Genomic DNA, 57671 nt, shown 5'->3' with positions numbered 1-57671 from the left:
GGCGCTGATCCTGTCGGCGGCGGTGATTCTCGGGCTGATCGCGGGCACCGGCTTCGTGTTCCTGCGCCGCAATATGTTCAAGGGTATCGACGACCCCGATCACATCGAGCGCGCGTTCCATCTGCCGGTGTTCGGCCTCGTGCCGCTCTCCGCCGAACAGGGCGTGCTCGAAGCCAGCTTCCTGCGCGGCGGCGAGCGTCTGCGCTCGGTGCTGGCGAATGCGCGGCCCAAGGACGTCACGGTCGAAAGCCTGCGCAGCCTGCGCACCTCCATGCAGTTCACGCTGCTGGACGCGAAGAACCGCATCGTCATGCTGACCGGCCCGATGGCGGGCGTCGGCAAGAGCTTCCTGACGGTCAATCTGGCGGTGCTGCTCGCGAACTCGGGCAAGCGTGTGCTGATGATCGACGGCGACATGCGCCGCGGTGTGCTCGAACGCTATCTGGGCGGTGCGCCGGATAACGGCCTGTCCGAATTGCTGAGCGGCCAGATCTCGCTGGAAGAAGCGATCCGCAGCTCGCAGGTCGACGGCCTGAGCTTCATTTCGTGCGGCCGCCGTCCGCCGAATCCGTCGGAACTGCTGATGTCGCCGCGTCTGCCGCAGTACCTCGAAGGCCTCGCCAAGCGCTACGACGTGATCATGATCGACACGCCGCCGGTGCTGGCCGTGACCGATGCGTCGATCATCGGCGCGTATGCCGGATCGACCTTCTTCGTGATGCGCTCGGGCGTGCACAGCGAAGGCGAAATCAACGATGCGTTGAAGCGTCTGCGCGCGGCCGGCGTGCACGTGCAGGGCGGCATTTTCAACGGCATGCCGGCCCGCTCGCGCGGCGGCTACGACCGTGGCTACGCGGCGGTTCAGGAATACCTGAGCACCTGAGCCCGCAGGTTTGCGGATGCATTCCGAACCTCGCGCAACGACGACTAAAAAGGACATCACGATGAAAGTGACGGTACTGGTTCCGACATACCGCCGCCCGGCCGATCTGGCGCGCTGCCTCGCGGCGCTGCAACGGCAGTCGCGGCTGCCTGACGAAGTGGTGGTGGTGGCCCGCGCCGACGACGAAGCGACCCACGCGTGCCTGCGCGATCCGGCCGTGCCGGGCGCGCTGCCGCTCTCGGTGGCGCTGGTCGAAGCGCCCGGCCAGGTCGCGGCTCTGAATCGCGGTCTGGACGCCGCGCGCGGCGACGTGATCGCGATCACCGACGACGACGCCGCGCCGCACGCCGACTGGGTCGAACGCATTGCGGCCGCGTTCGCCGGCGACGCGCGCCTCGGCGCGCTCGGCGGACGCGACTGGGTGCACGAGAAAGGCCGCGTGCTGGACGGCGAGCGGCCGCTGGTGGGCAAGGTCACGGCGCACGGCAAGATCATCGGCAATCATCATCTGGGCGTTGGCGGCGCGCGCGAAGTCGACATTCTGAAGGGCGCGAATATGAGCTACCGCCGCGAGGCGGTGCGCACCATCCGCTTCGACGCGCGCCTGCGCGGCGCCGGCGCGCAGGTCCACAACGACATGGCGTTCAGCCTCGCCGTGAGAAACGCCGGCTGGAAGCTGATGTACGACCCGCGCGTGGCGGTCGATCACTTTCCCGCCGAGCGTTTCGACGACGACCGGCGCGACGCGCAAACCATGGCGGCCTTGCGTAACGCCGCCTTCAACTTCCATCTGATCCTGCGCGACCAGTTGCCGCCGCTGCACCGCGAAACCGCCTGGTGGTGGTGGACGCTGGTCGGCACGCGCGTTTATCCGGGGCTCACGCACGCGGCGCTCGCGCTGCTCTCGAAGCAGGCCGGCCTGAAGCTGACGCGCTGGCGCGCCGTGCGCAGCGGTGCGCACGAGGCGCGTCGCGCGCTGTCACGCGCCGCGTGATCGCTCTGGCTCGCACCACGTCCCGCACGTTCGCGCATCGGCGCACGGCCCGCGTCAGGGCCGCCGATGCCCCTTTCCACCGGCAGAGCGGAGTGTCTGCATGAGTACGAAAGTTCACGTTCATCTGTTTTACGGCGCCGACCCGCGCTTTTATCGACAGGGCGACGACATTGGCTGTCTGTATGGCTATCACCACGCGGAATCCGACGCGTTCAAGCTCACCTATTCGCAGGATGCCCGCGAAGGCAAGCCGGTGCGCCTGCTGCGCCGCGCGCTGAAGGCGGCGCTCGGATTCGACTTCATCCATACGTGGCGCAACCGCGCCGAGATGCTGCGCTCGGACGTGATCTGGACGCACACGGAACAGGAATGGCTCTCCGCGGCCCTCATGCTGCTGCTGAGCGGCCGCAAGGCGGGCGCCGACGCCTCGCCCTTGCTGCTCGCGCAAAGCGTGTGGCTGCTCGATAAATGGCCTTCCTACGGCATTCTGCGCAGCTGGTTGTATCGCAAGCTGATGACGCGCGCGGATCAGCTCACCACCCTCGCCAGCGAAAACGCCGAACTGTGCCGGCGCTATTTCGATCGCGACGCCAAACCGCTGCTCTATGGCCTGAACACGCGCGACTTTCCGGTCAAAACACCGGCCGAATGGGCGCCGCACACGCCGATCCGCATTGCAGCGATCGGCAACGACCGCGACCGCGATTGGGAGACGCTCATCAAGGCGTTCGGCAACGACGCCCGCTACACGGTAAAGCTCGCGACACGTCGCCGGATTCCCGCGTCGCTGCGCGCGCCGAATGTCGAGATCGCACTGTTCTCCGGCATCAAGAAGCAACACGAACTGTACGACTGGGCCGACGTGATCGTCGTGCCCTTGCGGCCGAATTCGCACGCCTCGGGCATCACCGTGATGCTCGAAGCAGCGGCGGTCGGCAAGCCGATGGTGGTCACGAATGTGGGCGCGTTGCAGGATTATTTTCCGGCGGCCGAGGCGTCCTATATCCCGCCGTTCAATCCGCAGGCATTGCGTGAAGCGGTCGACCAGCTCGCCGCCGCGCCGCTGGACGCGCTGCGCCAGGCGCAAGCGGCCGCCGCCGGCCTGCTGTCGCGCGACCTGACCACGCAGCACTACGCGATGCAGCACGTGCGGATCACGCAGGAGATGCTGCGCGCGCGCGCCTCGTCACGCGTGCGCTCGGCGGCCGGCATGACGACGGCGGCGGGCGTGTCCGACGCTGAGCGGCCGGCGCGGCAGTCGCGCGGAGGTCTCTGAACGATGTCGACGATTGCGCGAAGCGCCGATAGCGTGAACGGCACCGGACGGGCGCCGTCCCGCGGCCGCAAGGAATGGCTGCCGGAGGCTTTGCTGTGGTTCGTCACGACGCTGCTGATCGGCGCGCATCAGGGCACGGTGCTCACGCTCGCGTTTCCGATGCTCGCGATCCTCACGGGCCTGTGGCTCTATTTCAAGAGCCCGGCGCGCTATATCGGCTTCATGTGGTGGCTGTGGTTCCTGAGCCCGGAAGTGCGGCGTCTGGCCGACTGGTCCAAGGGTTCGTTCACGCCGACCAGCCTGATCCAGGTCGCGCCGCTCGCGGTCACGATGATCAGCGCGCTGTCGCTCCTGCGCTACTACAAACTGCTGGCGCAACGGCGCGGCCTGCCGGTGCTGCTGATCCTGCTCGGGCTCATCTATGCGTTCCTCGTGGGCGTGATGTCGAGCGGGCCGCTCGCGGCCACTTACGACCTGGCGAACTGGCTGTATCCGATCCTGATCGGCTTTCACATCATGGCGAACACGCGCCAGTATCCGCAGTACCGCGACACCATCGTCAACACGTTCATCTGGGGCATGCTGGTGATGGGCGGCTACGGTCTGGTGCAGTTCTTCATCATGCCGCAGTGGGACGCGCTGTGGATGCTCGGCTCGCAGATGAACTCGCAAGGCGACCCGGTGCCGATGGGCGTGCGCGTGTTCAGCACGATGAACTCGTCGGGACCGTTCGCCTTCGCGATGATGGGCGCGATGGTGTTCGTCATGGCGGCCACGCACCGGGTGCGCTGGGTCGCGGCGGCGCTGGGTTTTTTCGCATTCGCGCTGAGCCTCGTGCGCTCGACGTGGGGCGGCTGGGTCATCGCGTTGCTGATTCAGCTCGTCAAATCGAACAACAAGGTGCGGGTGCGCATCGTCGCCAGCGCGGTGCTGTTGGCGGGGCTGTGCGTGCCGCTGCTGGCGGTCGGTCCGGTGGCCGAGCGGATGCAGGCGCGTCTCACGACTATCGTCAACCTGAACGACGACCAGAGCTACGCCGCCCGTAACGAGTTCTACGCGACCTTCGCTAAAACGGCCTTCACCGACGTGTCGGGCGAAGGCATGGGCGCCACCGGCACCTCCACCAAGCTCTCGAACGACGGCGGCCAACTCGGCCAGTACGGCAACTTCGACAGCGGCGTGATGAACATTCCGTTCGTGCTCGGCTGGCCCGGCACGCTGCTCTATATGTCCGGAATCATCTGGCTCGTGACGCGCGCGGTGCTCGCGTCGTTCAAGCTGCGCAACGACAAATTCGTGTCCGCCTGCATGAGCCTGAGCCTCGCGACTTTCGCGATGCTGGTGTTCACCAATTCGCTGGTCGGCACGGGCGGACTGCTGCTTTTCATGGGTGTTTTTTCGATCCTTTCCGCGGTTCATTACGAAAAGATAAACCGCAGACGCACGCTATTTCTCCACGGAGGCACTGATTGAGAGTCGCCATTGTCACGCACGTTGTGCGCCATAACGACGGCCAGGGGCGCGTCAACCACGAGATCGCGCGCGCGGCCCTCGACGAGAACATCGGCGTCACGCTGGTCGCCTCGCACGTCGCGCCGGATCTGCTCGCGCATCCGAACGTCCGCTGGGTGCCGATGAAAATCGGCCGCTGGTGGCCGACCAATCTGCTGCGCCAGCAGGTGTTCGCGTTCAAGAGCGCGATGTGGCTGCGCGCGCATCGCCGCGAATACGACGTGCTGCACGTGAACGGCTTCATCACGTGGATGCCCGCCGACGTCAACACCTCGCACTTCGTGCATAGCGGCTGGTTCGGCAGCAAGTACTATCCGTTCGGGCTCACCAAGGGCGTGTGGTCCGCCTATCAGTCGGTCTATACGCGCTGCAATGCGCTGCTCGAACGCTGGGCCTACCGGCGTTCGAAGGTGATCACGGCCGTGTCGCAAAAGGTCGCCGACGAGATTCACGCGATCGGTCTCACGCCCGATAACCGTGTCGATGTGATCTACAACGGCGTGGATACGCAAGGCTTCGCCGCGGCTACGGGCGACCGGGAGAAATTCGGCCTGCCGAAGGACGCGTTTTTGCTGCTGTTCGTGGGCGACCTGCGCACACCGCGCAAGAACCTCGGCACCGTGCTCGCCGCGCTCAAGTATCTGCCCGAGCACGTGCAGATGGCGGTGGCGGGCTTCCTGCCGGGCAGTCCGTATCCGGAAGAGGCGAAGGCGCTCGGCATTGCGCATCGCGTGCATTTTCTCGGTCTCGTGAAGGAGATGCCGGTGCTGATGCATTCGGTCGACGCCTTCGTGTTTCCGTCGCGCTATGAAGCGATGAGCCTGTCTCTGCTCGAAGCGATGGCGGCGGGCTTGCCGGTGGTCACGGCGCGCACCGCGGGCGGCGCTGAAATCATCACGCCGGAGTGCGGCATCGTGCTCGACGATCCGGACGATCCCAAGGCGCTGGCCCGCGCGGTCGCACGTCTCGCCGACAACCACGTCGAGCGCCGCGCAATGGGCGTCGCCGCCAACGAACTCGCGACCGGCTTCGGCTGGGCGCGCATGGCCGCGCAATACATCGCGCTGTATCGCCAACTCGCGGGGCAGCAGAAGCATCGCCGGCAAAGCGAGGCGGAAGCGGCAGCGGTCGCCAAGACCGACGCGTTGACGCTGAACACGCTGGCCGGTCAGAAGAGCGCGGAATGACGTTGCGGGGTTCATTAACCCGGCTGGCGCATTCATCGCTCAACCATCACAACTCTCAAAACGCACAGGGGTCACAACCATGACGACGAGTTCTATCAAATCGCTGCAGATCGGGATGCACTGGTTCCCCGAGCGCGCGGGCGGCCTCGACCGCATGTACTACTCGCTGGTCGGCGCGTTGCCTGGCGCGGGCGTCGCGGTGCGCGGCGTAGTGGCCGGCTCGCCCAAAGTGGCCGCCGACACCGGCGGCGCGATCAACGGCTTCGGCTCCGCCGCGCAATCGCTGCCTTTGCGGCTGATGGCGGCGCGCCGCGCACTGCGCCAGGAAATCAGCACGTCGCGCCCCGACGTGATTTCCTCGCACTTCGCGCTCTATACCTTTCCGGGTCTCGACGTGACGCGCGGCATACCGCAGGTCTCGCACTTTCAGGGGCCGTGGGCCGACGAGAGTCACGTGGAAGGCGCCGATTCGCTCGGCCAGCGCGCCAAGCGCTATCTGGAACAATCGGTCTATGCGCGCTCGTCGCGGCTGATCGTGCTGTCCGAGGCGTTCGGCAAGATTCTGACCTCGCGCTATCGCATCGCGCCGGACCGTGTGCGCGTGGTGCCCGGGTGCGTCGATGTCGAGCAGTTCAATCTGCCGATCTCGCCCGCTGAGGCGCGTCTGAAGCTGCAATTGCCGCAAGACCGGCCGATCGTGCTGGCGGTGCGGCGTCTGGTGCGCCGCATGGGTCTCGAGGATCTGATCGATGCGGTGAAGCTGCTCAAGCGCAGCTCGCCCGATGTGTTGCTGCTGATCGCCGGCAAAGGGCGGCTCGAGGGCGAACTGCAGGCGCGCATCACCGAGGCGGGTCTGGAGGACAACGTGAAGCTGCTGGGTTTCGTGCCCGACCAGCATCTGGCGGCGCTGTACCGCGCGGCGAATATCAGCGTCGTGCCGACGGTGGCGCTGGAAGGCTTTGGCCTTATCACGGTCGAGTCGCTGGCCTCGGGTACGCCGGTACTGGTCACGCCCGTGGGCGGCTTGCCTGAGGCGGTGGCGGGTTTGTCGCCGAATCTGGTGCTGCCGGAGACGGGCGCGAAAGCCATCGCGGATGGACTCGCGGGCGCGCTCAACGGCACGCTGAAATTGCCCGATGCCGATGCATGCCGCCGCTATGCGCGCGAGAACTTCGATAACTCGGTGATCGCGAAGCGGGTGGCTTCGGTGTATAGCGAGGCGATTGCGGCGCGTGGGGTGCACTGAGCCAGACGTGAACTACGCTCGTGGCACGATGAAATAAAAAAGACGCGGAGCCTCGATCATCAGGATCAGGCTCCGCGTCTTTTTTTGCATGGAAGATACGCGACCGTGGCCGCGCATCTTCGTTGGGGATCAGAACGTCTCGTGATGCTCGTTGCGTCCGAGATCCGCATGAACCATCATGTGGCACAACTGCTCCAGCGTGGTTTCCGGCTTCCAGCCGAGTTTTTCGTGAGCCTTGTCGGCGCAGCCGATCAGCAGGTCCACTTCGGCCGGGCGATAGAACTTCGGATTCACGCGCACCAGCGTCTTGCCGGTGGCGACGTCGATACCGGATTCGCGCTCTTCCTTGCCCGACCATTCGAGCTGATAGCCCGCTGCCGAAAACGCCATACGCACGAAATCTCGGACCGTTTCGGTGCGGCCGGTGGCGAGCACGAAGGTGTCCGGTTCGTCGGCTTGCAGCATGCGCCACATGCCTTCCACGTATTCGAGCGCGAAGCCCCAGTCGCGCTTGGCGCTCAGGTTGCCAAGCTCGAGCACGTCCTGCTTGCCGAGCTTGATCTTGGCGACGGTGTCGGTGATCTTGCGGGTGACGAATTCGCGGCCACGCAGCGGCGATTCGTGATTGAACAGAATCCCGCTGCTCGCAAAGAGGCCATACGACTCGCGATAGTTGATGGTCGACCAGTGCGCGAACAGCTTGGCGACGCCATACGGGCTGCGCGGATAGAAGGGCGTGTCCTCGCGTTGCGGAACGGCCTGCACGAGGCCGAACATTTCCGACGTCGACGCCTGGTAGTAGCGCGTCTTCGGATTCAGGATACGGATGCCTTCCAGCAGATTCAATGCGCCGATGCCGGTCACTTCGGCGGTGGTCACCGGCTGGTCGAACGAGACGCCCACGAAGCTTTGCGCGGCGAGGTTGTACAGCTCATCGGCTTGCGCGCCTTCGAGCAGGCGCAGCGTCGAGCCGAGGTCGGTCAGATCGTGTTCGACCAGACGCAGATTCGGATGATCGAGCACGCCGAGCTCACGCATGCGCCAGAAATTGACGGAACTCGTGCGCCGGTAAGTGCCGGTCACGATATAGCCCTTGTCGAGCAGCAGTTTGGTCAGATAGGCGCCGTCCTGTCCGGATACGCCGGTGATGATCGCTTTGCGTGGTTGGCTCATAGCTTGCCTTCGAGATTGTTAAAAGAGAAAAAGAAAAAGCAGTCGCGCCGGCTAGGGCGCATTTCATCGGCACACTCGGAAGCGCATCTCAGAAGCACGTTTCGCAAGCATCAAAAAGCACCCAATGCACCCAATGCACGAAACGCACTTGAAAAAGCGTTTCAGGGCGTGCCGTCCAACAGCCGCCGCACCAACGGTTCGACGACCTGAAAATCCTGTTCGGCCTTCAGCCGGTACAAATCCGGCTTGGGATGCGCGCCGTCGGACATCAGCGTCTTCCAGTCCGGCAGACTGCTGATGTAGGCGAACTGGTCGACGAGCGGGATCTGCTGCTCGGCGGCCACGCGGCGCGTCATGGCGACCATCGTCGCGAGCCGCGCGTTGAGCCGGTTGTCGGGCATCGGGTTCGCGGTCTGCAGAACCGGCTGCTTGCCGAGCGCGCGAGCGGTTTTCACGAGCGTCGTTTCGGCTGTGTAGAACTGCTCCGGCGTCTGGTTCTGCATCACTTCGTTGATGCCGTAGTTGATCAGCACGATCTGCGCGGGCGAGGCGGCGAGCCGTTCCCGCCACGGCAACCCGGCCGTCGGGCCGGCGCGGCGAATGCCCGTGCCGTCGCGCAGCTGCGTCGCCATCGTGTTGCCCACGCCGTAGTTCGTGACCAGCACCCGTTCGCCGTGCCGCGCCTGCAATTCATCCTGCAGGTACGCCACGGCGTTCTGCGCCTGCGGACCGCAATGGCCGCCGCTGCAGGTAATGCCGAGCGTCGTCGAGTCGCCGTAGGCCTCGATCAGCACTTGCGATCGCGGGCCCGGCGCCGCGGCGAACGCGGCGGATGCGATGAGCGATGCCGCGGCGCATGCGCTTGCAGCGAGCCGTGCACGGCGCTTCATCCACTTCATGCGCGGCTTTGCGGCGCTTGCGGCGCGGTGCTGACGCCGCCGCCATTGGCGGCCTGCGTCGGCGCATGCGCGTTGCCCGCCGAGCCGAAAATCAGGCGCTTCTCGAACGCGAACCACGTGACGGTGGCGTAGACGAGCGTGATCGCGAGCGCGAGCGCGGCGGTCACGAAGCGGTTCAGATGCAGCGGCCACAGCGCGTACAGCACGCTCAGGTGAATCAGATAAATCGTGTAGCTGATGGTGCCGATATAGACCAGCACGGGATTGCACAGCAGCCGTTTGACGATGCCCTTGCTTTGCAGGGCGATGACCACGACGGAAGTACAAAGCACCAACGAAACGCTGTAGAGCCCGGCGTTCGAGAGCGGCGTATTGGCCGCGCGAAAGCGGGGAAAGTGCAGATGCAGCCACGCGAGTACCGCTAGCGCCGCGACCAATCCCAGCACGGCGACGCCTTTGTAAGGCTCGAGCGCATTACGGTCACGCCGCACGGCCACCGCGAGTAGCGCGCCGGCTGCGAGCAGGTCCATGCGGAACGGCGTCAGGTAATAGATCGGCCAGAACGAATCGAACCAGGGCGTGGCCACCGCGCGCAGCACGGGCACCAGCAGGATCAACGCGGCGGCCACGTAGCCGAGCACGCGCTCGGGCACGAGCAGGATCACGAACGGCCAGACAATGTAGAACTGCTCTTCGACGGCGAGCGACCACAGCACGTTCAGACTGTCGTGACCGCTCTGATTGAGCGCGTCGCCGATATTGGTCGCGAAGAACGCGTACCACTGCCAGTGCTGCGCCCAGCCGAGGCCGAACAGAATCGACGACACCACCATCAGCAGCACGTACGGCGGCAGGATGCGGCGCGCGCGGCGTGCGTAGAAATAGCCGAAATACGACTGCTGACGCGCTTTGCGCTCGAGCAGGATGCCGGTAATCAGAAAGCCGCTCAAAACAAAAAACAGATCGACGCCCATCCACAGCGGCGCTTTCAACGCGTGCTGCGCGAACACGGCGAGCACGGCGATGGCGCGCAAGCCGTCGAGCTGCACGATGCGGCGGGAGTGGGAAGGCGCTAGGGGCAGTGCGCTGGCAGTCATGAACCGTCCATGGTGTGAAGCAGATGGGCCGGGCGAAGGATCGCGCGAGGGTTCCGGGGAACAGGCGCGCTCGCTTCGCATCGCAACGGAAGTGCAATCGATTCTAGGGAAAATAAAATCGTGAAAAAACGGGAATGAATTGGATAAATGAATCAGATTGCAACAGGGTGTTTCGTTATCCATTCGCAATGGATTTTTATGCTTGAGTCGAACGGATGACGGGATATGTAATAAGTGCGGATCGCGTTGCTGCGCATCGGTAAGGATGGGTGCCGAGGGGCGCGTGCGGATGTGCGCCGTACTTGATTTCGTTTTAATCAATTTTTAATGGTTTTCTTTCACAACGCTTAAGGCGTCGAATATTTTTGAATTATTTTCGATTTTCGTCGCGGTGTTTTTTCCGCGTAATGTGAGCCGTGCGGATTGGGTGGCCAAGGACGGCGCGTGGGCTGCGCGCTTCGCTTGCCGCCGGGCCCCCGGACTTGCGGCGGCCGTCCCGTCGACGACGCTCGGTCCGTGCCCCGTTCCGCACGAATCTGTCTCATGTCCTTGCACGGCTTCTAGCGGTTTGCATCACGAGATCGGCCGCGATTCGTAGCGTCATTTCATTGAGTTGTGTTTCCGCGCGAGCCATATTGCCCGCGCGCGGCGCTGATTGGAGGAAATACCTTTGCCCCGTTTCACGTTCAAAAGCTGGCTCGCTGTCTTTGCGTGTGCCGTCGGACTGGCTGCGGGATCGGCCAGTTTCACGGCTCATGCGGAAACCGCGTTGAACGCGAAAACGTCGTGGATCGGCAATACCTTCGGTTTCGGCGACGGCACCTGGGCGCAGATCAACATCACCGCGATTGCGGTGGCGCCGGACGGCAAGGTCTATACGAACGCGCCGTGGGACGAAAGCGGCGCTGAAGCGAGCGTCTATCAGAACGGCAAGATGCTCGGCTTCGCGGGCGGCACGCATGGCTGGGGCAACGGCGGCGGCAACGCGGTCGCGGTGAATCGCAAGTACGCGTTCGTTGCGATCGCGGTCGGCAACGAGAAGGGGCGCCTCGTCGAGCAGGGCGTGTGGCCCGAAAAGGGCAAGCAATGGTTCGGCATCTCGCGCCGGCAGATCGGCGATCCGAAACGCGCCGCGCCGTTCCAGCCCGCCGCGAAAAGCGCCGACCCGCACGCGCAACTGGCGGCCGGCTTCCTGATGATGAACGAAGTGCCGACCGGCACGAGCGCCGAGATCGGCGGCCTCGCGGCGAACGACACCACGTTGTTTGCGGCGAACACCGCGCGCGATCGTATCGAGGTGTACGACGCGGAATCGATGCAGCAGAAAACCACCTGGAGCGTGCATGAGCCGGGCCGACTCGCGCTGGCGCCGGACGGCACGCTGTGGGTGTTGAGCGGCACGCGCAACGACCGTGAGCCGCATGTCGAGCACTACACGGCCGCGGGCAAACGCATCGACGAAAACTTCACGCTGCCTGCCGGAACGATCGCGGTGGATATCGCGGTCGATGCACAAGGCCGCATCCTGATCGCGGATAACGGTCCGCGTCAGCAGGTGCTGTATTTCAGCAAGAACAACGGCCGTTATGCCGAGTCGGGTTCGCTCGGCGAGCGCGGCGGCATTTTCAGCGGCGTCGCCGGCAAGCCGGGCCCGCAGCGTTTCAACGGCCTGACCGGCGTGGGCGTGGATGCGCGCGGCAACGTGTACGTGTCGACCAACGGGATTGGTCCGCGTTACGAGCCGATCGGCGCGGGTCTCGGAGCGACGCTCGAAAGCTATGCGCCCGACGGCAAGCAGAACTGGCAGGTGCAGGGGCTGCTGTTCGTCGACAGCGCGTGGATCGATCCGTCGCGGCCAGACAGCGTCTATACGGGTAATAAGCGCTTCGAACTCGATCTGTCGAAGCCCGCGGGACAGGACTGGAAATACGCGGGCTTTCTGTCGAACCGCTTCAGGTATCCGGACGATCCGGTGTTTCACACCGATCAGTATCCGGGTCTGCCGATCGCCCGCAAACTGAAGGGCCGCACTTTCCTGTATCTCACGGACATGTACGCGGACCATCTGAAGATCTATCGCTTCGACTCGCAGCACGACGGCGAAACGGCGATTCCTTCCGGCTTTATCGCGGGACGCGAGCGCGCGGTGGCCAAGGTGCCGAATGCGCCGCCGGGCGGCGACTGGATCTGGCGCGATGCGAACGGCGACGGCAAGTTCAACACCGACGAATTCACGCTCAATACGAGCGGCACGAAGCTCGCGGGCGGCTGGGGCTGGTGGGTCGACACCGCCGGCGACATCTGGCGCACGCGCGATACCAAGGGCATCTATCGCTTCCGTTTCGGCGGGCTGGATGCGAAGGGCAATCCGGTCTACTCGTATTCGAACATGACGCAGTACCCAGTGCCGCAACCGTTCACGGAATTGCACCGTGCGATTTACGACCCCGACACCGACACGATGTACGTAACGGGCTACACGCCCGACACGCCGGTCGATCGCGGCTTCTGGAAAGAAGTGGGCCGCGTGCTGGTGCGCTACGACAAATGGTCTAGCGGCAATCCGGTGCAGCGCTATGCGATCACGCTGCCGTGGCAGACGCAGAGCAAACCCATCGCCACCATCATCGGCCTCACGGTCGAAGGCCAATACATTTTCGGCGTCGAGCCGGTTGGCGCGGTGCACGTGTGGGACAAGGAAAGCGGCAAGGAGATCGGCGTGATCCGGCCAGGCCCGGAAGTGGGCGGCGCGTCGGGCTGGGTCGATGTGCCGAACGGCATCAGCGCCGCGAAGCGCGCCAATGGCGAGTACCTCGTGTTCGTCGAGGAAGACGCGCGCGGCAAAGTGATGATGTACCGCTGGAAACCGTGACGGCGCTCAGCGCTTCGCAGGTAATCAGCCATCCCAGGTAATGCAGTCAACTCAAGGCATCCGATGGACAAAGGCATTCTCAAGAACGTAGCGATCAACTTTTTCGGGCTGGTGTTGCCGACTTTCGTCTCGCTCGTGACCGTGCCGTCGTATATCAAGCTGCTCGGCGTCGAGCGCTACGGCGTGATCAGCCTCGTGTGGACGCTGATCGGCTACTTCGGGATACTCGATCTCGGCATGAGCATGGCCGCGCAGAATCACATCTCGAAGGCGCGCGCAAGCGGCGACAAGGACGAGAGCGCGCGCGTGTTCTGGAGCGCGACGTGGCTCAATCTCGCGACCGGCGTGATCGGCGGATTGATCATCTATTTCGGCGCGTTTCTCTACACCGCGTATTTCACCAAGGTGTCGCCCGAGCTGCAGCACGAGGTGTATATGGCGCTGCCGTGGCTCGCGGTGGCGATTCCGATCGCCAACGTGTCGTGGGTGTTTGCGGGCGCGATCAACGGCGCGGAACGCTTCGGCGTCTATAACACCAATCAGACCATCGGCACGTTTCTGTTCCAGTTGCTGCCGCTCGGCGCCGCGCTGTGGATGGGCGCGACCTTGCAGAACGTGCTGGCCGCAGCGGTGTTCGCGCGGATCGTGGCCGCGCTGCTGCTGGGCCGCTCCGCGGTGAAAGTGCTGGAGATCCGCCGCATTCTGCCGCCGCAATTCGGCGTGGCGAAGGGGCTTTTCAATTTCGGTGGCTGGATGCTGATTGCGAGCGTCACCACCATGATCGCCGACTCGCTCGATCGCGTGATGCTCGGTACGAGTCTCGGCGCGCGTTTCGTCACGTATTACACGGTGCCGCAAAACCTCGTGACGCGTCTGAATATCGTGCCGACGGCGCTGGTGCGCACGCTGTTTCCAAGGCTCTCCGCAGTCGGACGCGCCGACGCCGACACCATCACCCAGCAGTCGCTCGAATTTCTCAACGGCGTGTTCACACCCGTCGCGCTGGTCGCGATGCTGGTGCTCGAGCCGTTCCTGCACCTGTGGGTCGGCAACGAGATCGCCACCGTGGCGGCGCCGGTGGGCCGCATCATGATCGTCGCCGTGTGGCTCGTCGGCCAGGCGAACGTCACGCGGATTCTGATCCAGTCGCAGGTCAATCCGGCCACGGCCGCGCGCGTCGGTTTGTTCGAATTGCCCCTGTTTGCAGGGGCATTGTGGTTCGGCATCACGCATTTCGGTCTGACCGGCGCGGCGGTGGCCGTGGCCGGCCGGGCGCTGTTCGACTACGCCGTGTTGCTGCGCCTGTCGGCGATTCGCGCGAAGCAGATCGCGCTCGACATGCTCGCCCACCTTGCCTTTCTGCTGGCCAGCCTGTGGCTCGCCAGCTTCCTGCCGAGTCTCGCAATGGCGATTGTTGCCGGCGTATTGATGGTAGGCGCGAATGTCGCCTGGTCGATCACGATGACACCCGCCTTGCGCGATCTTGCGCGTTCACTGCTGTTGCGACTGAATCCGAGGAAAAGCGCATGAACCACGAAGTCCTTGAAGAAGCCGTGCTGCAACCCGCGACGCGCAGCGCACTGGCCGAACTCACCACCGTTCCCGGCGTTCAGGCGCCGCCGCGGCGCGCCGCGTTGCGCGCCGATAAAACAGTGCGCGTTGCGATCGTGCACGACTGGCTCGTCACCTATGCAGGGGCGGAGAAGGTGCTCGAACAGATCGTCGCGTGCTTTCCGGACGCGGATCTGTTCAGTCTCGTCGATTTTCTCGACGACCGCAGCTTTCTGCGTGGCAAGTCCGTCACGACCTCGTTCATCCAGAAGCTGCCGCTCGCGCGCACCAAGTACCGCTCGTATCTGCCGTTGATGCCGCTCGCGATCGAACAGCTCGACGTGTCCGCGTACGACGTGGTGATTTCGAGCAGCCACGCGGTCGCCAAGGGCATTCTGACCGGCCCCGACCAGGTGCATATCAGCTACGTGCATTCGCCGATCCGCTATGCGTGGGACTTGCAGCATCAATATCTCAAGCAGTCGAAGCTGACCAGCGGCCCGAAGTCGGCCATGGCGCGGCTGATTCTGCACTACATGCGCAACTGGGATATCCGCACCTCGAATGCGGTGGATGGTTTCGTCGCCAATTCCGAGTTCATCGCGCGGCGCATCAAGAAGGTCTATCAGCGCGATGCGCAGGTGATCTTTCCGCCGGTCGATGTCGAAGCCTTCGCGCTCTGCACCGACAAGGACGACTTTTATGTGACTGCCTCGCGCATGGTGCCGTACAAGAAGATCGATCTGATCGTCGAGGCGTTCGCGCGCATGCCGGAGCGCAAGCTCGTCGTGATCGGCGACGGTCCCGACATGCAGAAAATCCGCGCGAAAGCGGGGCCGAACGTGGAGATCATGGGCTACCAGCCGTTCAAGGTGCTCAAGGACCGCATGAGCCGCGCCAAGGCCTTCGTGTTCGCCGCGGAAGAAGACTTCGGCATTTCGGTGGTCGAAGCGCAGGCGTGCGGCACGCCGGTGATCGCCTACGGCAAGGGCGGCGCGCTCGAAACCGTACGCGATCTGTCCGAGCCGCGGCCCACCGGCATGTTCTTCGACGAACAGAACGCCGAGTCGATCATCGCCGCGGTCGAGCGTTTCGACGGCCACGTGAAGCGTTTTTCGCCGGTGGATTGCCGCGCGAACGCCGAGCAGTTTTCCGCCGCGCATTTCCGCGAGCGCTTCTTCGCGCATGTGCGGGCGGCTGTGCCGGCGTTGCGTACGGCGACGCTGCCGCCGTACGTGCCGTATAAAGCGCCAACCGTTGCGAACGGTCCGCGCATTCTGGCCGTCGATCAAAGCGGCGTGCTCGGCGGCGCCGAACTGTCGCTGCTGGAAATCGTCAAGGCGTTGCGCTCGCGCATCGAGGTCGTGCTGTTCGACGACGGCCCGTTCCGCACCGCGCTCGCCAAAGCGGGTGTGGCCGTCGACGTGCTGGATGCGGGCGCGCTGCGCCATGTTCGCAAGCAGGGCGGTTCATTGCCGAAGGGCCAGGCGCTCAAGGGCCTGCTGTCGCTCGTGCGCGCCACGGCCAAACGCGCGCGCAAGGTCGACGTGATCTACGCGAACACGCAGCGCGCCATGGTGATCGGCGCGATCGCAGGCAAGCTGGCGCGGCGCCCGGTGGTCTGGCATCTGCGCGATATCGTGAGCCCCGAGCATTTCGGCGGCAAGCAACTGGCGATCATCAAATGGTGCGCGCGTCTGGGCCTCACGCATGTGATCGCCAATTCGGCCGCGTCGGCGCGCGCATTCGCCGAGCTCACGCAGTTCGACGAAAAACGCATCGACGTGGTGTTCAACGGCATTTCCGCCGCGCCGTTCGACGCCTTGCGCCCGGTGCCGCAAGCGACGCTGCGCAAGCGCCTCGGCTTGCCTGAGGATGCGTTTCTGGTCGGCTCGTTCAGCCGCCTCGCACGCTGGAAGGGGCAGCACGTGCTGCTCGAAGCGATGGTGCTCAACCCGCAGATGCATGCGGTGCTAGTGGGCGCGCCGCTCTTTGGCGAGGACCAGTACGAGATCGAACTGCACGCGTTCGTCGCCGCGCACAACCTCGGCGGCCGTGTGCATTTTCTTGGCTTCCAGCACGATATCGCGGCCTGCATGTGCGCGGTCGATGCGGTCGTGCATACGTCGATCACGCCGGAGCCGTTCGGCCGCGTGATCGTCGAAGGCATGCTGGCGCAGCGGCCGGTGGTGGCGGCACGCGCGGGCGGCGTGCTGGAGATCATCGACGACTACGAGAACGGCGTGCTGTGCACGCCGGGGGACGCGCACGGCCTTGCCGACGCGCTCGCTGAATTGCGCTCGAACGACGAACTGCGCAACCGGCTGGTCAGGAACGGCTATCAAACGGCGCTGAGCCGGTTCGGCACCGCAACCTATGTCGAGGGTGTCGAGCGGATTCTGAAGCGCGTGGCGGGGCCGAAAACGGCTTAGGAAGGTTTTTACGCGGGGGTAGGCAGGGACATGGCCAGTCCCTGCCGTTGGCGCAGCGGAGCGAAAGTCTCACGACGTTCGCTCCGTTTTTTTATCGCGTGGTTTTGAGGCCTTGGTTCAAGCCTTTTTCAAAGCCGCTTTCGGCTTGAAGCTGGCCGACCATTTCATGGCCGGCAGTTCGACCAGCCGGTAGAACACATAGGCCACCGGCACGGCCACCAGCATGTAGCCGAACGACGGCCAGATCGACATTTGCAGCGACGAGCGGAATAGCAGCGACGACAACAGCACGAAGATGGGCAAATGGATCAGATAGAGCGAGAAACTGAAGTCACCGAACCGCCCGAGCAGACGCGTGCCGAACGCAGGGCCGCGGTCCGCGTTGCCGCGCTCCAGCGCCTTGTACAGGTAGAACGCGAAGCCGATGGCCCAGAGCTGGAACGCACCGTACTGGCCGAAATGGAACGCGGCGCAGCCGAGCGCGACGAACCCCGCAGCGAGCGCGTAGAGCCACACCGAGGAGCGAGCCTGCGGCGCGCGACGGGCACGGGCGTCGGCGATCCACGCGCCGAGCGTCCACGAAAACCAGTACGACGTGAAGAACTGAATGTCATGCCGTTCGAGCACGTAGGCGGACACCACGTTGATGACCGCGACGATCGCCAGCACGGAGGTCATGCCGATGCGCCGGCGCAGTGCGAACAGTAGCGGATAGATCGCGTAGAACTGCACTTCGAGCGAGAGCGTCCAGAGCGCGCCGTTCGAGCCGAACGTCTTGCCGGCCACGCCTTGCAGCGAAAACAGATTGACGAGGAAAGCCTGCAGGCCGATCTCGCGGATCTTGTGACTGACGGGCGGCAGTTGCAGGCTGAACCAGTCGAGCGCAAAGGTCAGCACCAGTGCGGCGAGCAGCACGGGATAAATGCGCGCAAAGCGGCGCACCCAGAAATTGCCCGTATCGAGCCGGTAAGCGGGATTGCCGGCCAGGCGCAGCGCGCCGCCGCGGTGAATGCAATAGCCGCTGATCACGAAGAAAATCGGCACGCCCGCGGAGCCCCAGGCAATCGGGAACGTCAAATACGCGGCAATCGAATTCAGACTGAATGCGTGGCCCACGCTCTGGTGAAACGCCTGCATGCCGACCCATTCCACCTGGCGGCAATGAAAATACGCCACCAGCAGCGCGGCAAAGCCCCGCATGGCGTCGATGACATGCTCCTTGCCGGCGCTGTCGGCGCGCGCTTCGCTCTGGGCGCGCGGCGTGGCGGCCGTGCGAGGCGGGGAGAGGGGCAGGGATGAGCCGGCGGCATCCAGTGCTGAGTCGCTCATGCGCGGTCCTTATTCTGACGGAGGAAAAACGAATTCGCGCGGGCGCCATACGCGCCTGCGGTGCATGACATGCTAGTGCACAGCGCGGGTAAAAAATCGATAAAAAATTGCGTGGTGAATTGAATTAATTGGCGATTTGTGACGAATTGTAATTGAGCATAAGCAGATGCAGCAGCGAATTATTTACCGCTTTTGTCGTGCTACTTTAAGCCACGGATTCTCTTGACCCGAGGTGAAGTCATGAACCTGCATTTACTCGCCGGCATTGCCGTGCTGCTGATCCTTGTCGCTGCCTCCGCCTATCGGGAGGCGCTGCGCAACGAGCCCATCCGCCGTTTTCGGATGAATCCGGGCAAGCTGCCGCAGCTCGACGAGAACGAATAACGCGGGCCTGAAGAGCCGCGAGGCGCGCCCGAGATCCATCCGCAGGCGCGCCTGGCGCATCTGAAGGCCAGTTGTCAGGATATGTAAAATTTTCGGAATTGCCGGAAAATAAATCGATTTCAATGCGTAATTGTTGCCCGTCGTTTGTCACGATGCGGCATATTGACGAAGAATAGATTTATTTATTCCAATTGAGGAAATTTCACAGACGGACTGGCGTCATTTTTTTGCTAGTCTTTCCGCCGACATCGATTGGCCGCCAGGCCCGCGAACACACCAATTTCTAACCGATGTGGGAATGCCTACCATGCTGAAAGTCACCAAAGCCGTGTTTCCCGTAGCGGGCCTCGGGACACGATTCCTGCCGGCAACCAAAGCAAGTCCTAAGGAAATGCTGCCGATCGTCGACAAGCCGCTGATTCAATACGCGGTCGAAGAAGCGATTGCCGCCGGCATCACCGAGATGATCTTCGTGACGGGCCGCAGCAAGCGCGCCATCGAGGATCACTTCGACAAGTCCTACGAGATCGAAGCCGAACTCGAGGCGCGTAACAAACAGAAGCTGCTCGATCTGGTGCGCAGCATCAAGCCGGCCAACGTCGACTGTTTCTATGTGCGTCAGGCCGAAGCGCTCGGCCTCGGCCACGCGGTGCTGTGCGCGGAGAAACTGGTGGGCGAGAGCCCGTTCGCCGTGATTCTGGCCGACGACCTGCTGCACAGCTCGAAGCCGGTGATGAGCCAGCTCGTCGACACGTTCAATCACTATCACAGCTCGGTGATCGGCGTCGAAACCATCGCGCGCGAAGACAGCCGCTCGTACGGCGTGGTGGATGGCCGCGAGTGGGAAGACAACGTGATCAAGCTGTCGGGCATCGTCGAGAAGCCGGCACCGGACAAGGCGCCGTCGAATCTCGGCGTGGTGGGCCGTTATGTGCTGATGCCGACCATCTTCAAGCATATCCGCGCGTTGAAGCCGGGCGCGGGTGGCGAACTGCAATTGACCGACGCGGTGCAATCGCTGCTGACCGAGGAGCAGGTGCTCGCGTATCGTTATTTCGGCACGCGCTTCGATTGCGGCAGCAAGCTTGGTTATCTGAAGGCGACGGTGGAATTCGCGCTGCGCCATCCGGAAGTGAAGGCGGAATTCGAGGCTTATCTGCAGGCGTATATGCAGACCAATATGCAGGACGGCGTGCCGGCGCAGTATGCGGCAGAAGCGGCTTAAGCGGCGTCACTAGTTGCTGCGAACTCACCACGCAGAGGTAACGCGCAGCAGCACCGCGCGCATTAAAACGGGCGCCGCAAACCACGCGGCGCCCGTCTTTTTTTCAGCCGACCCGCGCATCACGCGCGGCCCGGCCAACTCGCTATCAAGCCTCCTTCTTCACTTCCAGCCGGAACTTATGCAGCAGCGGTTCCGTGTAACCGCTCGGCTGCTGACGTCCTTCGAACACCAGCGCTTGCGCGGCCTTGAAGGCGATCGTATCGAAGCCCGGCGCCATCGGTTTGTAGAGCGGGTCGCCGGCATTCTGCTCATCCACCACCTTCGCCATCCGCTTGAACGTCTCTTCGACGAGTTCACGCTTCACCACGCCGTGATACAGCCAGTTGGCGATGTGCTGGCTGGAAATACGCAGCGTGGCACGGTCTTCCATCAGGCCGACGTTGTGAATGTCCGGCACCTTCGAGCAGCCTACGCCCTGATCGATCCAGCGCACCACGTAGCCGAGGATGCCCTGCGCGTTGTTGTCGATCTCGCTGCGGATCTCGTCGTCGCTCCATTTCGCCTCGGCGACGACCGGAATCGTCAGCAAGCCGTCGAGCAGTTCGTCGCGCACCGTCGCGTATTCCGTGCGTTCCAGTTCCTGCTGAACCTTCTGCACGTCGACTTGATGGTAATGCAGCGCATGCAGCGTGGCGGCGGTCGGCGAGGGCACCCATGCGGTGTTCGCACCGGCCTTCGGATGCGCGATCTTTTGTTCGAGCATGGCGTGCATCAGATCGGGCATCGCCCACATGCCCTTGCCGATCTGCGAGCGGCCGCGCAGGCCCGCGCTCAAACCGACCAGCACGTTGCTGCGCTCATAAGCGGCGATCCAGGCGCTCGACTTCATGTCGCCCTTGCGCATCATCGGACCGGCTTCCATGGCCGAGTGCATTTCGTCGCCGGTGCGGTCGAGGAAGCCCGTGTTGATGAACGCGACACGCTCCGACGCTTCGGCGATACAGGCGAGCAGGTTCACGCTGGTGCGGCGCTCCTCGTCCATGATGCCCATCTTGATCGTGTTGCGCGGCAGCTTCAGCAGGTCTTCCACGCGCGCGAACAGCTCGCTCGCGAAGGCGACTTCGGCCGGCCCGTGCATCTTCGGCTTGACGATATAGATCGAGCCGGTGCGCGAATTCAACTGGTGCTTGCGGTCGTGCAACGCGCACAGCGTGGTGATGACCGCGTCGAGAATGCCTTCCGGAATCTCGTGGCCGTCTTTGGTCAGCACCGCCGGATTGGTCATCAAATGACCGACGTTGCGAATGAACAGCAGCGAGCGGCCATGCAGCACGACCGGCGCGGTGCCGTTCGCGGCGGTGTACACGCGGTCGGCGTTCAGTCGGCGCGTGAAGGTCTTGCCGTTCTTCGTGACCTCTTCGGTCAGGTCGCCGGTCATCAGGCCGAGCCAGTTGCGGTAGAGCAGGACCTTGTCGTCCGCATCCACAGCCGCGACCGAGTCTTCACAGTCAATGATCGTGCTCACCGCCGCTTCGACCACCACGTCCTTCACATGCGCCGAATCGGTCTTGCCGATCGAATCGTTCGCATCGATCTGGATTTCGAAGTGCAGGCCGTTGTGCTTGAGCAGCACGGCGGACGGCGCGCTTTCCTCGCCCTGATAGCCGATGAATTGCGCCGGCGTCTTCAGCTCGCTCGTGCCGTTCTTCAGCGTGACGATCAGCTTGCCGCCTTCGACGCTATAGCGCGTGGCGTCGGCATGCGAGCCGTTCGCGAGCGGCGCGGCCTGGTCGAGGAATTTGCGCGCATAGGCGATCACCGCGGCGCCGCGCACCGGATTGAAAGCCTTCTGCTTTTCCGCGCCGCCCGTCTCGGGGATCGCGTCGGTGCCGTACAGCGCGTCGTACAGGCTGCCCCAGCGCGCATTCGCCGCGTTCAGCGCATAGCGCTGATTCGACAGCGGCACCACGAGTTGCGGGCCGGCCTGTTCGGCGATTTCGGTGTCCACGTTGTCGGTCGTGGCTTTGACGCTGGCAGGCACGGGCACGATATAGCCGATGCCTTCGAGAAACGCGCGGTACGCTCGCAGATCGCGCACCGGACCCGGATTGGCGCGATGCCACTTGTCCAGCTCGGTTTGCAGGCGGTCGCGCTCGGCGAGCAACGCACGGTTCTTGGGCGCCAGCTCGTGCACGAGGGCGTCGAAACCTGACCAGAATGCGGCGCTGTCGATTCCGGTGCCGGGCAGGGCTTCGGTTTCGACGAACTGGTCGAGGTTGGCGGCGACTTGCAGTCCGCCGCGCGTGTTCATCTGAGTCATCGACTGCTCCATCTATCTGAATGGGGCCGATGAGGGGGCATCGGCCCGCGTTGTGCAACGGTTAGCTTGATTGTTTCATGGCGGCCGCTTTGGTCGGTTTGCGAACCACCCGCAAACTCAAGCGGCGATGGCCTGAATACCCGCCTTGGCGATCTGCGCGTCCTGATCCGACTTGACGCCCGACACGCCGACCGCGCCGACCACCTGGCCGTCGACGATCACCGGCACGCCGCCTTCCAGCGTGCCTTGCAGCGGCGCGCTCAGGAAAGCGGTGCGGCCGTTGTTGATCATGTCTTCGTATACCTTGGTTTCACGGCGGCCGATCGCCGACGTGCGCGCCTTTTCGGTCGCGATGTACGAGCTGGCCGGCGCGCTGCCGTCCAGACGCAGCATGCCGAGCTGATGGCCGCCATCGTCGACCACCACGATGGCGACGGCCCACTGGTGTTTCTCGGCTTCCGCGCGGGCGGCTTCGAGAATGCGGGTCGTTTCGGCGACGGTCAACACGGGTTTGCTCAGCATAATGAATTTCCTGGTTTGGTTATGGTAAGGATGCTTCTACACGTTCTATCCAGTGGCGCGCGGGAGTGCGGCCGCGTTGATGTTCGGTGACAGCGCGGATTGCACGCAGCCTTCCAGGATCCACATTGTGCGCGGATGCCGCGGCGCCGGCCTTGTCATTGCCCGAGCGCTTTGCTTGGGGATTTTACGTCCAAGCGCGGCCGGAAGAAACGACGGCATCGCCCCGGGCGGTCTTTGGCGGCTCGTTTGGCCGACATTCCGGCTGGAACGATGAGCGCGGAGGGCTTTACAATCAGGCATCAAACACAAGAATGCGCACGCTCCCCACGTGCATACCCACGCCATGCCGACCATCAGCGAGCTATTCGTCTATCCGATCAAATCCTGCGCGGGCATTGCGCTGCCTGAGGCACGCCTCTTTGCCACCGGCCTCGAATACGACCGCTGCTGGATGGTCACCGACCCGGCCGGCGCCATGCTCACGCAGCGCGCGTATCCGCGCATGGCGCTGATCAAGGCCGAAATCGGCGCCGAGGACCTCATGATCCGCGCGCCCGGCATGAGCGAGTTGCGCACGCCGCTGGAAAGCGCGCGGCTCGAGACGCCGCACGCGGTAGAGACCAAGGTCTGGCGCGACGCCGCTTACGGGCTCGACACCGGCGAGGCGTGTGCCGCGTGGTTCTCGACGTTTCTCGGCGTGCCCGCGCGGCTCTTGCGCTTCAATCCCGAACGCGAGCGCATTGTCGATCCGGACTACACGGGGAGCGTGGGCGGCGCGACCACCCATTTCGCCGATGGTTTTCCGCTGCTGGTGATCGGCCAGGCGTCGCTCGACGATCTGAACACGCGCCTGAATGGTAAGGGCGCGCCGTCGATTCCAATCGACCGGTTCCGTCCCAACGTGGTGCTGACGGGGCTCGATGCGTACGAAGAGGACTATGTGGAGACGCTGAGCGTCGACGGAGACGGCGACAAGGGCGCGGCCGTGCAGTTGCAACTGGTCAAACCGTGCTCGCGCTGCCCGATGCCGACCATCGACCAGGCGAAAGGCGCGCCCGATCCGGACTGGCCGAACGAGCCGACCGACACGATGAGCGTCTACCGCACGAATCCGCAGCGAAACGGGGCGATCACGTTCGGTAACAATGCGCTCGTCGCGAGCGGGGCCGGGACGTGGCTGCGCGTGGGGCAGGCGGTGGAAGCGGAACTGGGCTTCGGCGATTGAGGGCAGTGACGGGGTAAAACGCGGTTAAAACTCGGTTAAACCTCGGTTAAACCTCGGGCACGGGAACTGCGCGCAAAGCCAGGGCACCTGCCTGGACAACACCGGCTAATGCCGGACGCGGCCGGTCAACGCTGCGAGAATCACCGGCATCGGCACCGGCTTGACGAAGTGATGGTTGAAGCCCGAGCGCAGCGATTCGCTCTTTTCCTCGGCGCGCTCGAGCCCGCTGACCGCGACCAGGGTGGGCGCAGGGACATCGCCCACGTAGCGGATTCGCCGCGCCACCGCGCGCCCGTCCAGACGCGGCATTTCGACGTCCAGCAGCGCGGCGTGTGGATGCCATGCGCAGTATTGAGCCAGCGCGTCGAGGCCGTTGCGCGCGGTCTGGACCTCGAAACCATGCGCGCTGAAGTAGAGTACGTAAGCGGCGAGCAAATTCGCGTCGTCGTCAGCGATCAGAAGGCGTGCGGCTGGGTGATGGGCCATCTGATTTCCCTCAGGTTGTGTTCCTGATAGTGAGCAATTTGAAGTCCCGATAGAATCGATACTCGATAAAGTGTTTTTTCCAGGCCAGATCGGCAAGGGTGCGCAGTTCCGCTTCTTATGAATAATTTACCGATCGGCAACGCCGAAGACGCTGACATCGCACGCGATATCGAAGCGGTTCAGCGTATCGATGCCGTGCCTTCCATCCTGCGCATGATCTGCAAGAACACCGGCATGGGCTTTGCCGCGGTGGCCCGCGTCACGGAGCAGCGCTGGACGGCGTGCGCGGTGCAGGACGAAGTGAACTTCGGTCTCGCGGCGGGCGGCGATCTGGACCTGCACACCACACTGTGTTTCGAGTCGCGCGCCGCGCGGGCCTCGATCGTCATCGACAATTTCCACACGGATCCGGTTTATCACGGCCATCACACGGCGCAAATCTACAAGCTGGGCAGTTATATTTCCGTGCCGATCATTCTTCCCGACGGCAGCTATTTCGGTAATCTCTGCGCGATCGACCCGAATCCCGCCGAGGTTTCGAATCCGCGCACCTTGCGCATGTTCGAGGTATTTGCCGACCTGATCGCGATCCAGCTTGCCAACGAAGGCCGCCACCAGGCCACTGAGGCCGCCTTGCGCCATGAGCGGGAAAACTCCAGCCTGCGCGAGCAGTTCATCGCCGTGCTGGGGCACGACCTGCGCAATCCCTTGTCGGCGGTGAGCGCGACGGCCGAACTGCTGTCGTTGCGCAAGAACGAGCCCGATCTCGTGAAGATCGGCCAGCGTCTGAAGTCCACCACCTTGCGCATGGCTCGCCTGATCGACGACGTGATGGATTTCGCGCGTGGCCGGCTCGGTTCGGGCATCGGCGTGTCGATCGACGACGTCGACGATCTGGCGATGGCGCTGCGGGTGGTCGTCGCCGAAGTGCGCGAGGCCAATCCGGATCGGCTGCTCGCCGACGATCTCGCCATCTCCGCGCGCGTGCGCTGCGACCGCACCCGTGTGCAGCAGTTGCTTTCGAACCTGCTCGGCAACGCGGTGACGCATGGCGCGGCGGAGTTTCCGGTGCGGGTGCGGGCACGCATCGAAGACGATGAACTCGTGCTGAGCGTCCTGAACGGCGGCAACGCGATTGCACCGGAGAGCTTGAGCAAGGTCTTCGAACCCTACTGGCGTCCGGCGACCAGCAAGCCCGGCGGCGGCCTCGGACTCGGCCTCTATATCTGCAAGCAGATCGTGAGCGCGCATGGCGGCACGCTCGAAGTCAGATCGTCCGCGCAAGAGGGCACGTGCTTCGTCGCGAGACTGCCGACCGGCGTTTGAGCTGAGCGGTTGAGAAGCGCGCAGACGGCTCATCAGGCGGCCTGTGCGATTGCCTCTCGCGCGTTCTGCATGTCCGCCTGCATCGCGGCTGCTTCGTCGCGCCAGGCGTTATCACCCGCCCATGCATGCTCGACGCTTTCGCCGATCGCGCTGCCCACCAGAATCACCGCCGGGCTGCCGAAACCCGCGCGCGTCGCATCCGCGGCGAGCCGATCGAGGCGGCTCACGAGACGCCGTTCGTTGCTGCCACCGGCCCATTGCACCACGGCTGCGGGCGTATCGGCCGGCAGACTCGCGAGCAATGCCGTCGCGATGCTGTCGATGCGCCGCATCCCCATATAGATTGCCAACGTGGTCCGCGTCGCGGCCAAAGCGGCCCAGTCCGGCTCGCCGTGATCTTCCGTGTGCGCGGTGACGAAGCTCACGCCGTGGCAATGGCGGCGATGCGTGAGTGAGATGCCGAGCCCCGCGGCGGCCGCGAACCCCGACGAGATGCCGTTGACGATCTCCACCGGAATGCCGGCGCCGCGCAAGACCGCGAGCTCTTCGCCAGCGCGTCCGAACAGCAGCGCTTCGCCGCCTTTCACCCGCACCACGTGCAAGCCCTTGAGCGCATAGCGCTGCATCAGGCGTTCGATAAACGCTTGCGGCGTTGACCGGCAGCCGCCGCGCTTGCCCACACGAATCACGCGTGCTTGTGGCGCCAGCGTCACGATCTCGGGATTCGCGAGGTCGTCGAGCAGCACGACATCGGCGGCGGCCAGCGCTTTGGCGGCCTTCAGCGTGAGCAGATCGAGCTCGCCGGGGCCGGCGCTCAATAAGGTGACCTTGCCGGTATTCGTGTTCATCGCGGTATCTATCACGGTGTCCTTCGCTTCTGTGTCGGCCGGCGATCGCTGTTTCGCCGGCGCCAAATAAAAAACGGCGTCCGCTCGTGATGGTCACGAGGGGACGCCGTTGTCCGTTTAATGCCTGGTGTGCCGGTGTTTCGCTTCAAGCGCGGCGAAACACAGCGTTGTGTTTCGTCTGCATCGGTGTGTGCGACATGTCATGGCGGCCGCGTTGCCGCCATGAACTCGCCACGGCTTACGCAAGGACTACGCCATCCATCAACGAAGTGCGCTTCACGCCTTGCCACACCTCGCGAATAACGCCTCCAACAGTCGCGCCACGCACCGTTCGCGGGCCCGCACCTCGCACGTGCGGGGTGCTGCGTCGCACCATCCATGTGCCTCGCTGCATCAAAACGCGTCGCGCGTGCGCTGCGCCGCGCAGCTGTGCCATGGGCCGCAAAGCCCCGCGCCACGGCCTCTTTGCGAGCATTTCACGCAACTGGCACAGGCTTTGCATTAAGCCTTGCCATCGGATCAACGTGGATCCGGCGCGAGTGCAACACAAAGTACTCGCTGCAGGACAGGTCAGGACAACGGCGTCCCCCGAATTCAGTCATCGACTGGGTTCGCGGGACGCCGTTTTTTATTTCCGGAATTCGTTTTCGCCCCATGCCATACGGCGTCGCTCGCAACCCAGCACATTGAGGAAACCGCGGTCATGAAAATCATCGTTATCGGTCACGGGATGGTCGGTCACAAACTGATCGAGTGCCTCGCACAAGACGCCGCGCACGGCCTCGACATCACGGTGCTGTGCGAAGAATCGCGTCCGGCCTACGACCGCGTGCACCTGTCCGAGTTTTTCGCGGGCAAGACGGCGGACGATCTGTCGCTGGTCGAGCCGGGTTTCTTCGAACGCCAGAACGTTTTGCTCAAGCTGAACGCGAAGGCCGTGGCGATCGATCGCGATGCGCGCACCGTGACGGTATCGACGGGCGAAACGTTGGCTTACGACAAGCTGGTCTTCGCGACCGGCTCCTATCCGTTCGTGCCGCCGGTGCAAGGCCGTGAGCGCGCCGATTGCTTCGTGTACCGAACCATCGACGACCTCGAAGCGATGCGCGAATGCGGCGCGCGTTCGAAGACAGGCACGGTGGTCGGCGGCGGACTGCTCGGTCTCGAATGCGCGAAGGCGCTGCGCGACATGGGTCTGCAAACGCACGTGGTCGAATTCGCGCCGCGTCTGATGGCCGTACAGGTGGACGATGGCGGCGGCCGCGTGCTGCGCACCAAGATCGAAGAACTGGGCGTAACGGTGCACACGCAGAAGAACACCACGGCGATCGTCGACGGCGAAGCGGGCACGCACCGCATGCAATTCGCGGACGGCAGCCACCTCGACACCGACATGATCGTGTTCTCCGCGGGCATCCGTCCGCGTGACGATCTGGCTCGCGACAGCGGCCTGGCGCTCGGCCCGCGCGGCGGCATCGTGATCGACAACGCGTGCCGCACCAGCGATCCACACGTCTATGCGATCGGCGAATGCGCACTGTGGAACGGCCAACTATTCGGCCTCGTGGCGCCGGGCTACGACATGGCCCGCACGGTGGCGAAGCAATTGCTCGGTGATACGGCCGAATTCGCCGGCGCCGACATGAGCACCAAGCTCAAGCTGATGGGCGTGGACGTGGCGAGCATCGGCGACGCGCACGGCAACACGCCGGGCAGCCGCGCCTATCAGTTCAGCGACGAACGCAAGCAGGTCTACAAGAAGCTGGTGGTGTCCGAGTGCGGCAAATATCTGCTCGGCGGCGTCATGGTGGGCGACGCCGGCGAATACGGCACGCTGTTGCAAATGATGCTGAACCGCATCGAATTGCCGGCATCGCCTGAATTCCTGATTCTGCCGCAAGCGGACGGCAATGCGAAGCCCGCGCTCGGCGTCGATGCCTTACCCGCTTCCGCGCAGATCTGCTCGTGCAACAACGTCTCGAAGGCCGACCTGTGCGCCGCCGTGTGCGCGGGCGCCACCGACATCGGCGCGCTCAAGTGCGCGACCAGCGCCGGCACGTCGTGCGGCGGTTGCGTGCCGCTCGTCACGCAGGTGATGAAGGCCGAGATGAAGAAGCAGGGGCTCGCGGTCACCAATCACGTCTGCGAACACTTCGCGTACTCGCGCCAGGAGTTGTATCACATCGTGCGCGTGGAAGGCGTGCGCAGCTTCGGCGAATTGCTCGCGAAGCACGGTCACGGTCTCGGCTGCGATATCTGCAAGCCGGTGGTGGCGAGCGTTCTAGCGTCGTGCTGGAACGAGTTCGTGCTGAAGAAGGAGCATGCCTCGCTGCAGGACACCAACGACTATTACCTCGCCAACATTCAGCGTGACGGCACCTATTCGGTCGTGCCGCGCATGGCGGGCGGCGAAGTCACGCCCGACGGCTTGATCGCGGTCGGCCAGGTCGCCAAGAAATACGGCCTCTACACGAAGATCACCGGCGGTCAGCGCGTCGATCTGTTCGGTGCGCGCGTCGAGCAATTGCCGCTCATCTGGGAAGAACTGATCGCCGCCGGTTTCGAATCCGGCCACGCCTACGGCAAGTCGCTGCGCACGGTGAAGTCGTGTGTCGGCTCGACGTGGTGCCGCTATGGCGTCGGCGATTCGGTGGGTCTCGCGGTCGAGATCGAGAACCGCTACAAGGGCCTGCGTACCCCACACAAGATCAAGTTCGGCGTGTCGGGCTGCACCCGCGAATGTGCGGAAGCGCAGGGCAAGGACGTCGGCATCATCGCGACCGAGAAGGGCTGGAATCTCTATGTATGCGGCAACGGCGGCATGAAACCGCGCCACGCCGAACTGCTTGCGTCGGACCTCGATAAGGAGACGCTGGTGCGCTACATCGACCGTTTCCTGATGTTCTACGTGCGCACCGCCGACCGTCTGCAACGCACCAGCGTGTGGCGCGAGAACCTCGAAGGCGGCCTCGACTATCTGATCGACGTGGTCGTCAACGATCGGCTTTGCGTGGCCGGCGAACTCGAGTCGGAGATGCAGCACGTGGTCGACACCTACGAATGCGAATGGAAGAAGGCCGTCACCGATCCCGAAACGCGCAAGCGCTTCCGCCATTTCGTCAACAGCGGCGAGTCGGACAGCAACGTCGCCTTCGTCGAGGAGCGCGGCCAGATCCGGCCGGCCACGCTCGCCGAGCGGCGCTCGAAGCTCGCCGCGATTCCTGTTGTCGTTGAAACCGTTTGATTGAACCGCACCATTCACCGAGGACTTCCGTCATGAACAACGATCGCCTGCCACGCTCCTGGACGCCGGTTTGCCCGCTCGACGACATCGCGCCCAACACGGGTGTTTGCGCGCTCGTCAACGGCGAACAGGTCGCGGTTTTTCACGTGAACAAGGGCGACGCGGACAGCATCGTGTACGCGATCGAGAACTTCGATCCGGGCTCGCAGGCGGCGGTGCTCTCGCGCGGATTGATCGGCAGCCTCGGCGAGCGGATCGTGGTGGCCTCGCCGATCTACAAGCATCACTTCGATCTGCGCACTGGCGAGTGCCTCGAAACACCGGCGCATTCCGTCGGTGCGTTCGCCGCGCGCGTGGAAGACGGCCAGGTGTGGGTCGCGGTTTGAGCCGCTGATTTGTCTGAAACCTTTTCGAACGACGTTGCCCGCCATGTCCTCCACTAGCGTAAAAACCGTGTGCCCTTACTGCGGCGTTGGCTGCGGCATGGTGCTGCACGTCGAGGACGGCCAGGTCGTGAAAATCTCCGGCGACAAGGAGCATCCGGCCAACTTCGGACGGCTGTGCACGAAAGGGCAGTCGGCGCATGTCGCGTTGCGCAAGTCGGGACGTCTCGAAGACGCATTCGTGCGTCACGCGCGCGGCCAGGACCCGGCGCCGCTGCCGATGGCGCAGGCGATCAGCACCACGGCGGCGCGTTTGCGCGGCCTGCTCGATGAGCACGGGCCGGACGCGCTGTCGTTCTACGTCTCCGGTCAGATGTCGATCGAAGCGCAGTACCTCGTCAACAAGCTCGCCAAGGGCTTTGTCGGCACCAATAACATCGAATCGAATTCGCGCCTGTGCATGGCGAGCGCGGGCAGCGGCTACAAGCTGTCGCTCGGCGCGGACGGCCCGCCGGGATCGTACGAAGACATCGACCACGCCGACCTGTTCTTCGTGATCGGCGCGAATATGGCCGACTGTCATCCGATTCTGTTCCTGCGCATGATGGATCGCGTGAAGGCCGGCGCCAAGCTGATCGTCGTCGATCCGCGCCGCAATACGACCGCGGAGAAGGCCGATCTCTTCATGCAGATCAAGCCGGGCACCGATCTCGCGTTGCTCAACGGCCTGCTGCATCTGCTGCACGAAAACGGCCATACGGATGCCGCATTCATCGCCGAGGCGACCGAAGGCTGGGACGCGATGCCAGCGTTTCTCGCCGACTACACGCCGGAGCACGTCGCGCGGATCACCGGCCTCGCCGTCGAGGATATCCGCGAGGCCGCGCGCATGATTGGCAGCGCCAAAGAGTGGATCAGTTGCTGGACCATGGGTCTGAATCAAAGCACGCACGGCACGTGGCACACCAACGCGATCTGCAACCTGCATCTGGCGACGGGCAAGATTTGCCGGCGCGGCAGCGGCCCGTTTTCGCTGACGGGCCAGCCCAATGCGATGGGCGGCCGCGAGATGGGTTACATGGGGGCGGGCTTGCCGGGGCAGCGTTCGGTGCTGGTCGAAGAAGACCGCGCGTTTATCGAAGACCTGTGGCGCATTCCGACGGGCTCGCTCAAGCCGCAGGTCGGCAACGGCACGATCGATATGTTCGCGCGCATGGCGGCGGGTGAGATCAAGGCGTGCTGGATCATCTGCACGAATCCGGTGGCGAGCGTGGCGAATCGTCAGAACGCGATCGACGGATTGAGCGCGGCGCAACTCGTGATCGCGCAGGATGCGTTCCTCGATACCGAGACCAACCGCTACGCCGACGTGCTTCTTCCTGGCGCGCTGTGGGCCGAGGCCGAAGGCGTGATGATCAACTCCGAGCGCAATCTCACGCTGATGCAAAAGGGCATCGAGCCGCCGGGCGCCGCGTTGCCGGATTGGCAGATCATCGCGCGCGTCGCGTGTGAAATGGGTTTTGCCGATGCCTTTACTTATGCGAGCGCCGAGGAAGTGTTTGCGGAAATCACCCGCGCGTCGAATCCGAAGACCGGCTACGACCTGCGCGGCGCGAGCCATCGCCGCCTGAAAGAAACGCCGTTGCAATGGCCGCTTGCATCGGATGATGCTGCCGATCGCAATCCGGTTCGCTATATCAACGACGGCGTGAGTCAGACGCTCAAGGAACGGCCGGACGGCAGCCGTCCGCGCTTCGTGTTTCCAACGGCGAGCGGCAAGGCGGTGTTCTTCGCGCGCGCCTACGCGGCGCCGGCTGAACTGCCGGATCGTGAATTCCCGATCGTGCTGAATACGGGCCGCTTGCAGCATCAATGGCACACGATGACCAAGACCGGCAAGGTCGCGATGCTCAACAAGCTGAACCCGGGCCCGTTCGTTGAGATCCATCCCGAAGATGCCGCCACGCTCGGCATCAAGGCAAAAGATCCGGTGGAGATTCGTTCGCGCCGGGGCCGCGCGGTGTTGCCGGCTGTCGTGACTGAACGCGTGAGCGCGGGCAACTGTTTTGCGCCGATGCACTGGAACGACGTATTCGGCGACGACCTGTGCATCAACGCGGTGACGAGCGACGCCATCGACCCGGTCTCGCAGCAGCCCGAACTCAAGTTCTGCGCGGTCGCGCTGAGCCCGGTGGCGCCCGAGCGCGTCGAGCCTTTCCTGAATGACGACGATGCATTGTTGACCGATGCATCCGTTGCGGTTGCCGCGAGCGTGGCGCCGGCCAACACCGTATCGGCAAGCGCCGAGGATCTGGATATGCCCCGTATCGATGCACTCACCAGCCTGTTGCAGTTGCCGTCGACACCCGCGCCTTCGTTCACCGATCAGGAGCGTGTCTATCTGGCTGGCTTCGTGAGCGGACTGCGCTCGGCGGAAGCGCAAGGCATCGACCGCGTGCCGGTTCTGCCAGGCAACGCGCCGTTCGATACGACGAGGCGTCTCTACGTGGATGGTTTGTTGGCCGGTCTCTATAGCCGCAGCGCGACTATGCCCGCCACTGCACTTGCGGCGTCGCATGCCGAAGCTTCGCACGCATCCGGTGTGCGCATCGTCCGCGCACGGCCGAAGGTCACGTTACTGTGGGCCTCGCAAACGGGCAACACCGAGTCGCTGACCGAAGCCTATGCCACGCGGCTAATGGAGTCGGGCTTTGAAATCCGCACGTCGTGCATGGCGGACTATCAAGCTTCGACGCTTGCCAAAGCCCAATACGTGTTGCTGATGACGAGCACCTTCGGCGACGGCGATCCACCCGACAACGCACAAAGTCTATGGACGCAATTGAGCGGCGAAAGCGCGCCGCGGCTCGACGGCGTGCGCTTCGCGGTGCTCGCTCTGGGCGATCGCAACTACGACCAGTTCTGCGGCCACGGCCGCCGCCTCGATGAGCGGCTCGCCGAGCGGGGCGCGCTGCGTTTGATGGAGCGCGTCGATTGCGATGGCGAGTATCAGGAGAGCGCGGACGCGTGGCTCGAACGCATCATCGTGCGTATCAAGGAAGAGGATGCCGCGCTGTATGCCGTGCCGCCGGGCGGCATGATCAACGCGGTGGTGCCGGGCACGGTGCCGACCAAAACGCGGCCGGCCGCGTCGCGGCTCGTTAGCAATCTGCGCCTGAACAAGCCGGGCGCGGCGAAAGACACGCGCTACTTTTCGCTGAGCACGCGCGATTCGGGACTCGAATACGAAGCAGGCGATGCGCTCGGCGTATGGCCGAGCAACTGCCCGGAACTGGTCGACGAATTGATCGCGCTGAGCGGCGTGAACGCGGATGCCGCGGTGAACGTGTCAGGCGTCGGCGAGATGCGTCTTGCCGATGCACTCGGCAAGCACTACGAGATCGCGCGCCCGAATCCGGATCTGCTCGCGTTCGTCGCCGCGCGCAGCAACAACGGGGCGCTGCGCGATCTGCTGTCGCCCGAGCGCAAGGCCGATCTCAAGCAATGGTTGTGGGGCCAGCAGATCGCCGACGTTTTGCATGAATTTCCAGTGAGCCTCACGGCAGCCGAATTGACCGGCCTGCTCAAGCGTTTGCAGCCGCGTCTGTATTCGATTGCGTCGAGCCCGAAGGCGCACGCGGGCGAAGTTCATCTGACCGTTGCCGCGGTGCGCTACAGCAATGGCCGGCGTCATCGCAAAGGCGTGTCGTCGACGTTTCTCGCCGACCGTGCGGGCGATGTCAACGTCCCCGTGTTCGTGCAGAAGTCCGCACACTTTCGTCCTCCTCATGGTTCCGACACGCCGATGATCATGGTCGGTCCCGGCACCGGCGTTGCACCGTTTCGCGGCTTTCTGCACGAGCGGCGTGCACGCGGCGACACGGGGCACAACTGGCTCTTCTTCGGCGAGCAGCACGCTGCCTCGGATTTCTACTATCGCGACGAACTCGAATCGATGCGCGACAGCGGCGTGCTGAACCGGCTCGATGTCGCGTTCTCACGCGATCAGGCGGACAAGGTCTATGTGCAGGACCGTATGCGCGAGCAGGGTGCGCAATTGTGGTCATGGCTCGAAGACGGTGCGCATTTCTACGTATGCGGCGACGCCAACCGGATGGCGAAGGATGTCGACGCGGCGCTCAAGGAAGTGGTGGCGCGGCACGGCGGCATGAGCGATGAAAAAGCCCTCGACTACGTGAACCGTCTCGCGCAGGAAAAGCGCTACGCACGCGACGTTTATTGATGGCTGCGGGGTTGTCAGCGCGACGAACACGCTCGCCGCTTCAAGGTTTCAAAGAGTACGCAGTACAGCTTCTAAAGACGGAGCCACATGGCATGGAGGTTGCATGTTCATGCCGGTTTTCAACATCGTGATCATTCCGGTGCGTGGCGCGTAGCGCGATCTGCCGGATAGTCGAAAAATCAGTTTTGTGAGGATATCTGATGAAAAACGTGATGAGCTCCCTAAAGAGTGGGGACTGGCGCGCGCTAGTGGCGTGTTTCCTCTATTTCGACACTGGCTTTACCGTCTGGGTCCTGTATGGACCGCTCGCGCCATTCATCAGCAAGAGCATCGCGATGACGCCCGCGCAACAAGGTTTGCTGGTCGCGGTGCCGGTGCTCTCGGCCGCGATTCTGCGCGTGACGCTCGGTAACCTGTATCAATCCGCGCACGGCAAGCGCATTGCGCTGATGGGTGTGCTGCTGTCGGCGGTGCCGACCATCGTGTTGCCGTTGATGCCGTCCGTGCCGTCGTACACGGTGCTGCTGGTGCTCGGCGTATTTCTCGGCGTCGGCGGTGCCAGTTTCGCCGTGGCGCTGCCGATGGCGGGCAGCAACTATCCGCCGAAGGTGCAGGGCCTCGTGTTGGGTCTCGCCGCGGCCGGCAATATCGGCGCGGTGCTCGACGGCTTCCTGTTCCCGCAACTGGCCACGCACTACGGCTGGCAGATGGCGGCCGGCGGCGCACTGCCGTTGCTCGCGATTGCCGCGATCACGCTGTATTTCTGGGCCAACGATTCCGGCGTGAAAACCGGCAGCGTGCTGCGCGCATTCGGCAGCTTCGCGGTGACGCTGGTCGGATTGATCGTGCTGGTGCTGCTGGTCGAAGCCGGCATGTTCGGCTCCGGCAAGACGGGTGTGCTGCTGTTGCCGGTGATCGGTGCACTGCTCGCAATCGCAGTGTTGCCCAAGCGCTATCGCGCGGTGCTGGCCGAGCGTGACACGTGGGCGATCATGCTGGTGTACAGCATTACGTTCGGCGGTTTCGTCGGGATGTCTTCATATGTGTCGCTGCTCCTGACCAACCTCTATCAGCTCTCGAAGATCGACGCGGGCCTCTTCATGGCATTGCTCGCCGCGACCGGCGCGATGGTGCGTCCGCTCGGCGGCCTGATCGCCGACAAGGTGTCTGGGGTGCGCGCGCTGACCTTCCTGCTCGCCATCATCTCGCTGTGCGACTTCGTGTTCGCCGCGGCCATGCCGGCGATGGCCGGTGGCATCACGCTGCTGCTGTGCCTGTATGTGGCCTTCGGTCTCGGCAACGGCGCGACCTTCCAGCTGGTGCCGCATCGCTGGGCGGGCCGCACGGGCTTGATGTCGGGCATCGTCGGCGCCGCGGGCGGTATCGGCGGATTCTATCTGCCGGTCGTGATGGGTATCGCGAAGGAAAGCACGGGCAGCTATCAGATGGGCTTTGCGACGTTCGGCGCGCTGGCGGCATGCGCGTTCGTCGCGATCGTCGCGCTGCGCCGTCCGTGGATGGCGTGGTCGATGCACTCCGGTGTGATGCACGCGCACGCGACGGAGTAATGCAGTAACGCAGTAACGCGAGCAATCCGCGCCTCCACGCTGAGTGGAGGCGCGGATCGCGCGACGGGGCCGATCAAAATCATAAGAAGTCGACATGAGCATCACGACAGAACGGGTTCACGCACCACCGTCCGAAGCGGACGTCTCCAGCGAGGTGTTGAGCTCGTTGATCAATCTGGCGGGGCGTCAGCGGATGCTCTCGCAGCGCATCGTGTTGAAGGCGATGCTGGCGTTTCAACAGTTCGACGGCGCGCTGGCGATCGCACGCGATACTCTGAACACATTTACCGACAGCCACACGGTGCTGACCCAGGGCCGCGATGGTCTGCCCGGCCTGTTTTCCCCAGCGTTGCGCGAAGCATTTCACGGCCGCGACAATGTCGCGAGGAAGATCGCGGACTTCATCGCGCTGGCTTCGGCGGCGTTGGACGCGATCGGGCGCGCTTCACCGCGCGCGGACGATGCGTTGAATGCCCTGGTCGATTCCGTCGATCCGTTGTTGACGCATCTGCACGGCGTTACGGCTGTCTATGAACAGGAAAGCCGGCGTATAGCGCGTTTGCAGAAAAAAGAGCAACAGCAGTTGATCGAGCGGATCAAGGCGATCGCGAAAGAAGCGCATATCGTCTCGTTCAACGGTCAGATCGTGGCGAGCCGCGCGCATGTGACCGGCCGCGAGTTCGCCGTGGTGGCCGGCGTGATGACATCGATCACGAAGGAACTGGAGGCTGTGGTGAGCGCGTTCGTGAAGAAGACGACGGCGGGATGAGCCACGCAGTGCTGCGTTATTGCCGTATGCTTGGCGTTTTCCGGACTGTCGGGCAAATGTAATGGACAACTGGTGGCACGCGGTGTGGGCAGTCGCCCGGGCAGAATTCTCCGACCTCGGCAGCATGGCCGACGTCTTGCAGGTCCTGATGCGCCTCGGACTCGCGTTGATACTCGGCGGCATACTCGGTTTCGAGCGAGAGATGTCACGGCGCGACGCCGGCATGCGCACGCACATGATGGTGTCGGTCGGCGCGGCCTTGTTCGTGGTCGTGCCGCTGCAGGCCGGGTTCTCGCAGGACAACATGAGCCGGGTGTTGCAAGGACTCGTGTCCGGTGTCGGTTTTCTGGGCGCGGGCGCCATCATCAAGCTCAGTGCCGAGCGCGAGGTGCGCGGCCTGACGACGGCGGCAAGCCTGTGGCTGAGCGCGGGCGTCGGCGTGGCGGCGGGGCTCGGGCGCGAGGCCACGGCGATTCTCAGCGTAGTGATCGCGCTCGCCATTCTATCGAGTGCGCGCCTGTTCAAAAGTCGCGAACAGGAAGAGAAGTAGGGACGTGGCAGGCTCTCGTTCCTACGAAAAAACGCCATCGAAACATGCAGGCAATCACTTGCATGTTGATCACGTTGCTCCTAATATGCAATCAGGAGGCTGCATATGAACACATCGACCGATCGCATTGAAAAACAGATTCTGCTGAAGGCGCCGCGCTCGCGGGTCTGGCGCGCGTTGTCCAATGCCGAGGAATTCGGCAACTGGTTCGGCGTGAATCTTACCGGCAAGCAGTTCGTGGCCGGCCAGTCCGTGCAGGGCAATATTACCTATCCGGGTTACGAGTATCTCGTCATGGACGTGCATGTGGAGCGCGTCGAGCCGGAGCATCACCTGTCGTGGCGCTGGCATCCGGCCGCGGTCGACATCACGGTGGACTATTCGCCGGAGCCGACTACCCTGGTCGTCTTCGAGTTGACCGAGGTCGCATCGGGCACGTTGTTGCGCGTAGTCGAGTCGGGCTTCGATCAGCTTCCCGCCGGCCGCCGTGAAGAAGCGTTCCGCATGAATAACGGTGGGTGGGAAGAGCAGATGGCCAACATCGAACAGCATGTCACCAAGGGTTAAGAAGGCGTTTGGCGCAGCGGATCTGAAGGCGTCGGTGCTGCGCAGTTCCGCGCTGATTTTCGCCGCGCTCGGCGATGAGACACGTCTGCGGCTGGTCGCCGTGTTGTGCGCGGGCAGCGCGATGTCGATCGCGCAACTCACTGCGGGAACGGACATCACGCGGCAGTCCGTCACGCAGCATTTGCAGGTGCTCGCCAACGCGGGTCTCGTGCGCGACGTCAAGGTGGGTCGTGAACGCTTGTGGGAATTCGAGCCCACCCATCTCGACGAAGCGCGCCGCGCGCTCGACGCGATCTCGCGGCAGTGGGATCACGCGCTGTCGAGGTTGAAGGCGGCGGTGGAGGAGTGAGGGATGCCGACGTGGGCGTTCAGAAAACCCGCGTTGTATACGGAACGTGAAGAAAGAAAAAATTTGAACACCCCAGAAAGGCTACCGCCGCCCCCACAATCCACCTGCGCCAGCCCCCTTAAAACTTATGCCGCAGCGCAACCCGAACAGCGACCTGCGTGCCCGTCGAAGACGGCGCCTGCACACCCGGAATGAACGCATTGTCGAGAATCGAGTTAGTCGAATCGCCCGCGACCTTCTGATACTCGCCCTGCACATACACGTCGGTACGCTTCGACAGGTTGTAGTCCGCCATCAAGCCCACCGAGTGGATCTTCGGCTTCACGCTGCCTGACGACGCATCGTAGGTCTCCATCGTGTACACGTACTGAGCGCCGACGAAGAACGCCGGCGTGAACTGGTATTTGCCGTTCACTTCGAAGTTCTGATACTTCAGCGTATTCAACGTCACGCCCGGCGCGGCCAGCGGAACGCCGATATAGCCGTTGCCAGTCGGATTCTTGTAGTTCGAATTGGTGTAGGCAAAACCGGCGGTCGCCGAACCGAACGTGTAGTTGATGCCGCCGCCGAACACCCGCATGCGTCCGGCGATAAAACTCGCGTCGTTCGCGGTAATCGCGCCAGTCGAACCCGCGCCGGGATTGTCCGCTTGCATATAGGCCGCGGCGACCAGCAGGCCGCCGTTCGCATACTGCCCGCCGAAGCTATACGCGCGGTTGTTCGCAAAGTTGGTGTCGTTGCTGAAGGCGTACGCGCCGCCGAACTGGAAGCCCGCCATCTCCGGGCTCGCGTATTTCACGCTATTGCCGAGACGGAACGAGTTGTCGGTGTTGTCGTTGTCATACGGATGCGCGAACAGGTAGCCGGCCCAGTTGCCGTTGGCCGTGGTCTGCGCGAGGTAATCGACCACCGAATCGTACTGGCGACCGAGCGTGACCGTGCCGAAACGGCCGTCGCTGAGCCCCACGTACGCCTGGCGGCCGAACATGCGGCCGCCTTGGCCGAGCCGTCCCGAACTCACGTCGAAGCCATTTTCCAGTTGAAACACGGCCTTCAGCCCGCCGCCCAGATCCTCCGAACCCTTCATGCCCCAGCGGCTGCCTTGCGCATAGCCGCTTACCATTTCCCAGACCGCACCGTGCCCCGCGTTGTTGGTGTAGTCGATGCCTTCGTCGAGCACGCCGTACAGCGTCACGCTGCTTTGAGCGAAGGCCGGCGACGCCGCCAGCGCAATGAGTGACGTGAGCGCCGTGAATGCGGCGGTGGCAATGCGGTTCTTTTCCATCGTGAGCTCCAGACCTTGGTAGTGAGCGGGCCGAATTTCGGGCAGACCCGAAGGCGTTCGACGCCCGCTGCTTTTTGGCAAAGCCCGGATTCTGCTATTTGCGATGGCAAACGCGTATGAGGCACATCCCTGGATAAACATGATTTTTTCGAATGTTTTTCCAGCGAATTATTCGCTTGTGGCCGGCAGTGCCTCGGAGAAAAATTCCGTTCATGCACCTTTGGCATGCAAGCCATAGCCGAGGGCAATGCGTTTTTCGCACCATGCTTTCAGGAGACGACCATGCGACTCGATCGGAATTTTGCTAACGGCCGGTTTATCGAACCCGCGACTGACACCGCTAGCAGCGAGCTCATCGCCGTCTGCAATCCGGCCACCGAGACCGTGATCGCCCATGTCACGGGTGCCACCGAGGCCGAAGCCATCGCCGCGGTCGACGCCGCCGCGGTCGCGCAAAAGGGCTGGCGCAAGCTGCCTTCAGCCGAGCGCGCGGTGTATCTGCACAAGCTTGCCGATGCGCTGACCGAATGCGCGCCGGCCATCGGCGCGGCGCTCGCGCTGGAGTCGGGCAAGAGCGTGGCCGACGCCACCAACGAAGCGATCTACGCCGGCCAGATCACGCGCTATCACGCAGAGTGGGCGCGCCGCATCGAGGGGGAAGTGATTCCGAGCGATACGCCCGACGAAAACCTCGTGTTGCATCGCGAGCCGATCGGCGTGGTTGCGTGTCTGATCCCGTTCAACTACCCCGTCTATACGTTCATGCGTAAAGTGGCGCCGGCGCTGATCGCCGGCAACACGGTCGTCGTGCGCCCGAGCAACAACACGCCGACTTCCGCATTCGAAATCGCCAAGGCGGTGGAGAGGGCCGGCTTGCCCGCGGGCGTGGTGAACATTCTCGCGATGAACCATGCCACCGCGGAAGCGCTCTGCACGCATCCCAAGGTCGGCATGATCACGCTGACGGGCAGCGTCGGCGCGGGCCGCAAGGTGCTCGAATATTGCAAGGCGAACATCGCCAAGCCGTCGCTCGAACTGGGCGGTAAGACGCCCGCGATCATCGAGGCCGATGCCGATCTCGAGAAAGCCGCGCGCGACCTGGTCGCCTCCAAGACCACGCATTGCGGACAGTTGTGCACGGCGATCGAACGGGTCTATGTGCAGGAAAGCGTGCATGACCGCTTCGTCGCGCTGCTGAAAAAGCACATGAGCGCGGTGGAGAGCGGCGATCGCAGCGAGCAGCCGTCGCTGATGGGTCCGCTCGTCAACGAGGCGTCGCGCCAGTCGATTCACGCGATGGTTCAACGCGCCATCGCAGCGGGCGCCACGCTCGAAACCGGAGGCAAGCTGCCGCAAGGCAAAGGCTTCTTCTATCCGGCCACGTTGCTGTCGAATTGCCGTCAGGACATGGAAATCATCCAGGAAGAAACCTTCGGTCCGATCATGCCGGTCGTCAAATACCGCACGCTCGACGAAGCGCTGGAAATGGCCAACGACCATCAATTCGGTCTCTCGTCGGTGCTGTATACGGAGAACTATCGCGGTGCGATGAAGATCGCCAACGGCATCGAAGCCGGCGAGCTGTATGTGAACCGTACGCCGGCCGATCCGTATCAGGGCTTTCACGCCGGCTGGAAACGTTCGGGCCTCGGCGGCGACGACGGCAAGCACGGCATGCTCGAATTCACCCAGACCCGTCTCGTGGTCATGAAGTACTGAAGTTGAACCGGCACACGCCGCACGTTGAAACGACGGCGCGTGTCTCCTTTGCAACCTGAAAAGCGCGGCGAATCTGCTGCCAGTCCATAACAAAACATATTGGAGACCGGGCGGCCCGATGGGCTGGCGCTGTGTCTCTGAGGAGCGCTCACGTGTCATCTCAACCCGTCCGAACCGACGCTTCGCTCGCTTTAAGCGACGAAGAGGCCGCCCTGCAAAACAGTAAGGCGCAACGCTATATCCAGCTCATCCTGCTGGTGATCGCAGCCGGCGCGATCTACCCGATTCTGTATCTGCGGCAGGTGTATCAGCCAACGATGCTCGAAGTGTTCCACATCACCGATAGCCAGCTCGGCTACTTGTATTCGTCGCTGGGCACGATTTTTCTGTTGAGTTATCTGCCGAGCGGCTGGCTCGCGGACCGGATCGCGCCGCGTTTGCTGATCTGCTTTTCGCTGATCGCCACCGGCGTGCTCGGGCTGTGGTATTCGACCGCACCATCGTTCCCGATGTTGATGATGATCTTCGGCGGCTGGGGTTTGTCGACCGGCTTGACGTTCTGGGCCGCGGTCATCAAGCGCGTGACCATGATTGCCGGCACGCATGAGCAGGGCCGTTTCTTCGGCTTGCTCGACGGCGGACGCGGCCTGATCGAAGCCATGCTCGCGACCATCGCGATCACGCTGTTCGCATGGGTGACGCAGACCAAAGGCGAACCGGTCGCGGCCGGTTTCAAGCTGGTGGTCTACATGTACGCGTTTCTTTGCATTGCGCTCGGCGTCGTGCTCGCACTCGTCAAAGATCCGCAAGGCACCGAAGATGCAGCCGCCAATCGCGCCGCGCGCCAACGCAACAACGTGCTGGTCGATCTGAAGACGCTCGCGAAGATTCCAGAACTGTGGCTGGTCGCCGCCATCGTGTTCTGCGGCTACCAGGTGTTCTGGGCTACTTACAGTTTCTCCGCCTATCTGCATGAAGGCGAGATCGGCCTGACGGTCGTGATGGCCGGCACGATCACCACGCTCAAGCTGTGGATGCGGCCGATCGGCGGCATTGGCGGCGGCTTTCTCGGCGACCGCTATTCGAAGGTCTCGGTGCTCGTGATCGCGCTCTTTCTCGCCGCGCTGTCGCTGGTGGGCCTGATGGCGGCGCCGCGTATTTCGAGCCACGCGCTGCTGGTGTTCCTCGTGCTGTTCATCGGCATTCTGACTTACGCGATTCGCGGCCTGTACTGGTCGCTGCTGGATCGCTGCAATATTCCGGTGACCACGATGGGCCTCGCGATCGGCCTGATCTCCGTGCTGGGTTATTCGCCGGACGTGTTCCTGCCGCTCATCAACGGCTATCTGACGCAGACGTTTCCAGGCGTCTTCGGCTACCAGCTCTACTTCGGCTATGTGGCCGCCATGGCGGCGCTCGGCGGCGTTGCCGGGCTCGCGCTGAGAAACATGCTCAACAGAAAGGAAGGTGCGTAAATGAAAGTTGCCTCGCTCGAAACGCATATCGTCGCCGTACCGCCGCCGCATGTGGGCGGCATGTACTGGATCTTCGTCAAGCTCAAGACCGATTGCGGGATTGAAGGTGTCGGCGAAATCTATTCGGCGACGTTCCATCCGAAAGCGATGACCCACATCATCGACGATGTATTCGGCCGCTATCTGCTCGACAAGGACCCGCATCACATCGAGCGGCTCTGGCGCGAGGCGTATTCGAGCGGTTTCACGCAACGCCCCGATCTGACGATGATGGGCGTGGTCAGCGGCCTCGAAATGGCGTGCTGGGACATTATCGGCAAGGCGGCTAACAAGCCGGTGTATGAGTTGCTGGGCGGCATGGTGAATCAGCGCCTGCGTTCATATACCTATCTGTACCCGAAGAACAGCCGCGGCGAATACGACTACGACGATCCCGATCTGGCGGCCGAATGCGCGCTTGAAAACGTCAATCGCGGCTTCACTGCGGTGAAGTTCGATCCGGCCGGACCGTACACGGCGTACTCGGGTCATCAACTGTCGATGGAAGTGCTGGACCGTTGCGAAACTTTCTGCCGCCGTGTACGTGAAGCAGTGGGCAGCAAGGCCGACCTGCTGTTCGGCACGCATGGGCAGATGGTGCCCTCGTCGGCGATCCGGCTCGCGAAACGCCTCGAAAAATACGATCCGCTGTGGTTCGAGGAGCCGGTGCCGCCGGGTCAGGAAGGCGCGATGGCGCAGGTCGCGCAGCACACCAGCATTCCGATTGCGGCCGGCGAGCGCCTCACCACCAAGTACGAATTCTTCAAGCTGCTCGAAGCCGGCGCCGCGTCGATTCTGCAACTGAATGTGGCACGCGTGGGCGGCCTGCTCGAAGCGAAGAAAGTCGCGACGCTGGCCGAGGTGTACTACGCGCAGATTGCGCCGCACCTGTACAACGGGCCGATCGGCGCGGCGGCCAGCATTCAGCTCGCGACGTGCACGCCGAACTTCCTGATTCAGGAAAGCATCGGCACGTGGGACGGTTTTCATGCAGCCGTGCTGAAGAAGCCGATTCAATGGGAAGACGGCTACATCATTCCGTCGCAGGAACCGGGTCTCGGCGTCGAACTGAACATGGAGGTCGTCAGGCAGCACACGCCCTACACCGGCGAGCGTCTGCATCTGCAGATGGCGGCGCAACCGGCCGATGTGAAAGACCTCGCGCCGGCCAAGGGTTGAGCGCGGTTTGAGTCTGGCGGGTTTCACCACTACGTTTCAATGGATTGAGCGCCGTCTGGCGACATAGAGCATGAACTACGATTACATCATCGTCGGCGCGGGTTCGGCGGGCTGCATTCTCGCCAATCGCCTGTCGGCGTCGGGCCAATATTCGGTGCTGCTGCTCGAAGCGGGCGGCAAGGACAGCTCGTTCTGGTTCAAGATTCCGGTGGGTTTCACCAAGACGTACTACAACGAAAACTATAACTGGATGTACTACAGCGAGCCGGAAAAAGAACTCGACAACCGGCCGATCTATTGTCCGCGCGGCAAGGTGCAGGGCGGCTCGGGCTCGATCAACGCGATGATCTACGTGCGCGGCCAGCCGCACGATTTCGACGATTGGGCCGCCGCCGGCAACGCGGGTTGGGCGTTTCGCGACGTGCTGCCGTATTTCCGCAAGCTCGAATCGCATCCGCTCGGCAACACGGAATATCACGGCGCCGACGGCCCGATCCGCATCTCGCCGATGAAAGATGCGGTGCATCCGATCTGCCACGTGTTTCTGAAAGGCTGCGATCAGGCCGGTTATCAGCGCAGCGACGACTTCAATGGCGCGCAATTCGAAGGCGCCGGCATCTACGACGTGAACACGCGTAATGGCCAGCGCTCATCGAGCAGCTTCGAGTATCTGCACCCGGTGTTGTCGCGCAAGAATCTGACCGTCGAGCGCGACGTGCTGGCAAGCCGCGTTCTATTCGACGGCAACCAACGCGCGATCGGCGTGAGCGTCACGCAGAACGGCGTCACGCGGCAATTCATGGCGACGCGCGAAGTGATTCTGTCGGCGGGCGCGGTCGATTCGCCGAAGCTGCTGCAACTCTCCGGCGTGGGCGACAGCGCACTGCTGGCGAAGCATCGCATCGCGATGGTCAAGGAACTGCCCGCCGTGGGCCAGAATCTGCAGGACCATCTGTGCGTGAGCTTCTACTATCGCGCGAACATGAAGACGCTGAACGACGAGATGCGGCCGCTGCTTGGCAAGCTCAAGCTCGGTCTGCAATATCTGCTGACGCGCAAGGGGCCGCTCGCGATGAGCGTGAATCAGTCGGGTGGGTTCTTCAAGGGCAACGATCAGCAAGCGCAGCCGAATCTGCAGTTGTACTTCAATCCGTTGTCGTACCGCATTCCGAAGAGCAACAAGGCGAATCTCGAACCTGAACCGTACTCGGGCTTTCTGCTGGCGTTCAATCCGTGCCGGCCGACGAGCCGCGGTTCGATCGAGATCGCGTCGAATCGCGCCGAGGACGCCGCGAAGATCCGTATCAACGCGCTGACCACGGAGAAGGACATCGACGAAGTGATCCAGGGTTGCGAACTGGTGCGCAAGGTGATGGCGTCGCCGGCGCTGAAGGCGATCACGGTCGAGGAAATCTCGCCGGGACCGCAGGTGAATACGCGCGAAGGATTCCTGCGGTACTTCCGCGAGCAGTCGGGGTCGATCTATCACCTGTGCGGTTCGTGCGCGATGGGCGACGATCCACGCACGTCGGTGGTGGATGCGCGTTTGCGTGTGCACGGCATTGACGGCTTGCGCGTGGTGGATGCGTCGATCTTTCCGAATATCACGTCGGGCAATATCAATGCGCCGACCATGATGGTGGCGGAGAAGGGCGCCGACATGATTCTCGAGGATGCGGCGAGCGAAGTTGCGTATCGGCCCGCGGCAGTGGAGATGGCCGCGGCGGCTTGATGGTTTGATTGGCCTGGCGGTGTTGGGCTAGCAGCCACGTAGTGTGAAACCGCGCCGATGGCATCGCATCGGCGCGTTTTTTTCGTTCGAAGCGGTGCATAGGGCGCACCGCGATGCCACTCAGCGCCTCAACCCGCGTCGCTCAATGGCGCCGACTCCGATGCATCGAGCGTCCGTCCGCTCAACCAGATTTCCTGTTGCAGCCAGTCGCGGAACAACGCGACGTGCGGTAGTTCATCCTGTTCCGCGCGCGTGACGAACCAGTACGACTGATGCCCGTCCACATGCACATTCAGCACTTGCACGAGTTGGCCTTCGGCCAGTTCGCGCGCGATCATATGACGGTCGGCGATGGTCACGCCGAGCCCGTCGATCGCGGCGCGAATGGCGTGATCGAGCAGATCGAATTCATAACCGCCACGAGTATCCACGTTTTCAATCCCCGCCGCCTTCAGCCAATGCTGCCAGGTGAGGTAGCGCTGATCGGCGCTCGCCAGCACGTGCAATAGCGTGAACTGATTCAGGTCGATCGCGGCGCGGCCCGCCTGACGTGCGAGCAACGCGGGCGAGCAGACGGCGATATGCCGCTCGCTCATCAACAGACGGTTGTCGACGCCTTCGCACTCGCCATTGCCGAAGCGGATCGCGCAGTCGAGCACACCGGATTCCGCGAGGTTATCGTCGACACGAGTCGACAGACTCAGTTCGAGTTGCGGATGCGCATCACGCAGGCGGCCGAGGCGCGGCATCAGCCAACGGCTCGTGAAGGTGGGCGGCGCATTGATGCGCAGGCGGTTGCGGTGGGTTTTTTCTTGTATGCCGCGAACCGTGAGTTCGATGCGGTCAAAGGATTGCTGCAGCGCTTGCAGAAGAATGCGGCCGGCAGCCGACAGTTCCAGATGGTGATGGTGACGCTGCAGGAGCGTCTCGCCCAGTTGCGCCTCGAGCTGTCGGACCTGGCGGCTAACCGCGCTTTGCGTGACGTTGAGCAGTTCCGCGGCGCGGGTGAAGCTGCCCGTGCGGCCGGCGACTTCGAAGGCTTTCAGCGCATTCAGCGCGGGCATTTTGCGTTTCAAGATGTTCGACCGGAGGTAAGGCGCGGTAGCGCGATGTCCCGGTATTTTACTGGTTTGCCTGCGCGGCGCGGCGCGTTGCCTTGCTCGCGACGCGCCGCGCGGGCATCGCATCATTAGTAAGCGATGCAGATCGACTTGCTCTCCGTATACGAGTCGATGATCGCCTTGCCATGTTCGCGGCCGATGCCGGATGCCTTGAAGCCGCCGAACGGCATGGCCGGGTCGACCATGTTGTGCGTGTTGACCCATACCGTTCCGGCCTCGATGCCGTCCACGAGCCGCAGCGCCTTGTCGAGCTGGTTGGTCCACACGCTCGCGCCGAGTCCGTACTCTGAGGCGTTTGCCTGAGCGAGCACTTCGTCCAGGTCGTCATAGGGCATGGCGACCAGCACAGGGCCGAACACCTCTTTCTTGATGACGGAAAGCGGCTTGCAGGCGCGATTGGCGATCACCGCCGGACGCACGAAGTAGCCGTCGCGGTCCACGTGGGCATCGCGCGAGAGGATCTCGCCACCTTCGTCCTTGCCTTGGACAATCATGCCGGCCACCTTGTCGCGGTGCCGCGCGGAGACCATCGGGCCCATCTGCGTCGCCGCGTCGAAACCGGAGCCGAGCGTGATGCCGTCCGCGACGGCGGCAATGCCTTGCACGACTTCGTCATAGATCGAGCGCGCGACATACAGGCGCGAGCCCGCCGTGCAAACCTGGCCGTGGTTGAAGAAGATCGCGCCGGCCGCGCCTTCGATCGCCTTGCGCGGGTCGCAGTCGTCGAGCACGATCACCGGGCTCTTGCCGCCCAATTCGAGCGACGCACGCTTCAGATCGTCCGCGCATTGACGACCGATGATGCGCCCGACCTCGGTCGATCCGGTGAACGTGACCTTGTTTACCAGCGGATGCCGCACGAGCGCCGCACCAGCGGTTTCGCCACGGCCAGTGACCACGTTGAATACGCCGGCAGGGAAACCCGCTTCGTGCGCGAGTTCGGCGAGGCGGATGGCGGTCAACGGAGTCTCTTCGGCGGGTTTGAGCACGACGGTGCAACCGCAGGCCAGCGCCGGGGCGATTTTCCATACCGCCATCAGCAGCGGGAAATTCCACGGGACGATCGCCGCGACCACACCGGCCGGCACGCGTTTGGTCGACGCGTTGTAACGCGTGCCAGGCGGGAAAGGAATCGACAGATCGAAGGTAGTGCCTTCGATCTTGGTCGCCCAGCCGGCCATGTAACGCAACCACTGGACGCTGCCCGCCACTTCCAGCATCTTCGAGAAGCCGATCAGCTTGCCTTGATTGAGCGTTTCCAGCGTGGCGAGTTCGTCGCTGTGCCGCTCGACGAGGTCGGCCAGTTTGAGCAGCAGGCCCTCGCGAACGGCCGGCGGCATTCTGCGCCAGGCGTCGGATTCGAAGGCCGCCTTCGAGGTTCTGACCGCGTGATCGATATCCGCTTCGGATGCGTCGGGGATCTGCGCGATTTCTTCGGCGGTGGCCGGGTTGAAGACCGGAAAAGTTTTGCCCGCGGCACTACCGGTTTTTTCGCCGTTGATGAACATGGTGCGCGGCAACGCGGCCGCTAGCTTGTGTTCGTTCATGGTGGTTCGTCTCCGTTGGGGGTGAGTGGCCGTGGCACTAGCCGGAAGGGTTCGCCTGACGGCGGTATGGACTTGGGGGAAGGTGGATGTGTTGCCTTGCACGCCAGTGTGTTGCTAACGACGCGGCGCAGATCACGTTCGCTGTCGCGCTCAATGCGTACAGCACGACGAATCCGTCGCCGAAAAAGTAGGGTGTGGTAGATAACGCCGCGCCCAGCACCATGCCGATGTGATGCGCGACGCCGGGGCAACTCGCACGCAATACGCTGGTCGAGTTGCCGCGCAAGTTCACGAGTGCCGGGATCGTCAGGCAGTCAAGAATCAGGAAGATCGCTGCCGCAAGCGGTGCGAGCGCGGGATTGTCGCTTGCCGCGAGCGTGCCGATCAGCACCGCACGCGCGATGTACAACCCCATCAGCATGCGATGGCCGCGCGAGCGATCGGCGATGAATGCCAGCGCGCAGACTGCGGCAAGTGAAAGCGCAATGTGCCAGAAAGGCTGTGCACCGCTTAGGCCGCAAATCGCAAAGAGCTGGAAGCGGGCGAGACTGCCGCTCGACAGTCCCGCAAGCAACGCGAGCAGAGCCGTTGCGCCTGAAGGAGTCGCCGCCTTGACCGAGTCGGAGTCATGCGCGCTGCTGCGATCCACGTCGTGACGCGATTCGGCGTTGACGAGCAAACGGTAGAACAACATGCCGAGGAAGCCCGTCACGATCATCAGCAAGGCAATGGCGATGCCATGCGCTGAACCATTCAGATACGCTGGTACGCTATTCATTGCGCTGATCGTCATGATGAGCGTCGCGGCGCTCATCAGCATCGTGTAGCGGCCCGATGAGCGCGACATCAGCAATGGCACGCTCATCATGGCCGTTAGCATCAGCGCGCTCATCCACAGCGCCGTGGCGTGCCGATCGAGAGCGGCCTGCGTCAACAGCGCAGCGCCGCCGCCCGCGAGGCACACGCATGCCGCACTCGCGCACAGCATGCACGCGAGAGCGGCGTGCCGTGCGCGACGCACGACCGGATCAGTGCTTGCAGCAGCCATGATCCGTGGACTTGCCGTCTTCGACGCTGTTCAGATCTCGTTCGGCCGGCAGGTCCATGGTCGGGTTGCCGGAGAAGAAGTTGTTCGGCTTGAGCATGAAACCGGCGTACTCCACCGGCATTACCGGGAAATCCTCGGGTTTGCACACATGCGTGTGGCCGAAGCTATGCCACAGCACGACGTCTTCGTTCTCGATGTTGCGATTCGCCTCGATATAGCGCGGCAGGCCGTCGCCCCCCGAATGCTGATTCGGATAGTCGCCGCTCGCATAGCGCTCAGCCGGATCGAACGGCGTGACCCACACGTGACGCGTGGCAAAGCCGCCGCGCTGGCGCACCTTCGAACGTTCGTCGGCCAGCATCAGCGGCGAGTCATTGACGACCAGCTTGTAGCCCGGATTTGCGCCCACGGCATTCTTCACGTTGGGGTTACTGACCTTCCAGTAGCGACCCGTGCTGCCGCTTGCCACACGTGCGGCTTCGCTTTCCGTTTTCAACACGCGTTTGGTCGTGTCGAACACATTGCCGTACGGATTGTTCTCGCCCATCGGACGCGGCACGAATTCGTGTTCGGTCACCGTGTTGCGCTCGCCGTCCACCATCATGTGCATGCGCGCGTTGAAGAAGTGCTGATGCGTCGGGCCGCCGAGGTTTTCCGTGATCATGCCGCCCCACGAATAAGTGTCGCCATCAGCCACCGCCGAGGTCTGCACGATGCCGGTCAGCTTGCATTCGAGCTGGATCGTGCCGTCCTGATACAGATACCAGTAGAAGCCGTAGTCGTAATTGCCGACGGTGGCGAAGAAGGAAATCACAAGGCGTCGCGAGCGGCGCATTTCGAACACGCCGGTGCGGAATTCGTAGTGCTTCCAGAGCGTGCCGTAGTCTTCTTCGTGCATGCAGACGGCGTTCTTCATCACGAATGCGTTGCCGAAATCGTCTGCGGACGGAATGTCGAAATAGCGGATCGTGCCGAGGCAGTCGCAACCGAGTTCGAGTTGATTCGCCAGTTTGCCGAGACCGTATTCGCCCGCGTCGAACGCGCTTTTCCAGTAGTGGTTGGTGCTCGGGTCGGAGTAGGGCACGCACATTTCCGTGACGCTCGCACGGTAGATGATCGGGCGCGTGCTCCTGCCGTCGTCCCACGACAGTTGATGCAGCACCAGCCCTTCGCGCGGCGTGAAGCCGACACGGAAGTTCCAGTTCTGCCAGTTCACATGCCAGCCCTCGATCGTAAAGCTCGGGCCGTCGGGTTGATTGATCGACAGCGGTTTGAGCGTGCTGCGCGGCTCGCCGAGACTCGGCGTGTCGTAGTTATGCTTGGCGCGCGGAATCGGAATGATGCGGCCGTCGTCCACCAGTTCGATCACTTTCTTTTCGAGCAGATCGACCACGGCCATCACGCCTTCAATTGGGTGCGCGTAGCCGTTATCGGTCAGGGTCTCGCGGTAGTAGCTCACGCAACGCACCAGACGCCGGCCGTTTTCGTTCTCGCGATCGAAACAGCCCGCCGAGAACGGATCGACCTGCACGCGTTCCAGATCTTTTTCGCTGAGGCCGCGCTTCATCACGGCCACGCGCCATGCTTCATCGCTCTTGACGATCTGTTCCGCGTTCATGAAGTCGTCGATCATGATGGGCGGCTGGCCGTAAGGCGCCGCGCCGAACGGCATGACACGGCGCGCGGCAATTTTCTTTTCTCTCAGGTCCACCTCGAATTCGATCGTCGCGCCATTCGACCGATCGATTGCGAGCACGAAGGCCGTGCGCGAAAAATATTCGCCGGTCTTGAATGCCACCACTTCGGCTTTCGGCGGCTCGCGCAATTCGACCATCGGAAAACGCGCGTGCGAATCGAGTTTTTCGGCGGCTTTCACGAGGTCGCACGCGAGCTGCATTTCTGCGCCGCTCAGCGGGTCGAGCGGATGAACGGGGGCGTGAGCGGCTTTCGTGGCATTCGTGTTCATAAGATTCCCGTAAGAAGTTGCTGGACCGGACAGCGCGCTCGCGAGGCGAATGAGGCGCGGCGAACGCTGAGTCGATGGCAAATCGTAGGAACCCAATAATATTTTCGCGCTTGCCTATCGCGCCAAATGAACGATAAAGTGCGCCAAGAGGAATGACACGAGCCACCATCAGCGAAGACTGGAGAGGAGACGCTCAGCATGAAAAAAGTCACGCTCAACGGCAGTTTCCCGATGATCCGCGCCGCGGTCATGGGACCGGTTGTGCGCGCACTCGATGCATCGGGCGCGCAATGCGACGCGCTGCTGGAGGAGTTCGGCATGAGCCGCAAGCTCCTGTCGAATCCCTATGAAATTCTGCCGCTCACGCGCTATGTGACGGCGTTCGAGCGCGCCGCCGAGGTGCTCGGCGAGTCCGCGCTCGGCCTGCGCCTGGGCAGTGAATTGCAATTGACGGAGCTGGGGCCGGCGGGTCTGGTGTTTCTGTCGTCGCCGACCTTGAATGCGGCCATGCGCAAGTTTTCGCTCGCGCTCGCCTCGTGGCAGAACACCACCACTTGCGAATTGCTGCGCGACGACGAATGGCCGATCTGGACCTACCAGATCGCCAGTCCGCAAATCTGGCCGCGCCGGCAGGATGCGGAATACAGTCTTTCGACGATGTGCCACATGGTTCGGCTCGTGCGCGGCGCCGCGTGGAATCCGGTCGAAGTGCATTTCGAACACGCTGCGCCAGCCGATCTCAAACCGTATGCGCGTATCTTTCGCGTGCCGGTGCGCTTTCAGCAGCCTTTCAACGGCTTGATTCTGCGGCCCCAGGATCTCGACGCTTCGCTCAAAAGCGCCGACACGCAAATGGCGCGCATGATGGAGCGCCACGCCACCGATCTGATCGCGCGGGATGCAATGCCGCACAGCATCGTCGAGCAGGTTCGCGATCTGGTGACGCGGCGGCTCGCGCACGAAAAACTGATCGTCGCCGACATCGCGAAGGATCTCGGTCTCTCGCATCGCTCGTTGCAACGGCACCTCGCGCAGGAGGGCACATCAGTGCGGCAGATCGTGCGCGAGGAACGGCAGCGCAGCGTCGAAGGGTTGCTCGAGCGAGAAGAGCTTACCAATGCGGCGATTGCACGCGCCGTTGGTTATGCCGATGCCACGGTCTTGTGGCGCGCCACACGCAACTGGAAAAAGAATAGCGCGTGACGTCGGTGCATTTTCTTTCACTCTGAAAGCATCGCGCGGCTTTACCATTGCCGCGCGAGAATAATTCAGGTTCCTAAGTATTCGCTGCAAACCACCGCACTCGGGCTTCCCCGCATTGGCGCAAATTATCGAAAATTTGGCGCGGTTCGCGAAGTCGTTTTATTTTTTAGCTACCTACCATGCGCACACACCGAAGCATCGGAGATCGGTCAAGTGAGCGTCTGGATCAGCAGTACGGGGTTCAGGCGAGTCCCAGACTAGCCAACACACAAGAGGCAGCGATGAGTGAACCCTATTCTCCGACCCGAGCGGTCGACGCGGAGAACCCCGTGGAATTGAAAGGCAATACGCTGGGCTTATGGCAGATCGTGTTCCTCGTGATTTCGGCGGCCGCGCCGCTGACCGGCATGCTCGGCGCGGTGCCGCCCGCGATCAGTCTGGGCAATGGCGCGGGCATTCCGGGCGCGTTCGTGATTGCCGGCGCGGTGCTGCTGATTTTCAGCGTGGGCTTTGCGTCGATGAGCCGGCACGTGGTGCGCGCCGGCGCGTTTTACGCGTATATCACCGCCGGACTCGGGCGGCCGCTGGGCATGGCCGGAGCGCTCGTCGCGCTGATGTCGTACACGTTCATCCAGATCGCGCTGTACGGATTGTTTGGCTTCTTCTGCACGGTGATCCTCTCGCCGCTTTTGCATACCGCGTTGCCCTGGTACGGGTATTCGCTGATCTGCGTGGCCGTGGTGCAATTCACCGGCATCCGCGGCATCGATCTGAATAGCCGCCTGCTCGGCGTGCTGATGTGTCTCGAACTGGGCATTCTGCTGGTGCTCGCAATTGCGATCGTCGTGCATGGCGGCGGACCTAACGGCCTCACGCTTGCGCCGTTCACACCGCAGCATGTGTTCAGCGGTCACCTTGGCATTGCGGTGATGTTCGCCTTTGCCTCGTTCATCGGTTTCGAAGCGACCGCGATATACGGCAAAGAATGTCGCGATCCGAAGGTGACGGTGCCGCGCGCCACGTACGTATCCGTGATGCTGATTCTCGTGTTCTTCGCTTTCGTCACGTGGACGATCGTCTGCGCGTATGGCCTTGCGGATGTGGTCACGGTCGCGACCAAAGAGCCCGGCGATTTCTGGTTCATCCAGTCCGGCAAATATCTGGGCGGCGCGGTGACGACGGTGATGAGTTTCCTTTTGCTCAGCAGTATCTTCGCGAGCCTGCTGTCGTTTCATAACACGCTGGTACGTTATATCCATGCGCTGAGTCTCGAAGGCATCCTGCCGCAAGCACTCAATCGCGTGCACGAAAAATATCGTTCGCCGTATGTGGCGAGCTATCTGCAGACACTCTCCGTGTGCGTGCTGCTCGGACTTTTTATCGCGGCGGGCAGCGACGTGTTCAATATCGTGTTCAGCTGGAGTTCGGCGCTCGGCACGATCGGCATTGTGATGTTGCAGGCGGTGACGAGTTTTTCGGTGATCGCGTTCTTCCGCAAGACGCGCAAGGACACACGCGTATGGCACTCGTTCGTCGCACCGCTGGTGGGTGGCTTCGGCCTGTTGTATATCGGCGTGATTCTGGTGCGCAACCTCGATGCGCTCAGCGGCTCCGATAGTCCGGTCGTCAAATCCTTCCCCTGGATCGTGTTCACGGTGGCGCTGGTCGGCGTGGTGATCGGTCTCATCCTGCGCAAGAAGCGCCCGGATATCTACGCGCGCTTCGGCCAGTAAGGGAAACGCGCGAATCGCGCGACAACCACCTACCTCACTTCTCGACAAGACAATCATGGCAGACACTTTCGTCAAGCGCTCGGCGCTTGCGTTGGCCGCGTTCGGCCTTTCGATGGGCGCGCACGCGCAATCTTCGGTGACGCTTTACGGCACGGTCGACGCCGGCCTCGTCTACACGAACAACCAGCAGACTACGCTCGCCGACGGCAACACCAACGGACACGCGAACTATCAACTGGCGGGCGGCAATCTGGTGCCGTCGCGCTGGGGCTTGATGGGCACGGAGGATATCGGCGGCGGCACGACGGTCAACTTCGCGTTGGAGAACAGCTTTCTGATCGGCAGCGGCGCGATGCTGCAATCGAATACGCTGTTCAATCGCAATGCGTGGGTCGGTGTGAACAACTCGACGTATGGCGCGCTGACGTTCGGCCGGCAATACGATCCGTTCTCGGACTACATGGGCGCGTATGCATCGAGTAATAACTGGGCGACGTTGTACGGTTCCCATTTCGGCGACGTCGACAATCTGAACGAGGCGTTCAACTTCAACAATTCGATCAAGTACATCAGTCCGAGTTTTGGCGGGTTGACCGTTGGGGGATTGTTCAGCCTTGGTGGCGTGGCGGGGAATTTTTCGCAGAACAAGGGGTGGGCGCTGGCGGCGAATTATGTGCAGGGACCGTTGTCGCTGAGCGCGGGGTATCTGGAGTTGAATCAGCCATTGCAGGCGGCGTTGGGGGGCACGAGTGGCTATATCGGCGACTTCAGCTGTGCGAATGCGGACGCGTCGTATTGTCTGTTGCAGGATGCGAGCAAGATACGGATTTTTGGGGCAGGGGGTTCGTATTCGTTCGGCAAGGCGAATGTGGCGGTGACGTATACGCATACGCGGTTGTCGCAGAGTCAGTACATTGCGAGTGCGGCGCGGCCTGCCGGGGCTGATGTGTCGTTCGATATTGCCGAGTTGAATACGACTTATGCGCTCGCGCCGGATTTGCAGCTAGGGTTTGCTTATATTTTCAATGACGCCAAGCCGAGCGGCAGTGCTTCTACTCGCGTGCATCAGATCAACCTCGGTGCTGTGTATAGCTTGTCCAAGCGCACCGCTGTTTATGCGGTCGCGATTGGGCAGAAGTCCTCAGGGGCTGGATTAGGGATTGACCCGGCAACCGGCGCGACGGAGAACCTGGCGCAGATTCCGAATATCGTTAATTCGGATACGGATAAGCAGGTTTCTGTGATTGTGGGGCTGCGGCATAATTTTTGAGGTTGGTTTTTTTGGGTGGTTGAATTGGATGTGGTCTTTTTGGGGTTTTGGGCCTTTCCTTGGAATCTTGTCGGTCTATTGGCGTTGCCCCTGTGCGGGGCAACCTTGGGTGAAACCCTGCCTTGCGCAAAGCCTTATCCGGTAAGGGTTTGAGCGCTTCTACCCCGACAGGGAAAATTTCCCCTATCTGTTAGGGGAGCTATAGGGGAATTTCTGCGACCCGCTGCTCGGTTGGATTTGGTGCGTTTAACCAGCAGCCCGTCTGCTGTGACCGCCCCTGATCGACCCGCCTCGGATGCTCGCCCGGGCAAGGCCCTCAACGACGTCTTGTGGACGTGCAACCGTCGTTAGCCGCAGCGAGAGAGGCTGAAAGGATGGGCGAGTCGGCAAACAGATCCGAGAGATTGTGGATAGCTCAGGATTGACGCCACAACCCATCGGCTATTTGAACTATTCGCTGGTAGCCGACTTCCTGTTCGCCGGGTCGCTACGCAGCCTGAGTTCGTCTATGGACAGGTGGGGGTCTCTGCTTGTGAAGCATGCGGTGGCAGTTTGCGCACACGGGACGAAGGTCCGTGATTGGATCGATCAGGTGCTCCTCATCGATGTCCGCGACCTGATTCAGGTGATGCACCTCAATGTAACCCGCACCAAGCGCACCGTACTTTTCCTCGAAACAGAACCCGCAAACGGCGCATTTGTATCCATGGTGCGCGATGCATGCCTGACGAGCGGTGGGGCTTCTGTCATAAGTATTAGCAGTAACAAGCCTACTTTTTCCCCTCGGAGTACCGCTCGATCGGACGCGCAATGACCCCTTATCTTCGTTTCGCAAAGGGCAGCATCTGATCCACCGGCAAACGGAGGATGACGCCGTGACGTTCTTCTGCCAGCTTTCGGCGTTGCTATAGTGCGGCTCTCTTACCGGAGGCACTGACAATGCTACAGACGGATCAGAATCCACAGCCTGCGACAGAAGTCGCGGATAAGGAACGTGCGGAAAAGCGCGGTAGCAACGCCCGGGCGGGAAGCACTAGCGACGACCACGGACCCGGGGGGCGCAATGATCTATGCGGCACACCCGCATAGACCGACCACCCGGGCGGGCGAACTGGTTGCGGGGTCGCTGACCTGGCAGATCGAACAGCTTGAGCCAGGCGACGCACTGTTCAAGCCGGGATCGCATGAGACTGTGCGGGCGTACCAGTCTGCGCGTCCCATTGCCAATATGATAAAGCGCCATCCTGACCGCGAATACGATGTGGACCTGTGGCTAGCGATGCATCATTCAGGCACGGGTGAAAGCATGCAGCTGTACAGAATCAACCGTATCCGGAGATGACCTCGCGCGAGATGCAGATTCATCCAATTGGTGAATCCCGCCGGATGGCGGTTAATCGATCTGCGTATGCGAGCGGAACATAACGGCCTCCCCGACAGGTTTCGCTTCGTGCGTATGCCTTTAGCCCGCCCCCCGGCGGGTTTTTTTATGCCCTGCAGTTCGCTCGATCCGACAATCCCGTGCAAAGCATCTGGTCGGGAAACTCTCTCCCTGCCTTAAACAGTGTCCCCCGCTTATGTCTTCGATCAACCATTCGCCTGGTTATGCGAAATACCTATCTACTTTATCGCGTTGACCAATTTTGACAGTTGTCCTATATACGCCTAGCAAAATCCAATTTGATAATGAAAATTTCAAATTTGAGCGGGCTAAAGCGTATGAAGAAACGCGAAGACCTACTGGTGCAAGTCAGTCCAGGGAGTGTCCATGTATAACCCCAGCCAGTCACGCACCCTGAGCGTGTCGTGCGAGGCGTTCCCGGTTGATCGCGGTGTGCCGGTCCTGTCTCCCGTGCGGCTACGTGGCACCGAGGCGCTCGGCAAGCTGTACAGG

At 62.8% G+C, this 57671-nt stretch carries 43 protein-coding genes (1 of these 43 running past the window's edge); 29 read left to right on the top strand and 14 right to left on the bottom strand.

Translation table 11 applies throughout. The annotated features are described in order from the left end of the window. The 6 genes from P0D96_RS09070 to P0D96_RS09045 form a co-directional block, all read left to right on the top strand. Positions 1–883, top strand: partial view of a polysaccharide biosynthesis tyrosine autokinase gene (locus P0D96_RS09070; protein WP_132376906.1) — the final stretch only. 1316 nt of this gene lie to the left of the window's left edge; the window shows 883 of its 2199 coding nt (coding positions 1317–2199); its start codon lies off the left edge, out of view; it ends in the stop codon at positions 881–883. Positions 884–944: 61 nt separating this feature from the next. Then, positions 945–1877 carry a glycosyltransferase family 2 protein gene (locus P0D96_RS09065; RefSeq protein ID WP_408286636.1) on the top strand — a complete coding sequence of 311 codons (933 nt, stop codon included), beginning with the start codon at positions 945–947 and terminating at the stop codon, positions 1875–1877. Between the two features lie 100 nt (positions 1878–1977). Continuing rightward, positions 1978–3153 (top strand): glycosyltransferase, encoded by a 1176-nt coding sequence (locus P0D96_RS09060; protein ID WP_408313079.1) that lies wholly within the window; start codon positions 1978–1980, stop codon positions 3151–3153. Between the two features lie 3 nt (positions 3154–3156). Beyond that, on the top strand, positions 3157–4626 hold the full coding sequence (locus P0D96_RS09055) for a glucose-6-phosphate isomerase (protein WP_132374647.1): 1470 nt from the start codon (positions 3157–3159) through the stop codon (positions 4624–4626). Then, positions 4623–5852 (top strand): glycosyltransferase family 4 protein, encoded by a 1230-nt coding sequence (locus tag P0D96_RS09050; protein ID WP_408175424.1) that lies wholly within the window; start codon positions 4623–4625, stop codon positions 5850–5852. The genes P0D96_RS09055 and P0D96_RS09050 overlap by 4 nt, the downstream gene beginning before the upstream one ends. Before the next feature lie 79 nt (positions 5853–5931). Then, entirely contained in the window at positions 5932–7098 is a 1167-nt protein-coding gene (locus tag P0D96_RS09045; protein WP_408175422.1) for a glycosyltransferase family 4 protein, read from the top strand. Between the two features lie 129 nt (positions 7099–7227). On the opposite strand, the gene gmd is transcribed toward P0D96_RS09045, so the two are convergent. The 3 genes from gmd to P0D96_RS09030 all read right to left on the bottom strand — a co-directional run bounded on the left by gmd (position 7228) and on the right by P0D96_RS09030 (position 10267). Further along, positions 7228–8271, bottom strand: a complete 1044-nt coding sequence (gene gmd, locus P0D96_RS09040; protein WP_408286633.1) for a GDP-mannose 4,6-dehydratase — start codon at positions 8269–8271, stop codon at positions 7228–7230. A gap of 161 nt (positions 8272–8432) precedes the next feature. Continuing rightward, entirely contained in the window at positions 8433–9161 is a 729-nt protein-coding gene (locus tag P0D96_RS09035; RefSeq protein WP_408175786.1) for an SGNH/GDSL hydrolase family protein, read from the bottom strand. A gap of 5 nt (positions 9162–9166) precedes the next feature. Then, positions 9167–10267, bottom strand: a complete 1101-nt coding sequence (locus P0D96_RS09030) for an acyltransferase family protein (RefSeq protein WP_408175420.1) — start codon at positions 10265–10267, stop codon at positions 9167–9169. A gap of 670 nt (positions 10268–10937) precedes the next feature. Between P0D96_RS09030 and P0D96_RS09025 the strand changes: the two genes are divergently transcribed. The 3 genes from P0D96_RS09025 to P0D96_RS09015 all read left to right on the top strand — a co-directional run bounded on the left by P0D96_RS09025 (position 10938) and on the right by P0D96_RS09015 (position 17122). Then, on the top strand, positions 10938–13139 hold the full coding sequence (locus P0D96_RS09025; RefSeq protein WP_408313076.1) for an NHL repeat-containing protein: 2202 nt from the start codon (positions 10938–10940) through the stop codon (positions 13137–13139). 63 nt (positions 13140–13202) lie between these two features. Then, complete coding sequence (locus tag P0D96_RS09020; RefSeq protein WP_132374642.1) at positions 13203–14669, top strand: flippase; 1467 nt, start codon at positions 13203–13205, stop codon at positions 14667–14669. Next, the gene (locus tag P0D96_RS09015) at positions 14666–17122 is read left to right on the top strand and encodes a glycosyltransferase family 4 protein (RefSeq protein ID WP_408175417.1); all 2457 of its coding nucleotides are present in this window, start codon (positions 14666–14668) and stop codon (positions 17120–17122) included. The genes P0D96_RS09020 and P0D96_RS09015 overlap by 4 nt, the downstream gene beginning before the upstream one ends. A gap of 117 nt (positions 17123–17239) precedes the next feature. On the opposite strand, the gene P0D96_RS09010 is transcribed toward P0D96_RS09015, so the two are convergent. Beyond that, positions 17240–18451, bottom strand: coding sequence for an acyltransferase family protein (locus tag P0D96_RS09010; RefSeq protein WP_132374640.1), 1212 nt, complete (start codon positions 18449–18451; stop codon positions 17240–17242). Positions 18452–18691: 240 nt separating this feature from the next. Here P0D96_RS09010 and P0D96_RS09005 point away from each other — a divergent pair, with 240 nt between their 5' ends. Then, entirely contained in the window at positions 18692–18835 is a 144-nt protein-coding gene (locus P0D96_RS09005; RefSeq protein WP_165923841.1) for a hypothetical protein, read from the top strand. Between the two features lie 307 nt (positions 18836–19142). After that, positions 19143–20060 (top strand): UTP--glucose-1-phosphate uridylyltransferase GalU, encoded by a 918-nt coding sequence (gene galU, locus P0D96_RS09000; protein ID WP_132374639.1) that lies wholly within the window; start codon positions 19143–19145, stop codon positions 20058–20060. 145 nt (positions 20061–20205) lie between these two features. Here galU and P0D96_RS08995 read toward each other — a convergent pair whose 3' ends face one another. After that, positions 20206–22380: a malate synthase G gene (locus tag P0D96_RS08995; RefSeq protein ID WP_408313073.1), complete on the bottom strand. Its 2175-nt coding sequence runs from the start codon at positions 22378–22380 to the stop codon at positions 20206–20208. Positions 22381–22497: 117 nt separating this feature from the next. Then, on the bottom strand, positions 22498–22902 hold the full coding sequence (locus P0D96_RS08990) for a heme-binding protein (RefSeq protein WP_132374637.1): 405 nt from the start codon (positions 22900–22902) through the stop codon (positions 22498–22500). A 343-nt stretch (positions 22903–23245) separates the two neighbouring features. On the opposite strand from P0D96_RS08990, the gene P0D96_RS08985 reads away from it, so the two are divergent. Then, complete coding sequence (locus P0D96_RS08985; RefSeq protein ID WP_408313285.1) at positions 23246–24127, top strand: MOSC domain-containing protein; 882 nt, start codon at positions 23246–23248, stop codon at positions 24125–24127. 105 nt (positions 24128–24232) lie between these two features. Here P0D96_RS08985 and P0D96_RS08980 read toward each other — a convergent pair whose 3' ends face one another. Next, a complete protein-coding gene (locus tag P0D96_RS08980) occupies positions 24233–24613 on the bottom strand; it encodes a response regulator (protein WP_408313070.1) in 381 nt (126 codons plus the stop codon). A gap of 117 nt (positions 24614–24730) precedes the next feature. On the opposite strand from P0D96_RS08980, the gene P0D96_RS08975 reads away from it, so the two are divergent. Beyond that, complete coding sequence (locus P0D96_RS08975) at positions 24731–25939, top strand: GAF domain-containing sensor histidine kinase (protein ID WP_408286625.1); 1209 nt, start codon at positions 24731–24733, stop codon at positions 25937–25939. Between the two features lie 32 nt (positions 25940–25971). On the opposite strand, the gene cobA is transcribed toward P0D96_RS08975, so the two are convergent. Next, the gene (cobA, locus tag P0D96_RS08970) at positions 25972–26787 is read right to left on the bottom strand and encodes a uroporphyrinogen-III C-methyltransferase (RefSeq protein WP_408313067.1); all 816 of its coding nucleotides are present in this window, start codon (positions 26785–26787) and stop codon (positions 25972–25974) included. Positions 26788–27490: 703 nt separating this feature from the next. On the opposite strand from cobA, the gene nirB reads away from it, so the two are divergent. From nirB to P0D96_RS08930, 8 genes are all read left to right on the top strand, one after another. Further along, positions 27491–30031 (top strand): nitrite reductase large subunit NirB, encoded by a 2541-nt coding sequence (gene nirB / locus P0D96_RS08965; RefSeq protein WP_408313064.1) that lies wholly within the window; start codon positions 27491–27493, stop codon positions 30029–30031. Positions 30032–30063: 32 nt separating this feature from the next. Beyond that, positions 30064–30417, top strand: coding sequence for a nitrite reductase small subunit NirD (gene nirD / locus P0D96_RS08960; RefSeq protein WP_408175409.1), 354 nt, complete (start codon positions 30064–30066; stop codon positions 30415–30417). Positions 30418–30460: 43 nt separating this feature from the next. After that, on the top strand, positions 30461–34657 hold the full coding sequence (locus P0D96_RS08955) for a bifunctional nitrate reductase/sulfite reductase flavoprotein subunit alpha (protein WP_408313061.1): 4197 nt from the start codon (positions 30461–30463) through the stop codon (positions 34655–34657). Positions 34658–34857: 200 nt separating this feature from the next. Continuing rightward, the gene (locus P0D96_RS08950) at positions 34858–36225 is read left to right on the top strand and encodes an MFS transporter (protein ID WP_408175406.1); all 1368 of its coding nucleotides are present in this window, start codon (positions 34858–34860) and stop codon (positions 36223–36225) included. A 94-nt stretch (positions 36226–36319) separates the two neighbouring features. Beyond that, complete coding sequence (locus tag P0D96_RS08945) at positions 36320–36994, top strand: type IV pili methyl-accepting chemotaxis transducer N-terminal domain-containing protein (RefSeq protein WP_408313057.1); 675 nt, start codon at positions 36320–36322, stop codon at positions 36992–36994. Positions 36995–37055: 61 nt separating this feature from the next. Continuing rightward, positions 37056–37544, top strand: a complete 489-nt coding sequence (locus tag P0D96_RS08940; protein ID WP_408175403.1) for an MgtC/SapB family protein — start codon at positions 37056–37058, stop codon at positions 37542–37544. 105 nt (positions 37545–37649) lie between these two features. After that, entirely contained in the window at positions 37650–38111 is a 462-nt protein-coding gene (locus P0D96_RS08935) for an SRPBCC family protein (RefSeq protein WP_408175402.1), read from the top strand. Next, positions 38095–38460: an ArsR/SmtB family transcription factor gene (locus tag P0D96_RS08930; protein WP_408286612.1), complete on the top strand. Its 366-nt coding sequence runs from the start codon at positions 38095–38097 to the stop codon at positions 38458–38460. The genes P0D96_RS08935 and P0D96_RS08930 overlap by 17 nt, the downstream gene beginning before the upstream one ends. Before the next feature lie 118 nt (positions 38461–38578). On the opposite strand, the gene P0D96_RS08925 is transcribed toward P0D96_RS08930, so the two are convergent. Beyond that, positions 38579–39745, bottom strand: a complete 1167-nt coding sequence (locus tag P0D96_RS08925; protein ID WP_408313054.1) for a porin — start codon at positions 39743–39745, stop codon at positions 38579–38581. Positions 39746–40027: 282 nt separating this feature from the next. Between P0D96_RS08925 and aldA the strand changes: the two genes are divergently transcribed. The 4 genes from aldA (at position 40028) to P0D96_RS08905 (ending at position 45889) form a co-directional block, all read left to right on the top strand. Beyond that, the gene (aldA, locus tag P0D96_RS08920; RefSeq protein ID WP_408313051.1) at positions 40028–41464 is read left to right on the top strand and encodes an aldehyde dehydrogenase; all 1437 of its coding nucleotides are present in this window, start codon (positions 40028–40030) and stop codon (positions 41462–41464) included. Positions 41465–41616: 152 nt separating this feature from the next. Next, complete coding sequence (locus P0D96_RS08915) at positions 41617–42939, top strand: MFS transporter (RefSeq protein WP_408175398.1); 1323 nt, start codon at positions 41617–41619, stop codon at positions 42937–42939. Further along, on the top strand, positions 42940–44157 hold the full coding sequence (locus tag P0D96_RS08910; protein ID WP_408313048.1) for a mandelate racemase/muconate lactonizing enzyme family protein: 1218 nt from the start codon (positions 42940–42942) through the stop codon (positions 44155–44157). A gap of 70 nt (positions 44158–44227) precedes the next feature. Continuing rightward, positions 44228–45889: a GMC family oxidoreductase gene (locus tag P0D96_RS08905; protein ID WP_408313045.1), complete on the top strand. Its 1662-nt coding sequence runs from the start codon at positions 44228–44230 to the stop codon at positions 45887–45889. Between the two features lie 128 nt (positions 45890–46017). On the opposite strand, the gene P0D96_RS08900 is transcribed toward P0D96_RS08905, so the two are convergent. The 4 genes from P0D96_RS08900 to P0D96_RS08885 all read right to left on the bottom strand — a co-directional run bounded on the left by P0D96_RS08900 (position 46018) and on the right by P0D96_RS08885 (position 51571). After that, a complete protein-coding gene (locus tag P0D96_RS08900) occupies positions 46018–46953 on the bottom strand; it encodes a LysR substrate-binding domain-containing protein (RefSeq protein WP_408313042.1) in 936 nt (311 codons plus the stop codon). A 125-nt stretch (positions 46954–47078) separates the two neighbouring features. Further along, positions 47079–48557, bottom strand: a complete 1479-nt coding sequence (gene styD, locus P0D96_RS08895; RefSeq protein WP_408313039.1) for a phenylacetaldehyde dehydrogenase StyD — start codon at positions 48555–48557, stop codon at positions 47079–47081. Between the two features lie 37 nt (positions 48558–48594). Continuing rightward, positions 48595–49605 carry a hypothetical protein gene (locus tag P0D96_RS08890; protein ID WP_408313036.1) on the bottom strand — a complete coding sequence of 337 codons (1011 nt, stop codon included), beginning with the start codon at positions 49603–49605 and terminating at the stop codon, positions 48595–48597. Continuing rightward, complete coding sequence (locus P0D96_RS08885) at positions 49586–51571, bottom strand: primary-amine oxidase (protein WP_408313034.1); 1986 nt, start codon at positions 51569–51571, stop codon at positions 49586–49588. The genes P0D96_RS08890 and P0D96_RS08885 overlap by 20 nt, the downstream gene beginning before the upstream one ends. Before the next feature lie 198 nt (positions 51572–51769). Here P0D96_RS08885 and P0D96_RS08880 point away from each other — a divergent pair, with 198 nt between their 5' ends. The 3 genes from P0D96_RS08880 (at position 51770) to P0D96_RS08870 (ending at position 55777) form a co-directional block, all read left to right on the top strand. After that, positions 51770–52774 (top strand): AraC family transcriptional regulator, encoded by a 1005-nt coding sequence (locus P0D96_RS08880; RefSeq protein ID WP_408313031.1) that lies wholly within the window; start codon positions 51770–51772, stop codon positions 52772–52774. A 281-nt stretch (positions 52775–53055) separates the two neighbouring features. Beyond that, positions 53056–54507 (top strand): APC family permease, encoded by a 1452-nt coding sequence (locus P0D96_RS08875; protein ID WP_408313028.1) that lies wholly within the window; start codon positions 53056–53058, stop codon positions 54505–54507. A gap of 55 nt (positions 54508–54562) precedes the next feature. Continuing rightward, positions 54563–55777, top strand: coding sequence for a porin (locus P0D96_RS08870; RefSeq protein WP_408313025.1), 1215 nt, complete (start codon positions 54563–54565; stop codon positions 55775–55777). 487 nt (positions 55778–56264) lie between these two features. Here P0D96_RS08870 and P0D96_RS08865 read toward each other — a convergent pair whose 3' ends face one another. Beyond that, positions 56265–56711, bottom strand: coding sequence for an HNH endonuclease (locus tag P0D96_RS08865; RefSeq protein WP_408313283.1), 447 nt, complete (start codon positions 56709–56711; stop codon positions 56265–56267). A gap of 129 nt (positions 56712–56840) precedes the next feature. Here P0D96_RS08865 and P0D96_RS08860 point away from each other — a divergent pair, with 129 nt between their 5' ends. Continuing rightward, on the top strand, positions 56841–57119 hold the full coding sequence (locus P0D96_RS08860; protein ID WP_408313022.1) for a hypothetical protein: 279 nt from the start codon (positions 56841–56843) through the stop codon (positions 57117–57119). Positions 57120–57671 lie beyond the last annotated feature (552 nt).

Origin of the sequence: Paraburkholderia sp. RL17-347-BIC-D (genome assembly GCF_046027915.1) — a bacterium.
GTDB lineage: Bacteria > Pseudomonadota > Gammaproteobacteria > Burkholderiales > Burkholderiaceae > Paraburkholderia.
The sequence above is the reverse complement of the archived record's forward strand: the minus strand, read 5'-3'. Positions and strand labels throughout refer to the sequence as shown.

Coding starts and splice junctions, on each gene's coding strand:
- P0D96_RS09030 (WP_408175420.1), bottom strand. CDS start 10,267: ATGACTGCCAGCGCACTGCCCCTAGCGCCTTCCCACTCCCGCCGCATC.
- P0D96_RS09045 (WP_408175422.1), top strand. CDS start 5,932: ATGACGACGAGTTCTATCAAATCGCTGCAGATCGGGATGCACTGGTTC.
- P0D96_RS08955 (WP_408313061.1), top strand. CDS start 30,461: ATGTCCTCCACTAGCGTAAAAACCGTGTGCCCTTACTGCGGCGTTGGC.
- P0D96_RS08980 (WP_408313070.1), bottom strand. CDS start 24,613: ATGGCCCATCACCCAGCCGCACGCCTTCTGATCGCTGACGACGACGCG.
- aldA (WP_408313051.1), top strand. CDS start 40,028: ATGCGACTCGATCGGAATTTTGCTAACGGCCGGTTTATCGAACCCGCG.
- nirD (WP_408175409.1), top strand. CDS start 30,064: ATGAACAACGATCGCCTGCCACGCTCCTGGACGCCGGTTTGCCCGCTC.
- galU (WP_132374639.1), top strand. CDS start 19,143: ATGCTGAAAGTCACCAAAGCCGTGTTTCCCGTAGCGGGCCTCGGGACA.
- P0D96_RS08995 (WP_408313073.1), bottom strand. CDS start 22,380: ATGACTCAGATGAACACGCGCGGCGGACTGCAAGTCGCCGCCAACCTC.
- P0D96_RS08925 (WP_408313054.1), bottom strand. CDS start 39,745: ATGGAAAAGAACCGCATTGCCACCGCCGCATTCACGGCGCTCACGTCA.
- cobA (WP_408313067.1), bottom strand. CDS start 26,787: ATGAACACGAATACCGGCAAGGTCACCTTATTGAGCGCCGGCCCCGGC.
- styD (WP_408313039.1), bottom strand. CDS start 48,557: ATGAACGAACACAAGCTAGCGGCCGCGTTGCCGCGCACCATGTTCATC.
- P0D96_RS09065 (WP_408286636.1), top strand. CDS start 945: ATGAAAGTGACGGTACTGGTTCCGACATACCGCCGCCCGGCCGATCTG.
- gmd (WP_408286633.1), bottom strand. CDS start 8,271: ATGAGCCAACCACGCAAAGCGATCATCACCGGCGTATCCGGACAGGAC.
- P0D96_RS08880 (WP_408313031.1), top strand. CDS start 51,770: ATGAAAAAAGTCACGCTCAACGGCAGTTTCCCGATGATCCGCGCCGCG.
- P0D96_RS08985 (WP_408313285.1), top strand. CDS start 23,246: ATGCCGACCATCAGCGAGCTATTCGTCTATCCGATCAAATCCTGCGCG.
- P0D96_RS09005 (WP_165923841.1), top strand. CDS start 18,692: ATGAACCTGCATTTACTCGCCGGCATTGCCGTGCTGCTGATCCTTGTC.
- P0D96_RS09035 (WP_408175786.1), bottom strand. CDS start 9,161: ATGAAGCGCCGTGCACGGCTCGCTGCAAGCGCATGCGCCGCGGCATCG.
- P0D96_RS08905 (WP_408313045.1), top strand. CDS start 44,228: ATGAACTACGATTACATCATCGTCGGCGCGGGTTCGGCGGGCTGCATT.
- P0D96_RS08870 (WP_408313025.1), top strand. CDS start 54,563: ATGGCAGACACTTTCGTCAAGCGCTCGGCGCTTGCGTTGGCCGCGTTC.
- P0D96_RS08900 (WP_408313042.1), bottom strand. CDS start 46,953: ATGCCCGCGCTGAATGCGCTGAAAGCCTTCGAAGTCGCCGGCCGCACG.
- P0D96_RS08945 (WP_408313057.1), top strand. CDS start 36,320: ATGAGCATCACGACAGAACGGGTTCACGCACCACCGTCCGAAGCGGAC.
- P0D96_RS09020 (WP_132374642.1), top strand. CDS start 13,203: ATGGACAAAGGCATTCTCAAGAACGTAGCGATCAACTTTTTCGGGCTG.
- P0D96_RS08875 (WP_408313028.1), top strand. CDS start 53,056: ATGAGTGAACCCTATTCTCCGACCCGAGCGGTCGACGCGGAGAACCCC.
- P0D96_RS08975 (WP_408286625.1), top strand. CDS start 24,731: ATGAATAATTTACCGATCGGCAACGCCGAAGACGCTGACATCGCACGC.
- P0D96_RS08860 (WP_408313022.1), top strand. CDS start 56,841: ATGATCTATGCGGCACACCCGCATAGACCGACCACCCGGGCGGGCGAA.
- P0D96_RS08990 (WP_132374637.1), bottom strand. CDS start 22,902: ATGCTGAGCAAACCCGTGTTGACCGTCGCCGAAACGACCCGCATTCTC.
- P0D96_RS08940 (WP_408175403.1), top strand. CDS start 37,056: ATGGACAACTGGTGGCACGCGGTGTGGGCAGTCGCCCGGGCAGAATTC.
- P0D96_RS08950 (WP_408175406.1), top strand. CDS start 34,858: ATGAAAAACGTGATGAGCTCCCTAAAGAGTGGGGACTGGCGCGCGCTA.
- P0D96_RS09010 (WP_132374640.1), bottom strand. CDS start 18,451: ATGAGCGACTCAGCACTGGATGCCGCCGGCTCATCCCTGCCCCTCTCC.
- P0D96_RS09015 (WP_408175417.1), top strand. CDS start 14,666: ATGAACCACGAAGTCCTTGAAGAAGCCGTGCTGCAACCCGCGACGCGC.
- P0D96_RS08930 (WP_408286612.1), top strand. CDS start 38,095: ATGTCACCAAGGGTTAAGAAGGCGTTTGGCGCAGCGGATCTGAAGGCG.
- P0D96_RS09060 (WP_408313079.1), top strand. CDS start 1,978: ATGAGTACGAAAGTTCACGTTCATCTGTTTTACGGCGCCGACCCGCGC.
- P0D96_RS09055 (WP_132374647.1), top strand. CDS start 3,157: ATGTCGACGATTGCGCGAAGCGCCGATAGCGTGAACGGCACCGGACGG.
- P0D96_RS08935 (WP_408175402.1), top strand. CDS start 37,650: ATGAACACATCGACCGATCGCATTGAAAAACAGATTCTGCTGAAGGCG.
- P0D96_RS08890 (WP_408313036.1), bottom strand. CDS start 49,605: ATGGCTGCTGCAAGCACTGATCCGGTCGTGCGTCGCGCACGGCACGCC.
- nirB (WP_408313064.1), top strand. CDS start 27,491: ATGAAAATCATCGTTATCGGTCACGGGATGGTCGGTCACAAACTGATC.
- P0D96_RS08885 (WP_408313034.1), bottom strand. CDS start 51,571: ATGAACACGAATGCCACGAAAGCCGCTCACGCCCCCGTTCATCCGCTC.
- P0D96_RS08910 (WP_408313048.1), top strand. CDS start 42,940: ATGAAAGTTGCCTCGCTCGAAACGCATATCGTCGCCGTACCGCCGCCG.